48 protein-coding genes and 1 tRNA gene (2 of these 49 cut by a window edge) are annotated in these 57,671 nt (G+C 42.2%); 19 read left to right on the plus strand and 30 right to left on the minus strand.

What is annotated here, in order from left to right; all coding sequences use genetic code 11:
• The 5 genes from PV783_RS01205 to PV783_RS01225 form a co-directional block, all read right to left on the minus strand.
• Positions 1-223, minus strand: partial view of an efflux RND transporter periplasmic adaptor subunit gene (locus PV783_RS01205; protein WP_111579876.1) — the beginning only. It extends 1,007 nt beyond the left edge of the window; the window shows 223 of its 1,230 coding nt (coding positions 1-223); it begins with the start codon at positions 221-223; its stop codon lies beyond the left edge, outside the window.
• A gap of 13 nt (positions 224-236) precedes the next feature.
• A complete protein-coding gene (locus tag PV783_RS01210; RefSeq protein ID WP_420986903.1) occupies positions 237-1,589 on the minus strand; it encodes a TolC family protein in 1,353 nt (450 codons plus the stop codon).
• A 223-nt stretch (positions 1,590-1,812) separates the two neighbouring features.
• Positions 1,813-2,274 carry a DUF983 domain-containing protein gene (locus PV783_RS01215; protein ID WP_079471116.1) on the minus strand — a complete coding sequence of 154 codons (462 nt, stop codon included), beginning with the start codon at positions 2,272-2,274 and terminating at the stop codon, positions 1,813-1,815.
• Between the two features lie 15 nt (positions 2,275-2,289).
• A complete protein-coding gene (locus tag PV783_RS01220) occupies positions 2,290-3,168 on the minus strand; it encodes a helix-turn-helix domain-containing protein (RefSeq protein ID WP_079471117.1) in 879 nt (292 codons plus the stop codon).
• Between the two features lie 131 nt (positions 3,169-3,299).
• Positions 3,300-5,696, minus strand: a complete 2,397-nt coding sequence (locus tag PV783_RS01225; RefSeq protein WP_420986904.1) for a prolyl oligopeptidase family serine peptidase — start codon at positions 5,694-5,696, stop codon at positions 3,300-3,302.
• Positions 5,697-5,841: 145 nt separating this feature from the next.
• Between PV783_RS01225 and PV783_RS01230 the strand changes: the two genes are divergently transcribed.
• From PV783_RS01230 to tatA, 12 genes are all read left to right on the plus strand, one after another.
• A complete protein-coding gene (locus PV783_RS01230) occupies positions 5,842-6,516 on the plus strand; it encodes a FadR/GntR family transcriptional regulator (protein ID WP_420986905.1) in 675 nt (224 codons plus the stop codon).
• Between the two features lie 49 nt (positions 6,517-6,565).
• A complete protein-coding gene (locus tag PV783_RS01235) occupies positions 6,566-7,786 on the plus strand; it encodes an MFS transporter (RefSeq protein ID WP_079471119.1) in 1,221 nt (406 codons plus the stop codon).
• A gap of 66 nt (positions 7,787-7,852) precedes the next feature.
• Positions 7,853-8,725 carry an EamA family transporter gene (locus PV783_RS01240; RefSeq protein ID WP_420986906.1) on the plus strand — a complete coding sequence of 291 codons (873 nt, stop codon included), beginning with the start codon at positions 7,853-7,855 and terminating at the stop codon, positions 8,723-8,725.
• Between the two features lie 67 nt (positions 8,726-8,792).
• Positions 8,793-9,443 carry a tetratricopeptide repeat protein gene (locus PV783_RS01245; protein WP_079471121.1) on the plus strand — a complete coding sequence of 217 codons (651 nt, stop codon included), beginning with the start codon at positions 8,793-8,795 and terminating at the stop codon, positions 9,441-9,443.
• Positions 9,444-9,553: 110 nt separating this feature from the next.
• Entirely contained in the window at positions 9,554-11,500 is a 1,947-nt protein-coding gene (locus PV783_RS01250; RefSeq protein WP_420986907.1) for a TonB-dependent receptor plug domain-containing protein, read from the plus strand.
• A 17-nt stretch (positions 11,501-11,517) separates the two neighbouring features.
• The gene (locus PV783_RS01255) at positions 11,518-12,111 is read left to right on the plus strand and encodes a DUF6580 family putative transport protein (protein WP_336388975.1); all 594 of its coding nucleotides are present in this window, start codon (positions 11,518-11,520) and stop codon (positions 12,109-12,111) included.
• Between the two features lie 193 nt (positions 12,112-12,304).
• Entirely contained in the window at positions 12,305-13,633 is a 1,329-nt protein-coding gene (locus PV783_RS01260; RefSeq protein ID WP_420986908.1) for a DUF5074 domain-containing protein, read from the plus strand.
• 61 nt (positions 13,634-13,694) lie between these two features.
• Positions 13,695-14,207 (plus strand): bifunctional adenosylcobinamide kinase/adenosylcobinamide-phosphate guanylyltransferase, encoded by a 513-nt coding sequence (gene cobU / locus PV783_RS01265; RefSeq protein ID WP_420986909.1) that lies wholly within the window; start codon positions 13,695-13,697, stop codon positions 14,205-14,207.
• Positions 14,208-14,218: 11 nt separating this feature from the next.
• Positions 14,219-15,265, plus strand: a complete 1,047-nt coding sequence (cobT, locus tag PV783_RS01270) for a nicotinate-nucleotide--dimethylbenzimidazole phosphoribosyltransferase (RefSeq protein WP_420986910.1) — start codon at positions 14,219-14,221, stop codon at positions 15,263-15,265.
• Positions 15,262-16,038, plus strand: a complete 777-nt coding sequence (locus PV783_RS01275; RefSeq protein ID WP_111579869.1) for an adenosylcobinamide-GDP ribazoletransferase — start codon at positions 15,262-15,264, stop codon at positions 16,036-16,038. Before cobT ends, PV783_RS01275 begins: the two co-directional genes overlap by 4 nt.
• Positions 16,023-16,580 carry an alpha-ribazole phosphatase gene (cobC, locus tag PV783_RS01280; RefSeq protein WP_159454361.1) on the plus strand — a complete coding sequence of 186 codons (558 nt, stop codon included), beginning with the start codon at positions 16,023-16,025 and terminating at the stop codon, positions 16,578-16,580. The genes PV783_RS01275 and cobC overlap by 16 nt, the downstream gene beginning before the upstream one ends.
• 129 nt (positions 16,581-16,709) lie before the next feature.
• Entirely contained in the window at positions 16,710-16,931 is a 222-nt protein-coding gene (tatA, locus tag PV783_RS01285; protein WP_079471128.1) for a twin-arginine translocase TatA/TatE family subunit, read from the plus strand.
• Between the two features lie 80 nt (positions 16,932-17,011).
• On the opposite strand, the gene PV783_RS01290 is transcribed toward tatA, so the two are convergent.
• The 4 genes from PV783_RS01290 to PV783_RS01305 form a co-directional block, all read right to left on the minus strand.
• The gene (locus PV783_RS01290) at positions 17,012-18,337 is read right to left on the minus strand and encodes a DUF5690 family protein (protein ID WP_420986911.1); all 1,326 of its coding nucleotides are present in this window, start codon (positions 18,335-18,337) and stop codon (positions 17,012-17,014) included.
• 337 nt (positions 18,338-18,674) lie between these two features.
• A complete protein-coding gene (locus PV783_RS01295) occupies positions 18,675-20,261 on the minus strand; it encodes a SusD/RagB family nutrient-binding outer membrane lipoprotein (RefSeq protein WP_420986912.1) in 1,587 nt (528 codons plus the stop codon).
• Positions 20,262-20,287: 26 nt separating this feature from the next.
• Positions 20,288-23,500, minus strand: a complete 3,213-nt coding sequence (locus PV783_RS01300) for a SusC/RagA family TonB-linked outer membrane protein (RefSeq protein ID WP_420986913.1) — start codon at positions 23,498-23,500, stop codon at positions 20,288-20,290.
• Between the two features lie 101 nt (positions 23,501-23,601).
• Entirely contained in the window at positions 23,602-24,186 is a 585-nt protein-coding gene (locus PV783_RS01305) for a helix-turn-helix domain-containing protein (RefSeq protein WP_079471760.1), read from the minus strand.
• 88 nt (positions 24,187-24,274) lie between these two features.
• Here PV783_RS01305 and PV783_RS01310 point away from each other — a divergent pair, with 88 nt between their 5' ends.
• The 6 genes from PV783_RS01310 to PV783_RS01335 all read left to right on the plus strand — a co-directional run bounded on the left by PV783_RS01310 (position 24,275) and on the right by PV783_RS01335 (position 29,751).
• The gene (locus PV783_RS01310; protein WP_079471132.1) at positions 24,275-24,841 is read left to right on the plus strand and encodes a MarC family protein; all 567 of its coding nucleotides are present in this window, start codon (positions 24,275-24,277) and stop codon (positions 24,839-24,841) included.
• Positions 24,842-24,890: 49 nt separating this feature from the next.
• Positions 24,891-24,965: transfer RNA gene (locus PV783_RS01315), tRNA-Arg, on the plus strand.
• 91 nt (positions 24,966-25,056) lie between these two features.
• Positions 25,057-26,466 carry a hypothetical protein gene (locus tag PV783_RS01320; RefSeq protein WP_420986914.1) on the plus strand — a complete coding sequence of 470 codons (1,410 nt, stop codon included), beginning with the start codon at positions 25,057-25,059 and terminating at the stop codon, positions 26,464-26,466.
• Positions 26,467-26,811: 345 nt separating this feature from the next.
• Positions 26,812-27,924: a DegT/DnrJ/EryC1/StrS family aminotransferase gene (locus PV783_RS01325; protein ID WP_079471134.1), complete on the plus strand. Its 1,113-nt coding sequence runs from the start codon at positions 26,812-26,814 to the stop codon at positions 27,922-27,924.
• A 4-nt stretch (positions 27,925-27,928) separates the two neighbouring features.
• A complete protein-coding gene (locus PV783_RS01330; protein ID WP_420986915.1) occupies positions 27,929-29,113 on the plus strand; it encodes a glycosyltransferase in 1,185 nt (394 codons plus the stop codon).
• 20 nt (positions 29,114-29,133) lie between these two features.
• Positions 29,134-29,751 carry an acetyltransferase gene (locus PV783_RS01335; protein ID WP_420986916.1) on the plus strand — a complete coding sequence of 206 codons (618 nt, stop codon included), beginning with the start codon at positions 29,134-29,136 and terminating at the stop codon, positions 29,749-29,751.
• A 71-nt stretch (positions 29,752-29,822) separates the two neighbouring features.
• Here PV783_RS01335 and PV783_RS01340 read toward each other — a convergent pair whose 3' ends face one another.
• The 7 genes from PV783_RS01340 to PV783_RS01370 form a co-directional block, all read right to left on the minus strand.
• On the minus strand, positions 29,823-31,010 hold the full coding sequence (locus PV783_RS01340; protein WP_420986917.1) for a sialidase family protein: 1,188 nt from the start codon (positions 31,008-31,010) through the stop codon (positions 29,823-29,825).
• A 235-nt stretch (positions 31,011-31,245) separates the two neighbouring features.
• Complete coding sequence (locus PV783_RS01345) at positions 31,246-33,147, minus strand: ABC-F family ATP-binding cassette domain-containing protein (RefSeq protein ID WP_420986918.1); 1,902 nt, start codon at positions 33,145-33,147, stop codon at positions 31,246-31,248.
• Between the two features lie 239 nt (positions 33,148-33,386).
• Positions 33,387-34,973: a hypothetical protein gene (locus tag PV783_RS01350; protein WP_420986919.1), complete on the minus strand. Its 1,587-nt coding sequence runs from the start codon at positions 34,971-34,973 to the stop codon at positions 33,387-33,389.
• Positions 34,974-35,164: 191 nt separating this feature from the next.
• Positions 35,165-36,097, minus strand: coding sequence for a GDP-L-fucose synthase (gene fcl, locus PV783_RS01355; protein ID WP_420986920.1), 933 nt, complete (start codon positions 36,095-36,097; stop codon positions 35,165-35,167).
• Between the two features lies 1 nt (position 36,098).
• The gene (gene gmd / locus PV783_RS01360) at positions 36,099-37,211 is read right to left on the minus strand and encodes a GDP-mannose 4,6-dehydratase (protein WP_420986921.1); all 1,113 of its coding nucleotides are present in this window, start codon (positions 37,209-37,211) and stop codon (positions 36,099-36,101) included.
• A gap of 40 nt (positions 37,212-37,251) precedes the next feature.
• Positions 37,252-38,214 (minus strand): NAD-dependent epimerase/dehydratase family protein, encoded by a 963-nt coding sequence (locus PV783_RS01365; RefSeq protein ID WP_079471142.1) that lies wholly within the window; start codon positions 38,212-38,214, stop codon positions 37,252-37,254.
• 45 nt (positions 38,215-38,259) lie between these two features.
• Complete coding sequence (locus PV783_RS01370; RefSeq protein WP_420986922.1) at positions 38,260-39,081, minus strand: glycosyltransferase; 822 nt, start codon at positions 39,079-39,081, stop codon at positions 38,260-38,262.
• Between the two features lie 208 nt (positions 39,082-39,289).
• Here PV783_RS01370 and PV783_RS01375 point away from each other — a divergent pair, with 208 nt between their 5' ends.
• A complete protein-coding gene (locus tag PV783_RS01375; protein WP_079471144.1) occupies positions 39,290-41,044 on the plus strand; it encodes a DUF4838 domain-containing protein in 1,755 nt (584 codons plus the stop codon).
• 851 nt (positions 41,045-41,895) lie between these two features.
• Here the strand turns inward: PV783_RS01375 and PV783_RS01380 are convergent.
• The 14 genes from PV783_RS01380 to PV783_RS01445 form a co-directional block, all read right to left on the minus strand.
• A complete protein-coding gene (locus tag PV783_RS01380) occupies positions 41,896-42,567 on the minus strand; it encodes an HAD family hydrolase (RefSeq protein WP_079471146.1) in 672 nt (223 codons plus the stop codon).
• A gap of 32 nt (positions 42,568-42,599) precedes the next feature.
• On the minus strand, positions 42,600-43,481 hold the full coding sequence (locus PV783_RS01385; protein WP_159454362.1) for a glycosyltransferase family 2 protein: 882 nt from the start codon (positions 43,479-43,481) through the stop codon (positions 42,600-42,602).
• 20 nt (positions 43,482-43,501) lie between these two features.
• Positions 43,502-44,713: a hypothetical protein gene (locus PV783_RS01390; RefSeq protein ID WP_420986923.1), complete on the minus strand. Its 1,212-nt coding sequence runs from the start codon at positions 44,711-44,713 to the stop codon at positions 43,502-43,504.
• Between the two features lie 3 nt (positions 44,714-44,716).
• Positions 44,717-45,790 (minus strand): hypothetical protein, encoded by a 1,074-nt coding sequence (locus tag PV783_RS01395; protein WP_420986924.1) that lies wholly within the window; start codon positions 45,788-45,790, stop codon positions 44,717-44,719.
• Entirely contained in the window at positions 45,787-46,929 is a 1,143-nt protein-coding gene (locus PV783_RS01400; protein WP_079471150.1) for an NAD-dependent epimerase/dehydratase family protein, read from the minus strand. The genes PV783_RS01395 and PV783_RS01400 overlap by 4 nt, the downstream gene beginning before the upstream one ends.
• A gap of 49 nt (positions 46,930-46,978) precedes the next feature.
• Positions 46,979-47,572 carry an acyltransferase gene (locus PV783_RS01405; protein WP_420986925.1) on the minus strand — a complete coding sequence of 198 codons (594 nt, stop codon included), beginning with the start codon at positions 47,570-47,572 and terminating at the stop codon, positions 46,979-46,981.
• Positions 47,573-47,582: 10 nt separating this feature from the next.
• The gene (locus PV783_RS01410) at positions 47,583-48,866 is read right to left on the minus strand and encodes a hypothetical protein (protein WP_420986926.1); all 1,284 of its coding nucleotides are present in this window, start codon (positions 48,864-48,866) and stop codon (positions 47,583-47,585) included.
• Positions 48,856-50,298: a lipopolysaccharide biosynthesis protein gene (locus PV783_RS01415; protein WP_079471152.1), complete on the minus strand. Its 1,443-nt coding sequence runs from the start codon at positions 50,296-50,298 to the stop codon at positions 48,856-48,858. The genes PV783_RS01410 and PV783_RS01415 overlap by 11 nt, the downstream gene beginning before the upstream one ends.
• Complete coding sequence (locus PV783_RS01420) at positions 50,298-50,924, minus strand: HAD family hydrolase (protein WP_079471153.1); 627 nt, start codon at positions 50,922-50,924, stop codon at positions 50,298-50,300. The genes PV783_RS01415 and PV783_RS01420 overlap by 1 nt, the downstream gene beginning before the upstream one ends.
• On the minus strand, positions 50,924-52,087 hold the full coding sequence (locus PV783_RS01425) for a sialidase family protein (protein WP_079471154.1): 1,164 nt from the start codon (positions 52,085-52,087) through the stop codon (positions 50,924-50,926). Before PV783_RS01425 ends, PV783_RS01420 begins: the two co-directional genes overlap by 1 nt.
• Before the next feature lie 45 nt (positions 52,088-52,132).
• Positions 52,133-52,867, minus strand: coding sequence for a 3-deoxy-manno-octulosonate cytidylyltransferase (locus PV783_RS01430; RefSeq protein WP_079471155.1), 735 nt, complete (start codon positions 52,865-52,867; stop codon positions 52,133-52,135).
• A gap of 7 nt (positions 52,868-52,874) precedes the next feature.
• Positions 52,875-54,446, minus strand: coding sequence for an aldolase catalytic domain-containing protein (locus PV783_RS01435; protein WP_079471156.1), 1,572 nt, complete (start codon positions 54,444-54,446; stop codon positions 52,875-52,877).
• A 102-nt stretch (positions 54,447-54,548) separates the two neighbouring features.
• Positions 54,549-55,637, minus strand: a complete 1,089-nt coding sequence (locus PV783_RS01440; protein WP_420986927.1) for a Wzz/FepE/Etk N-terminal domain-containing protein — start codon at positions 55,635-55,637, stop codon at positions 54,549-54,551.
• A 21-nt stretch (positions 55,638-55,658) separates the two neighbouring features.
• A protein-coding gene (locus PV783_RS01445) for an SLBB domain-containing protein (RefSeq protein WP_420986928.1) crosses the window boundary here: on the minus strand, positions 55,659-57,671 show its 3' portion. 453 nt of this gene lie beyond the right edge of the window; only the last 2,013 of its 2,466 coding nucleotides appear in the window; its start codon lies off the right edge, out of view — the gene reads right to left on this strand; its stop codon occupies positions 55,659-55,661.

The raw sequence follows: 57,671 nt of genomic DNA on the forward strand, positions 1-57,671 counted from the left end.
CGTACAGATATTTGAGCGTACCAGACACCTGGGTACCCACCGCTACCGTATCAACCGGCTGAATGGTACCAGTGGCGGTTACCGTAGTGGCAATGTGCCCGTATTCCGGTTTGGCGGTATCAAACCTAACCGGTTCTTCTTTCTTCCTGATAAAGAAAAACCAGATCGCCACCAGCAGCAGTATGATCACCACCGTTATGATAACACCTTTATATTTTCTCATACCTCAATTACATTTATAGTTTTACCGGTATGCCCCTGTAAAAATCATATATCCTGATGTTCAGAGCAGCATTGTATTTCGCCTGTATATAAGATTGTAATGCCTGTATATATAAATTCTTCTGCTGAAGAAAAACCACGATATTGGCAGCGCCCACCTTCAGTTGTTCGCTGGCAATCCGGTAACCTTCCTGTGAATATTTCAACTGCTCCACAGCAGCATCGTACTGCGATTGCGCATTGAGCACATCGATATAGGATTGTTCAATAGTTTGTGTAAGATTTGTTTTGGTATCCTGTAAAACCAGCTTCGACTGATCCACTTCTATTTTTGCTTTCTCCACATTGGTTTTCACGACCCGCCGGGTGAAGATGGGAACAGACAATGTGAGCCCTATCTGCTGATAAAAATTATTATCCATTTGCTTGAAATAGGCGCTGTTGGCTCCTCCGCTAACATAAGACGATCCCAAAGCCCCTCCTGCTGTAAGCGTGGGCAAATACCCCGCCCGCGCCTTTGCCAGGTCCAGGTTGGATACCTGGATACCCAGCTCGCTGCTTTTTACTTCCGGCCTGTTTGCCAGTGCGGAGTCCTGTACTTCCTGCAACGCATACAACCGGGTGTTGGTGATCAGCGTATCCGGTTCCTGGATTTCAAAATTGTAGCTGCTGGGTAGCTGCAACAGTTGTTTCAGCACCAGCTTGTTTTGCCGGTGCTGGTTTTCGGCGGTCACCAGCAGGTAACGGTCGTTCGATAACTGCGCCTTCAACTGCACCAGCCCTATCAGCGCGATGCTGCCCACATCATATTGTTGTTGTCCTTGTTTTACCTGGGCTTCGGAGGTGGCTACCACGTCCTGCACATATACAATGTTTTCTTTTGCAAGCAGGATATTCAGATAGGCTTGTGTAATCAACACCGTAATATCATTCACCTGCTGCGCAATATTCAGTCCTGCCACCTGTGTGAGCAGGTTCTTCTGCTTAATATCATTATTCAGGTATCCTCCCTGGAAAAGCGTAACACTTGAATTAACACCGTAATTGCCGGTGGTATTTACCCGGTAAGAAGAATTGCCGGCGGCAGTGATAGATTTACCACCATTAAGATCCTGGGAAACTGAGCCGGTAAGGTTAGGCAGCTTTGCGGCGCGTGACAGCAACAGATCCTGGTCACTGCTCATTTTGCTCAGGCGCAGGCTGTTTAACTGGATATTGTTTTTCAGCGCATAATCGAAACACTGCTGTAAAGTCCATTGTGCCGGGAGTTGCAGCATGGCGCTGTCCTGCGCGTTCAGCCGGGGCTTCACTGACAATAGAAAAATAAAAATGAGTAGAAACTTTCCGGGCTGTCTGAAAAACATCATCGTATAATCATTGATGTTAGTAAAGGCTACAACTGGAATAAGGGGCCAAATGACAATACAAGATAACAAATTATTCATCTTCATACATCAGGGGCGTTGCCTTATTAACGAAAAACGGACCTATAGAAAGATAATAACGGATAAGTGCTCCGTTTGTTCTCTCCATAGATCCGTAAATTACCATCTCCGTCCTATCGACTTCTTTGCCTGTTCTGTTGGCCTATTATATTGCGTTCTTAAATGTAGCGTTTGATCTGCCGGTACCCTGCGGAGGACCCTGGTGCCAGTTTTCGTCGTAGTATACAAAAAAGGCCATCCAGATGGTGCGGGACCATCGCATCAGCAGGGGTTGCAGTATTATCAGCAGCAGGGCGTTTACGCCAAGCCACCAGAAAATCCGGTTGTCGTAAATGGAGAAGCCAATGAACAGCCACCAGGCGATAAGGCTGGCCACGCATACGGCGATGGACAGTGCATAGCTCACATAGCCGGTACCGTAATAAAAACCTACTTCCACTTCCACCGGCTGACCGCATACCGGGCAAACATCGGGCATCTTTAAACAGTTTTTCAGGTCATAGGGATTTTGGGTAGTATAGATAGCCCCCCTTCTGCAACGGGCGCACTTGTTCCCCAACAGGCTTTTCAGCAGGTTGGGTTTTACATTATTTTTATCTGCACACATATAATGAAAGATTTATCAGGAAATATTTTTCCGGAACTCTTCCGGTGTTGTTCCTGCGTATTTTTTAAAAAACTTGGTGAAGTAAGAATTGTCCGCAAAATTGAGCTGGTAGGCGATAGCGGCAATACTCATATCTGCATTGATCAATAATCGTTTTGCTTCCAGCAGTACCCGGTCGCGGATAATTTCCCCGGCCGATTTCCCTAACATATGCCGGCAAAAGGCATTGAGATAGTTAGGTGTTACATACAGCAGGGCAGCATATTCTTTCGGCAACCGCAACTGCATATAATGCTGTTCCACCAGTTTGCGGAAATTGCGCAGCAGCACATAATTATGCGGCAACTCCTGCCGCGATTCCCCCTGCCTGCTGGCGCGGCTTACTGCGATAAACATTCCCAGCACCTGCAACCGCAACATATCCTGGCTGTAAGCCTGCTCGCCTTTTATTTCTTTCAGCATGCCTTCAAACTGCGCAGTTACCACGGGAATGGCGGCTTTAGGAAGTTGTACCACTCCTTCTGCACTCACCCCGCTGAAAAAAGGAAACCGTTCCACGTAGTCCGCATCCTGCAGGAAGGCATTAAAGAACCCGGCAGATACGTTCATCACGTAACCTTCTATCTCACCGGAAAAAAACCAGCTATGTACCTGGCCGGGTACCATAAAATATAATTGCCCCGGCTTTACCGGGAATTTTTCAAAGTCGATCGTATGGCTTCCACTCCCGGCAGTAAAAAATGCCAGATGATAAAACGAATGCCGGTGTGGGAAATGAATATCCCGGTGTGCTGCCAGGTAATCTGAAAACCTGGCCACCAGTATATCCTCAGATGCCGGCTTTCCCATAGCCAGAGAACAGATATCGTATGTTGGAATGAGCGCCTTTGACATGATGCAACAAAGGTACAAAGGAAGTGGGAACGGGGGTTGTGGTATTAGGGGCTTTAATGGTACTTTTTACTTATGATGATAATATCTGTGATGATCCGGGCGGATCATCACAGATATTACAGGAGCGATCTTTATTGCTTTACATATTTCATCAGCCATTCGTCCATTTCCCACAGCATATGCAGGATACTTTCCCGGGCGGCATAACCGTGGCTTTCCTGTGGCAGGAATACCAGGCGCGCCGTACCGCCGTTGCCTTTAATGGCGTTGTACAGTCGTTCGCTCTGGATAGGGAATGTACCGGAATTATTATCGGCTTCCCCGTGAATGAGGAGGATAGGCGTTTTCAGCTTATCTGCATAAGAGAAAGGCGACATTTTATAATACACTTCCGGCGCCTGCCAGTAGGTGCGTTGTTCGTTCTGGAATCCGAATGGCGTTAAAGTACGGTTATAGGCGCCACTGCGGGAAATACCTGCTTTGAACAGGTTCGTATGTGCCAGCAGGTTAGAAGTCATAAAGGCGCCGTAAGAATGGCCACCCACTGCTATACGGTCCTTATCGCCCACGCCCATTTCCGTGATCTTGTTTACGGCAGCTTCCGCATTCATCACCAGCTGGTCGATGAAAGTATCATTGGGTTCTTTATCGCCTTCTCCTACAATAGGCATTTCGGTAGCATCCATTACCGCAAAGCCGCGGGTTACCCAAAAGATAGGCGAACCATAATTTACGCGGGTAAATCTATAGGCAGAACCACGTACCTGGGCAGCATCGCTGGCAGATTTATATTCACGTGGATAAGCCCACATCAGCACCGGCAGGCGGCCGTCTTTAGCGGAGTCATAGCCTTCCGGCAGGTATAACATAGCGGTGAGATCCACACCATCTTTGCGTTTGTATTTCAGCAGTTGTTTCTGCACGCCTTTCAGTTGTGGTTGTGGATGAGGAAATGCCGTGAGTGCCACGGATGTTTTCTTTTTCAGATTTTGCAGGTAGTAGTTTACGGGAGATGAAACCGATTCACGTGCTGTCACTACCACGAGCCTGGCAGGATCAATCACATCGGCCACCTGCTCGTAGTAAGGCGCAGCGGAGCGCCACAGGATATTTTGTTTGCCGGTATTTAAATTAAAAGAAGACAGGAATGGGCGGTCTCCTTCAGGAGAAGCACCGGGCGCCGTCATCAGCAGTTCATGCGAAGGCGACACGTATAATACAGATCGGTTGTATTGGTTCTTTATAGTTACAGGGGTTCCCGGATCGTTGTAACGGTCGTTTTCAGAACGATCGATCAGCGTAACCGGCGCCTGCGAAGGGTTAGCAGGGTTTATACGGCTCACCTTTACTTTCTGCTGCGTGCTGTTGGCGTCAGATACCAGTGCCAGCTGGTTGTTGGCCCAACTGATGCCGGCAAAGCGGTTCACTGTTTTCACCAGTTCCTGCGGCGCGGCGCTGAAGGGAGCTGGCAAGGTATTCACTACATCGCGGAAGGGCACTTCCTTTTTAGGATCGCCGCCATCGAGGGCCTGTACCCACCAGATAGTGGCTGGTGCATCGTTGCGCCAGGAGAAGTAACGGGGATAGTTGCTGGTGGCATCAAAGCCTTTGGGACGTACTTCATCCAGCGGGTTGCTGGCGAGTTTCTTTACGAGTTCGCCATTCATTTTCCATATCTCTACTTCAGTAGGAAAACGGTGGGCGCCTACCAGGTAGGAATATGGGCGGTGCAAACTTTCCATCAGCAGGTATTGATTATCCGGCGATGGGGAAGCAGTTACATAAATAGCGGGTTTACCGATTACCTGTTCGCCGGTAGCGCTGATAATTACTGGTTCGGACTGAAAGTAATAATCGAACAGCTGCTCATCGTATGGGTTTTTCAGCATGTCCTGGTAAGTGGCTGCCGGAGCGGCTTTACCGGAGGTTTGCTGTACAGTGGGGCCAGCCGGAGCCACTGGTTTCTCCGGTGCTTTGCCAATAGCCGCAGGTACGGCCAGTGCCAGGATACGGTTATCATCGATCCAGGTAAATGCCGGGCCTGCAATATCGTTGAGGGCGCGGGTGCTTTGTTGCGTGGCGGCGCCGGTAGCAACATCCGCTTTCCATAAAGTAATACGGCTGTTGTCTGTGAGGGTGAAAGCAATGCTTTTCTGTGATGGCGACCAGCTGATATTGCCGATGCGCGCATTGGCGGGCAAGCCGGTTACCGCGTATTCGTTGTTGCCTTTAATATTTTTTATACGGATAGCGGTGATGTAGCCTGCGCGGCTGGGACCAAAGTTAGCCGGGTTGATACGCGCTCCCGCCAATTTGTATTCCGGTTGCGATAATTCTTCAATAGTCGGGTAACTGGTGCGCTCCATGATCAGCATCACATCTCCTTTGCTATTAAAGTCCGTTGATGGCGAAGGGGCTGCCATCGCCAGATCCAGGATACTCTTTGGAGGAGTCTGGTACTTCAGCGCATCTTGCGCATAGGTGTGCAAAGTGATGAATAAGGATAATGACAGAATAAGTTTTCTCATATAGCAGTTGATGTTAATAAGCAATCCGGCCAAAATAAACTTATTGCCACAGTTCGCAAAGCAGAAAATGATGAGCGTTACCCATCTCCCTAAAAAAAGATAAAAAGAATAAAAAGTTCTATTACCTTTGCAAACATCAGATGATATGATGAATACAAATAATTCTCCTTTAAAACGACTCAGCCTGGCTGAAGAGGTGGCAGACCGCCTGCAGGAACTGATTACGTCCGGCAAATATGCAGTAGGCCAGCAGTTGCCTACAGAACCGGAGCTGATGCTGCAGTTTTCCGTAGGGCGTTCCAGCATCCGGGAAGCGGTGAAAATACTGGCTCACCGGGGACTGGTGCGGGTGCAACAGGGGCTCGGCACCTTTGTGTTATCGCAATCGGGCACCGGGGAAGCGCTGTCGCAGCGGTTGCAGCGGGCCGATTTCAAAGACCTGAATGAAGTGCGCTTCCTGCTGGAAGTAAAAATTGCGGAGAAAGCTGCCATGCACCGCAATAACAAGGATATTGAAAAGATGAAAAGCTTCCTGAAAAAGCGTTTTGAATATGCATCCGGTAACCAGCTGGAACTTTGTATCCAGGCGGATATCTGCTTTCATAATGCCATAGCAGAAGCAGGCAAAAATGAAATAATGCGGGACCTGTACAGAATAGTGGCAGAGCACCTGAAAAAGTCGTTCCTCCTGCGTTATGCCAACACGGATTCATTTACTGACACGCAGCATTATCACGATGCACTGCTGCAAAGCATTATAGATAAAGACCCAAAGAAGGCACTGATTTGGGCAACGAAAATCAGTAACCACGGCAAATAATTTTTTTACCCTAAAACATCAGATGATCTGATCTTAAAAGAAGAAAAAAATGGAAACAACATTACCAGAACAGCCCAAAGCCGCCGCACAACAGGCAGCACAGCAAACGGTGCTGTCTATCCTATTGGCGTTGAGTTTTACCCACTTCCTGAACGACACCTTACAGTCGCTTATTCCCGCGATGTACCCGGTACTTAAAAATTCACTGAAACTAAATTTCACACAGGTAGGGCTTATCACGCTCACCTTCCAGATGTCCGCATCCCTGCTGCAGCCACTGGTGGGCCTGTATACCGATAAAAAGCCACAGCCCTATTCACTGGCTATTGGCATGAGCTTCTCCTTGCTTGGACTGGTATGTTTATCATTGTCGCAGAGCTTCCCGATGGTACTGATATCTGTAGGCCTGGTAGGCGTTGGTTCTGCGGTGTTTCACCCCGAAGCTTCCCGGCTGGCGCACATGGCCTCCGGCGGGAAACATGGCATGGCGCAATCCCTGTTCCAGGTAGGCGGTAACGCCGGCAGCTCATTGGGTCCATTACTGGCCGCGATGGTGATTGTTCCCTTCGGACAGTTTCATGTGATCTGGTTTTCTATAGCTGCATTGCTGGCGATTGTGGTTATGCTGAACATCAGCAAATGGTACCTTTCCAACACACACCGCATCAAACCAAAAAAAGCGGCGCTGGAGCTGAACAGGCCGAAACTATCCAATTCCACCGTGATCTTTTCACTGGGCATCCTGCTGGTGTTGATCTTCTCCAAATACTTTTACATGGCCAGCATGACCAGCTACTATACTTTTTACCTGATGGACCGTTTCCATATTTCAACGCAGGCGTCGCAGGTATACCTGTTTATCTTCCTGTTTGCAGTAGCGGCGGGCACCTTTATCGGCGGGCCTGTTGGCGACCGTATCGGGCGTAAGTATGTGATCTGGATCTCCATCCTGGGCGTGGCGCCGTTTTCATTGCTGCTGCCACATGCCACTTTGTTCTGGACGGCTGTACTCAGTGTATTCATTGGCGTTATACTCTCTTCCGCTTTCTCTGCCATCCTTGTTTATGCACAGGAACTGGTGCCGGGTAAAGTAGGTATGATTGCAGGATTATTTTTTGGTCTTGCTTTTGGTATGGCCGGCGTAGGTTCCGCCCTGCTGGGCCGTCTTGCGGATGCCACCAGTATCTCCTATGTATACCAGGTTTGCGCATATCTTCCTTTAATAGGGCTCCTTACCGGTTTGTTACCGAACCTTGAAAAAAAGAAATAACCACATTTAGCGGAGGCCATCGCCTCCGCTAAATTCGCATACATTCGCAGCACTAAAACAATTCTTATGTGGAAAGGCATACTGCTTGTGCTTCTTGGCGCATGCAGCTTTGGGATATTATCAACGATCGTTAAATCGGGCTATCAGCAAGGATATACATTAGGCGAATTATGCAGTGTGCAGGCGGGTTTCGGGATGCTGGCGTTATGGATCATCCAGGCATTTTCCGGTAAAAAAACAGTGGGCTTAAACAATAAAGATGCCCGCACCTGCTTTATCCTGGGCAGTTCCACGGGCCTGGTAAGCATCACTTATTATCAGAGTGTACAATATATCCCGGCCAGTATTGCTATCATATTGCTGATGCAGTTTACCTGGATGAGTATGCTGGCAGAATGGATCATTTATAAAAAGCGGCCTTCCCCGGTACAATGGCTTGCGGTGTTTTTTATTCTTGGCGGCACCTTGCTGGCCGGGGGCGTATTTAATCACACTGAAACCATGCTGAACTGGAAAGGCATTGGTTTTGGTTTGCTGGCAGCCCTCTGTTACACGGTATTTATAGTGGTGAGCGGCCGGGTGGCCGCATCACTGGGGCCGGTGCTGAAGAGTGCCTGGATTGTTACCGGCGCATTTGTGCTCATTACCCTGATCTTTCCCCCGCTGTACCTGTTTAATGGCCGTTTTACCGGCACCAGCCTGTGGATCTGGGGTATTCCCCTCTCCCTTTTCGGTACGGTGCTGCCGCCCTTCCTTTTTTCAAAGGGGATGCCCCAAACGGGGGTATCGCTGGGCGCCATCCTCAGCGCCGCCGAGCTGCCGGTGGCTATGCTGGCGGCTACCATTTTCCTTCATGAATCCGTGTCTTCCCTGCAAATCCTCGGCGTGGCCATCATATTAAGCGCTATTGCCATGGCGAATCTGAAACGCCGGAAATGAAAACCCATGAGGTGTTTTTTTTATTTATCTTTGCACCCTCTATTAGTGATTTACGAACTGTTTTTTCATGAAAGCATTTAATTTTTTTATTCTATATCGCCTCCCGATCGGTATTGTATTACTGGCAGGTGGTATTGCGCTGGGCCTTACTGTTGGCTGGTGGGAAGCCACCATTGTGCTGGTGCTGGCACTGGTTTGTTTGGTAACACACGTGATGTTTGGTCCCATGAGAATGGTACAGGAAGCCGTGGAAGCCGGTGACATTGAAAGGGCCACCGCCCTGATGAACCAGGTGAAGTTCCCGAAACTGCTGTACAAACCCATCCGCTCTGTATATTATTTTATGCAAAGCAACATGGCTATGTATTCCAATGATCTTGATAAAGCTGAATCCACCATCCGCCAGAGCATTAACTCCGGCAGCCCGATGAAGGAATATGAGGGGATGCAGTATTTTCAGCTGGGCACTATCGCCTATCAGAAAAACGACCTGAAAACAGCCGATCAGAACCTGAAAATTGCGATGCGCAAAGGCTTGCCTGACAAGGAAAACACGGCAGCAGCCCTGTTAACCCTGGCTTCTATTGCCATGAGCCGCCGCGACTTCAAATCCGCCAAAGAATATTTCCGCAGGGCCAAAGCTCAAAAGCCTACCACTGCGCAGATCGTAAGCCAGATCAAAGAAATGGATAAATATATTTCCCGGATGCCGGGATAAGTAAATTGCCCCTGGCAATTTGCCTTTGAAAATGCAGTGGAGATAAAGTAACCTAACCTTTGTCCCTGCTGCATTTTTATTTTAATAAACCTTCAACTAATATTTCGCGGATGCAATTTAAACTTTACACGTCCTTACTTTTATCTGTTGTGCTGTACACCGCTGCTACCGCACAGGATACCAGCCGTATCAGCCAGCTTAATGAAATTACCGTTACCGCCGTTAAAGGCCCCCAGAAGGCCGGGGAAACCGGCAAGGTTGTCACCATCCTTTCACATGAATACCTGCAGCGGAACAGCGGCAGGAGCATCGCCGGCATCCTCAACCAGCAAACCGGCCTGATCATCAACGGCGCCGAAAACAACCCGGGCACTGTACCAAACGTATACATGCGCGGAGCATCCAACGGCAACACCCTGATCCTCGTAGACGGGCTGCCGGTAAGCGACGCCTCCCAGATCAATAATACTTTTGATCTCAACTTCATTTCACCCGACCAGGTAGAACGGATCGAAATACTCCGGGGCAGCCAGTCGACCCTCTATGGCTCCAATGCCGTAGCAGGCGTGATCAACATCATTACCCGTAAAACCGGCGATAAAAAGTTCGGCGTGGGCGCCACTGCCAGCTATGGCAGCTACCATGATTTCCTGGGCAATGTAAATGTACACGGCAATGTTAACCGCTTCTCTTACCTGGTAAGTTATAAACATGAAAAAACCAGGGGCTTCTCCGATGCCTACGACTCCACCTACAAGGCCGGATTTGATAAAGACGGCTTCCGGCAAAACAGCGTTTTCGCCAAACTGGGGCTGGCTGCAGGAAAACGCTGGAACTTCGGCTACTTACTGAACTACAGCAACTATCGCCACGACCTGGATGAAGGCGGCTATAAAGATGAAACGGATTATAACGGCAAATCAAAGTACCTGCTCAATGGCCTCACCAGCGAATACCGGTTTAAAAACGGCTCCTGGCATGTATTATACAGTTACCAGCATACCAAACGGGATATCTTAAATGATTCCGGCTACGTTGGTGTAGGCGCCTACGCCCGGTACGACAGCTCCCTGTTTACCGCCAACACCCACCAGGTGGAAAGCTATGTGAACCTGGACCTGAGCAGCCGGATAAGGCTGATCGGAGGCGCTGCCTTTAACCGCTCCGCCACCGACCAAAAGGACTTTCTCCAAAGTACCTACAGCCCCGGAATTGATACCACCACCTTATCGCCGGATAGCTCGCACACCAGCCAGATCAGCGTATATGCCTCGTTCCTGCTGCACAACATGGGAGGCTTTAATCTCGAAGTGGGGGGCCGGTTTAATCACCACAGCCGGTATGGTAATAACCAAACCTTCTCCATCAATCCATCTTACCTGATCAACCCACATCATAAAGTATTTATCAATATTTCTTCTGCCTACAGCGTTCCTACACTGTACCAGCTGTATGCAAAAGGCTATGGTAACCAGGATCTGAAGCCGGAAACCACTACCAGCTATGAAGCCGGCTACCAGGCGGATGTGGTTAACGGCAAAATAGACTTCCGGGTAACCGGTTTTGCCCGCAATACCCACGACCTGGTGATCTTTTACTTTGATCCTGTCACCTTTTTCAGCCAGTACCGCAATGCCAATAAACAAAAGGCTTATGGTGCTGAAGTGGAAGCCACCTGGAGAATTACCAGGACGCTGCAGCTAACCGCCAATTACACCTATGTAGATGGCCGTGTTACGGTGAACCAGAACGGTAAGGACTCTTCCTACTACAACCTGTACAGGGTACCCAAACACGCGGTGAATGCCACTTTAGGCTACCAGGCCACCCAGGCGCTATATGTGGCCGCCACCTGTAAATACATAGATAAACGGTTCGAGGGAACCCGGCCAATGGGGGATTATTATACCGTGGATTTATATGGTGAATATAAATTTGGTAACTTGCTTAAAATTTTCGCCGGTTTCAGAAATATTACAGATTATCAGTATTTTGATATTTCGGGTTATAATTCACGCCGGTTCAACTTTAATACCGGTATTGTATTTAATTTGTAAACATTAAAACCAACATAATGTCTTTAAAGAATCTTAATCCACGGTTTGGCGTACTGCTGCTGTTTATACTGGCAGCTGGTGTAATACGTATCGTGTTGGGATCAGATGCAACGATGCAACCAATCGCTATGTTTACGCCGGTAGGCGCGATGGCTTTATTTGGCGGCGCTTCTTTTTCACAGAAGTGGAAATCATACGCCTTTCCTTTATTGACGCTGTTTGTTAGCGACATTATCCTGATGCAGGTTTTTCATAAACAATATGCAGAAGGTTTACTGTACAGGGGTTGGGTGTGGAACTACGCCAGCTTTGTACTGATCGTATTACTGGGTCAGCTGTTAATCAAGAAAGCAAGTGTGGCCAATATCCTGATGGGTTCTGCGGGCGCAGCGCTCCTGCACTTCCTGGTATCCAACTTCGGCGTGTGGGTAAGCGGTTCCACCAACATGCTCACCGGCTTACCGTATACCAAAGATGCAGCAGGATTAGCAAGTTGCTATATCCAGGCTATTCCTTACATGTGGTATGTACTGGTAGGTAACATCGTTTACAGCAGCATTTTCTTTGGCAGCTTTGAACTGGTAAAGCGCAGACTGCGTTTTGCCCAATAATATTTTTACATTTGTTTTTTAGAGATTTGGGGCTCAGGCAGATGAACACATTTGTCTGACTCTAAATCTCTAAATTATTATAGGGGATTCACTATTTCTCTCTTCTGCATAGCATTTCTGTATTAGCACCCTGGCTACAGTTTAACTGTAATACCCATACGAAAACAAGACATACGAAAATAAATCACAACACATGCGCAGCATTTCACGCAAATTTCAGATTTCCTTTATTGTAGCAGTATTCGCTATTGCAGGATTAGCCTCCTGTTCTAAAGATAATGAGGCAGAAGTAATTGTACCACAGATAGTAGCTCCGGGCTTAAAAGACGGTAAAGATACCATCTATATCGGCGACAGCCGGGTGTTAAGCCCGCAACTGGCAGAGGTGAAAAATCCTACCTTTCTCTGGCTGGTAAATGGCGTGCAGGTAAGTACCGATTCTACCTATACTTTCACCGCAGCAGAAAGAGGAGATTATACCATCTCTTATAAAATAATTTCCGGTAACGCACTCGCTACCTACTATTACCGCATCAAAGTACTGGGCAAATTTGAAAATGGATTTTTCCTGGTGAATGAAGGTCAGTATGGCAAGGAAAACGGCGATGTGAATTTTTACCGCAATGGGGAAGATTCCGTTTACCAGTATGTATTTAAACGTAATAACCCTGGCAAACAACTCGGTCAAACCACCGACTATGGCGCCATTTACAAGAACAAATTATACCTCGTATCCAAGCAGGGCGCCTTTGTAGTAGCAGATCCCGGCACCATGAAAGAAACCGGCCGTATTGATCAGCTACCGGCTTTTGCCAATTCCTTTTGCGGTGTAAACAGCAGCACTGGTCTGATAGGCACCGCTGATGGCGTGTATCCCGTTAACCTGCAAACACTGGCGCTGGGCACTAAACTGGCCGGCGTAACCGGACAGGTTGGTGGTATGGTAGCGGCAGAAGGCTACATCATCGTAATGTCCGAAACCCAGGGCATGGTAGCGTTGAACAATACCGATTTAAGCGTGGCAAAAATACTGGGCCCTGCGGATGTAGGCTTTACACGCACACCCGACGGCACTGTTTGGGCCGCCCGCAATAACATGTTGTTTGCCATTAATGCCAACAACCTGAAAATGGATACCGTTACAGTTCCATTCCCGGTATATGGCGCGTGGGGCGCATGGAATGCCGGTATGCTGAGTGCATCTACTATTGAAAATGCCGTATTCATTGGTAAAACCAACGCATGGGGCGCTGGTGGCAGGGAAGTATACAAATATGCAGTAGGTAATCCCAATTCCCTGAATGCACCATTTGTAACCATTCCGGCCGGCCGTGAAATGTACGGTGCAGGAGTAAGATACAATCCGGGTAACAATACCATCGTAGTAACAGATGTAAAATCCGGTTATGGCGATAATTATAAAGATAACACGCTGTACATCTATGATGCCAGCAGCGGTAGCCTGAAGAAAAGCGTGAACTTCATGGGCTTCTTCTTCCCGGCAATGCCGTTATTTAACTAATAACTTCCGGCAGTTGGCGTTTACAAAACGCCAACTACCGGAAAAGGCTAAACGCTTTTCTATGCTTCATTTAATTACAGGCGGCGCCCGTTCGGGTAAAAGCAGGTACGCACAGGAGCTGGCCTTATCACAAAGCGCTCACCCGGTATACGTGGCTACCGCCAAAGTATGGGACGACGATTTTGCACAGCGCATACAACGGCACAAAGAAGAAAGAGGACCGGTGTGGGTGAATTATGAAGAAGAACTATATGTAAGCCGCCTCCCGCTGGACGGGCATACTGTAGTGATCGACTGCATTACCCTGTGGCTTACCAATTTCTTTACCGCACATCATTATCATACCGATAATACCCTCCAGGCCATCCAGGCAGAAATACACGCGCTTCACCAGAAAGCAGGTACTTTTATTATTGTAACCAACGAAATTGGAATGGGCGTGCATGCCGAAACAGAGGCAGGTCGCAAGTTTACAGACTTACAAGGCTGGGTGAACCAGTACATTGCACGTATAGCCGGTACCGTTACGCTAATGGTGTCCGGCATTCCGGTTGTAATTAAAAATGACGCGTAAAAAAATCCCTCATGATGAATGATATCCGGATAACACCCGTATCACCCGGGCTGAGAACTGCCTTACAGGATAAGATAGATCAGAAGACCAAGCCTCCCGGATCGCTGGGAAAACTGGAAGGACTTGCCTTGCAGGCCGGCCTGGTACAAAATACACTGACGCCTTCCGTGAAGAATCCCGCTATCATTGTATTTGCAGGTGATCACGGCATTGCGGCGGATGGGCAGGTAAATCCTTTTCCACAAGCCGTTACCGCGCAGATGGTATATAACTTCCTGAACGGCGGCGCTGCCATCAATGTGTTCTGCCGGCAGCATCAGCTGGACCTGACAGTGGTAGATGCCGGGGTAAACCATGAGTTTGCGCCGCATCCGCAACTGAAAGACCGCAAAATGGGCATGGGTACGCAAAACTTTCTGCATATGCCGGCCATGTCGCTGGACCAGTGTAAACTGGCCATGCAGGCGGGCGCCGCCGAAGTAAAGCTGCTCCACGAAAAAAATTGCAATGTGATTGGCTTTGGAGAAATGGGTATTGGCAATACCTCCGCGGCGTCGTTGCTGATGAGCCATTTTACGGGCATACCGGTGGCCGAATGCACCGGTGCGGGCACTGGCAGCAATGCGCAGCAACTGGCCCAAAAAAGAGCCATTCTTCAGCAGGTAATGGCTAAACATGCATCACCTGCATCGCCGGAACAGGCCCTCGCTACATTTGGCGGCTTTGAAATTGCCATGATCTGTGGCGCCATCCAACAGGCCGCCGCTTTAAAGATGCTGGTAGTGATAGATGGCTTTATTGTAACTGCCGCTTTGCTGGCTGCCGTGAAAATGCAACCCGCCGTGAAAGACTATTGCATCTTCGCGCATTGCTCTGAAGAAAAAGGACATAAAGCCATGATGCAATATCTTGAAGTAGCGCCTTTGTTACAAATGGATATGCGTTTGGGAGAAGGCACCGGCGCCGCACTGGCAATTCCGCTGATCCGGAGCGCGGTAGCCTTCCTGGAAGAAATGGCCAGTTTTAACAGTGCACAGGTATCAAACCGTACGATATGAAAAAACAGTGGCAGTTACTGCTAACCGCTATCATGTTCTATACGCGTATACACGTTCCCGTTAATACCCCCTATTCTCCGGAGATGCTCAGCAAAGCGACCCGCTATCTTCCGCTGATAGGATGGATAACCGGCGCGATTATGATAGGCGTATTATATGTACTGGGCGGCATTGCCCCACCGATGGTGAGCATCCTGCTGGCCATCATTGTGGGTGTATGGGTAACCGGCGCTTTTCATGAAGACGGATTTGCAGACATGTGTGATGGTTTCGGCGGCGGATGGACCAAAGAGAAAATCATGGAGATCATGAAAGACAGCCGCATTGGCACTTACGGGATGCTGGGACTGTTGCTGATCATGACGCTCAAGTACCTGTCGCTGCGGGAACTGCCGCTGTATAAAGTTATGCTCGCTATTGCCAGCGCGCAGCCATTGAGCCGTTTTGTAGCGGTAACAGTGGTGTATACCCATAAATATGCCCGTGAAAACGAAGACAGCAAAGCGAAGCCTATCGCCCAGGGCATTTCTTTGCCTGACCTGGGAATAGCCGCCATCTGGGGCTTTATTCCTTTTATTGCAGCGATGATTTACCTGCAAAACTATACCCTGCTGCTCACCATCCCTACCCTGATACTGGCCCGCTGGTACATGGTACGGCTCATGCAGAAGTGGATAGGCGGCTATACCGGCGACTGCCTGGGCGCCGTACAGCAGGTATCGGAAACTGTTATTTATTTATGCTTTTGTATTCTCACATGGAAATATATCTGATCCGGCATACCACGCCGGCAATAGAAAGTGGTATTTGTTACGGCGCTTCCGATGTGGATGTGGCAGGTAGTTTTGATACCGAAGCAGCCCGTATAAAGCCGCTCCTGCCCTCCGGCCCTCTGGAGGTATACACCAGCCCTTTACAGCGCTGTGAGAAGCTTGCTGCCGCCTTATTTGGCAATAATTATATCAAAGACGACCGGTTAAAGGAAATGAATTTTGGCAACTGGGAAATGCTGCCCTGGGATAACATCAGCAAAAATGCTTTAAGCAAATGGGCAGATAACGTGGTATTTGAGCACATTCCGGGCGGAGAAAGCTATGAAGAATTGTATAACCGGAGTATCGAGGTTTTGGAAGAAATAACCGCCTCGGGAAAGGATACAGTGCTGGTTACGCATGGCGGGGTGATCCGCTGTATTGTGGCGCATGTGACTGATACCCCGCTCGTGGATGCGTTCGACATTTCGGTGGATTATGGTCATATTTCGCATTTACAAGTGGAAAACGGGGAAGTAAAAGTGATATTTTCTAATCTGTAAATAATTGTCTTTAAATCAATTATATTAATATTTTTAAATATCTCCCTAAAAAACAAAAAAACTGGTAATTCGTGCTAACTTTATGTTTACATATACCATATATAAAAGCACATAATAAAATCTGTTATAATGACAACATCTTTTCTGAACATCCCGCTTTTGTTTTTGCAGGAAATAGGTATCAAAGAATTACTGCTGATAGCATTGGTAGTATTGTTATTGTTTGGTGGTAAGAAGATACCTGAGCTGATGCGTGGTTTGGGTAGCGGCATACGTGAATTTAAAGATGCCAAAGATGAACCATCAAAGAAAGGAACTAAAGCTGACGCGCCAGACGCCAAAGCGAACTAAATTCCTGTTATAAAAACAAAAGGCAAATTGCGCATTCAGCATGCACGATTTGCCTTTTTTTATGCTTTAGCGGTCAGCAGTCAGGCCGCGATCTGTACTTCTCCTTCGAGGTTTGAAGCACTTCTATTGTTCACTGATTCATATCTTTTTTTAAAATACCAGGCGGATGCTATCATCATCACGATGCCGGTAACAGATACACCCAGTACTGCATCCATAAAAAACTGGCTCCACGACAAAGCCATACCACTGAAGTTTTTAAACAACATCACCAACACACTTCCCAGGTAGCCAAAAGAATCTGCCACATAAATTATAAAACCCACATTGCTTACGTATTTAAACACAGCGATCAAACGTTCAAAGAAAATACAGTTAAACGGAATGTATCCCATATACAACCCGAGTCCGGTTAAAGTCATCCACCATACCGGGTCCAGCCGGTGCTGCTTGTATAGCAATGTGCTGATCAATGCCACCAGGAACCCCGTGATCACAATAAAGTGATTCAGCATAAAGGCATGGAAATTATTCTTCACAAATACCAGTAATCCCATAATCACAATGATAGCCAAAGACACAGGAATTTCTGTTTGGGTGAAGATGCCGGCCTGGGTACCATAACCGAGATCTTTCCAGATATCTGCCGCGAAATTATCACGCATATCCCTTAACACCGTGAGCAACACATAGCTGGCAATCAATAACACCAGCCCTGGTAAGAAAGCCTGGAGAAAAGCCTTTCTTTCCGGTTTATTCATAGGCGCACGGCGTGTTCTCAATTGCTCATCTGCGGCTGTGGGAGGCGGTATCTGTTCCAGCAACAATATGCATATCATGATAGGCACTATAAATACAAGCCCTGTGATAAAAGGCATCCAGTATTCTGTGACGTGCCAGTTCACCACTGTCATTTTTCCCACCGACTTCACAAATCCGGAAGAAAAAATAAAGCTGACCGACAACACCGCTCCCATGAATTCCGTACTGCGCCTGCCTTCCAGGTAACTGAACACCAGCCCCCAGATCATGCCCAGCGGAAACCCGTTAAGAAAAAGGAACAGGATGTTATAAGGCGCCGGCACCACTGCAAAACCCAACAGGGCCAGCCATGCAATTCCTATCAGCACCATAATGCTCTGTGCCCGTTTATTCCCTTTCATTTCCGCAATGAAGCGGATGCCGTAAAATTTACTGCATGCATAACCAATTGTTTGTGTAATTACCAGCCAGATCTTGTAATCAATCCCCAGGAAAGTAACGCCCTCAAAAATGCCCGCTGTAAAGGGTTTACGAAAAGCATACATGCAGGAATAAGTACCAAAGGCCACCAGGGCGGCATACAATGAAAATGTAACATGATGTGCATGCTGCAACCGCTTCTGTATCCAGGTAATATTCAACATCGTAAACAAATGGTTTGGGACAAAGGTGCAGGTCTTATGTAAACACAATGTTAACAAATGCTGAACTTAATGTTAAGTATGATTAAACATATTTGTGGCCTTTGGCCACTGAAATTGTCTTGGAGCAGGATTAAACTTATTACGCTGATTTCACTGATTTACTTTTTCGATTTTTTTTAAGATTAAATAATTTAGGGAGATAAAGCGAATAGATCCGCTTATATCTCCCTAATCCTTTATAAAAATCTAAAAAATCAAAACATAATCAAATCAGTGAAATCAGCGTAATAAGTTTAATCCTGCTCCAAGACAATTTCAGTGGCCGAAGGCCACGCCCCTACTTCAGCAGCCACATATCCGCGTTGATATCATCTGTAGTACCGCCAAACTGGCTCTTCAACGAAGCCGTCCAGTTGATAGTATTGGAAGAGCGGTCGGAATCCGGATATTTGAAACGTTTAGGAATAATACCACTGTTACCAGTACCTGAGCCTACACTGAAAGTAGGTACACCGGTTCTTCTCCAGTTGATATAAGCCTCCCAGCCGGAGTTCTCAAAAAAGGCCAGGTACTTCTGTGTGAGGATCTGTGCAAGCCCCTGTGTATTGTTGCCTTTATACTGCACATTCGCCTGCTTATAATAAACGTTTTCAAAGTCGAAAGGCACATCATAACGTTGACCATTATACGTTTTAGTGATGACACCCGCAGCTTCAGCCGGGATACCATAAAAAACGAGAGATGCTTTGATTCCTTTTTTATACCAGGCTTCCGCATCTGCAGTAATCCAGCCGCGGTTAGCCGCTTCCGCCAGGTTAAAGCACAGCTCCGGGAACCCAAGCAATATACCAGGCTCAGCTGCATAACTGCTGTAGTAGCGGCTGCGGCTCCGAACAGAATATACAGCATTATTTACGTCAGACATTTTTGAAGACATATTATCCAGGCTTTCACCGGAAGCGGCACCCACATAAGCAGTGATATCTGCCGGTGACTTACCCATCTTATTCACCTGTTCAGTGGCCGGTTCCGCAGTTACGTATGCACGCGGATCATTAAACGCTACCAGGGTATTGAGGTAAGTGGCAGACATATTATACCGCGTAGCATCAAAGCCCAGGTTATCCGGATTGGACGGATATTTATTGATGTTGTTGTAGATAAACTGCAGGTTCTGATCAGATGATTCCATCAGTGGATATTTAGCAGGATTGCTAACAATATCTTTAAACTGCTGTGCTACTTTCAGATCGGCATCGGCTGTTTTTTTACTTAAAGTAATGAGCACGCGTAAACGGAAAGTATTTACAGCGCGCTGCCATTTGCCGAGGTCATTTCCATAATAGAAGTCACCTTTTAACAGCTGTCCTTCTGCGGTATTACTTTTATCCGGATTGGCAATCTGCTGCCCCAGCTGCGTGTTGGCTTCATCCAGCCATTGCAGGATCTGAACAAAAATTTTCTTCTGTTCATCATATGCAGGCGTCAGATTGTCTTTCCCCTGTAATGCATCTTTCATTGGTAAATCTCCTACCAGGTTGGTCATACGATAAAAGAACCAGGCCCGGAAAAACTTGCCCAATGCTGAATACGGATTCACTGCCTGTCCGCCTAAACGGGTGGCTTCCGCTTCCATTTTCTGCACGTTGGTCATGCTGTAATAACTGTCAAGATCTCCACCACCCCAGTCGTAACGCTGATCACCATAATAGTTATAGTTACAGCAGTCGAACTGGTTCCAGCGCATCACATTGCTCCAGGGTTTATCCTTATTCATATCCGCCAGCACACCGCCCAACACCAGGCTGGGAGGAGTTTGTGAAGGCTTGTTGGTGTTGATGGCATAGTCATCATACTTCTTATTACAGCTACTGAGTACAGCACCTGTTAAAGCAATGAAGGTTAATATTTTGAAAGATTTCATACAATACATTGTTTTAAAGTGACAGATCAGAAGCTGAGGTTGATGTTAAAGCCATATCTCTTCGTAGTAGGTGTTTGCAGGGTAGAAGAGCCCTGGTCCGCACCCGGATACTGGTCGAGATCCACATCTTTATTTTTTGCAAAATAGAGCAGGTTCCTGCCTACAAAAGATATATTGGCTGATCTGATAAAAGAGCCTCTCAGTATGGTTTGCGGCAGCGCATAGCCGATAGTTACCTCACGCAGCTTTGCAAATGTTTTGCTGATCAGGTTTGCTTCGTTGGTTCTGTAATACACGCTGATATAATCCTGCAGGAATGTTTTAGTGGTATTGGCTCCATACTGCAGTTTATCGTAGTTGGTAATATTACCGTTGTTATCATACTGGATAGGTACGTTGTTATTCACCACTACGCCCTGGCCCAGGTAAGATTTCACACCTTTATAATCCTGGTAGCGGGCCTCTCCCATCGCGCCTTCTGTAGTAAGGATATTACGTCCGCCACGGAAAGTTTGCTGCTGAATATAATCGATCATGCTGCCACCTACACGGCCGTCGAACTGGAAACTGAGGCTGACGCCTTTATAGCTGAAGCTATTGTTGATACCCCAAACCCAGTCGGCACTCGCGTTACCGAGAAACTGTTGTGTTGGATTCACTACCGGACGGCCATCTGTACCGTTAATGATTTGTCCGTCGGCAGCTCTTACGAACTTGGTACCGTAAATCTTATCTACGCGGTCGCCCACGCCTACAAAGGCATTCAGCTTATCTTCCCCGTCGTAGATCTTTGTATATTTTTCCTGGAAGGTAGACCAGTTAGCGGTGACGTTCCAGTTAAGACCATTTGGATTCCGGAGAGGACTGCCATTCAGGGTTACTTCATAACCTGTTTTACGGGTGTTTACGCCGTTGATACGGTTCTTTGCATAACCGGTAGAACTTGGAATAATTACATCATAGATCTGCGGGCCATTCTGACTGGTAAAGTAAGTACCGTCAATGCCTATACGATTTTTCAGGAAACGGATATCCACGCCTGTTTCCACCACCTTGCTGGCAAATGGCTTCAGATCAGGATTTGCAATAGTTTGTGAGATATAGGCGCCTGCCTGGTTCTGATAAACCGGGGCAACATTATAGAAAGAAGTGTTGTAAATAGGACCATCATAAGACGACTGGTACTCAGAGCCATATCCCAGCGGGTAAGTAGCCAGCGGCGTAGCGCCGATAGTAGCCTGTGTAAAACCTCCCTTTACGTTAGCATAGGAGCCGCGCAGCTTCAGGAAGGAAACTACTTCCGGCAGTTGTATATAATCCGACAACACGGTACTAACGGCAACAGATGGGTAAGAATACACATTATTCTGTGTCGGCAGGTTAGATGACTTATCAAGACGGTCTGTTAAGGAGATGGTGGCATATTTACCCAGGTCGATATCTATATAACCATAAGCGCTCAATACCAGCATAGGTGCGTAGTAGTTGGTGGCAAATAATGGATCGCGGCTGTTGGCAAATCCGTACCATCCTGGTGCATTCAGGTAACCGGTGGATACATAGCTGGAGTTATACCGGTAAGAGCGTGCATTACCGCCTACAGAAGCGTGGATGCCGATCTTATTGGGGAAAGTATTGGTATAAGACAACAGTACATCCGTGTTATTTTCAAACATGCTGCGTTTGTCTTCCCGGTAGTCGCCTTTCCCTTCTTCACGGCCGTAAGGGTGTGCGGAGAAGGGCACTTTTTCATTCCTCATCAGATCGTAGGTAGTGATCTGTGTGCGGGCCAGCAGTTCCAGTTTATCGCTGAACTTATAGTTCAGTTTTGCATAGCCGTTTACATCTGTTTTATAGTGTCCGCGTAACCACTCATAGGTCATGAACCAGGGGTTATGATAGCGTTGGTATTCAGCGTAAATTGATTGTATACCTTCTTTGCCCGGCTGCCAGTAGTTGCGCATGTCATCCATGCTCCAGTCGGCGCCCGCCCATATCAGGGTGTTATAAATAATACTGTTTGGGCCGTAGGTTACATCCGGGAAATTGTTGGAGTACTGGCGGTTATAGTTCATGTAGGCATCCAGTCGTAGCCGGGAGTTGAAGTTATAACCTGCGGAGATATTGAAGTTGGTAATGTTCAGCGATGTATTCGGTACAATTCCTTTCTGGTAGGAATGCGACAGGGAGAAGCGCAGATCGGCTTTTTCTGTGTGGGAAGATACCGCGATGTTATTGGTGCTGAGCATACCTGTTTGGAGGAAGCGTTGCAGGTTGTTTTTACCGCGGGCAATCCACGGGGTACCGGTACGTTTACCTGTTGCCGGATCTACCGGGCTATCGTACTGAGGGATGAGCTGACCTTCGAATTTAGGGCCCCATACATCATAGTCGCCGTCGTTGGTTCCACCACCTTTACCATCTACAAAAGCATATTTACCATGATCGCCGGGACCGTATTCATCCTGTACTTTTGGGATGGCATTGAATCCTTTTTCGAACATGGTACTGGAGTTAAAATCAATAGAAAGGCCGCGCTTATCTTTTGTTCCTTTTTTGGTGGTGATCATGATGGCGCCATTGAGGCCACGGGAGCCATATAACGCGGAAGCAGTTACCCCTTTCAGTACGGTATAGCTTTCAATATCATCGGGAGAAATATTCCAGGTATCAGAATTAATGGGCACGCCATCTACTACATACAAACCTATATTATTACCGCGGAGCAATACCAGCGGGGCCGACAGCAGTTCTGCAGAGGCGCCTACCGTGAGGCCGGCCACTTTACCTGCCAAACCATTCACCGGGTTGGGTTCCCGGGCTTTGATCAGATCCGCTCCTTTTACTTCCTGTACAGAATAACCCACCCTTTTTACTTCTTTTCGTATACCCAATGCCGTTACTACTACTTCGTCGAGGGCTTTTTTATCCGGCTGGAGGATAATGGTTACGTCTGAAGCACCATTCAACGCATACTGTTCGGGCAGGAAGCCAATAAAACTAACCTGGAGGATGTCGGTACTGGCTGCGGAGATGGCAAAGCTACCGGTGGCATCGGTAACAGCGCCGCGATTGGCGCCTTTTACTTTAACGGTGGCTCCGATTACCGGCTGGCGGTCGTCGCCTGCGATAACCTTTCCCGTAATTGCCTGCTGGGCATGTACAGATAGGGTGATGAATAGCAGCAATAACATGGCGCATAGCTGCCTTTTGAGCGCCCGATGTAGATTTGATTGCATGTAAAAGTAGGTTTGGGTAAATTATTTACATGCAAAGTTTAGAATCCTATGTGACCGGAATGTTAACCTATACTAAATTTAATGTTAAGTATTTGTAATCCTTATTTATCGTTGTCGAGGAAGAAATATACGACCAGGATCTGTGCATTATCCGGGCCTATGTTGCGGGGTTTATGTCCGAGGCGGCCGTCGAAGAAGAGGGAGTCGCCTTCTTCCAGCACATATTTTTCGTTGTCAATGAGGTATTCAACGGTGCCTTTGATAATGTACTTATACTCGTAGGCATCTGTTTTTACTGTCTGGGAGCGATGGGCGCCCTTTTTCAACTCCAGCAAAACGATATCCACCGGGAAATTCTTTACATTTTTGGTGAGCACCCGTTTATATATAAATCCTTTGGCAGGTTCCTTTTCAAACTCCTGGTAGGCGGCTTTTTGTTTGATGATGACCTTCGCGCTCTGGGTTTGCTGATCGATTTCATTAAAGAACTCGTTCATATCCAGCCGGAGGGCCTTGATAATATTGATGAGTACCAGCAGGGAGGGTACCGTTCTGTTATTCTCTATCTGGGATATCAGCCCTTTACTCACCTCGGCCCTGTCGGCCAGCTCCTGGATGGTAATTCCTTTCGCCTTTCTCTTTTCCTTGATCTTATTACTGATCTGTATGATGATATCCTCTGTCATATTAATTGTAGTTAAAACAAATATAAGCAGAAAGCGGCCAGGATAAAAACGTTCATCATTCTCCCTATATTTACACAAAATAGCATTCATGTTCAGCATCGACCAAATTCTGGCCATTACCTTTACATTATTTGCGGTTATTGATATTGTTGGCTCTATCCCGGTACTGGTATCCCTGAAAGAAAAGCTTGGCCACATAGATGCCGGCAAAGCCACGCTGGCTTCGGGTTTCCTGATGATTTTGTTCCTGCTGGTGGGAGAACCGTTCCTTAAATTACTGAGCGTAGACGTACATTCCTTTGCGGTAGCGGGTTCTATCGTAATATTTGTAATCGGGCTGGAAATGATCCTGGGATTGGAGTTCTTTAAAACAGACCCTGATGCCAAGGCCGGCAGCGTGGTACCCATCGCCTTTCCGCTGATAGCCGGCTCCGGTACGCTGACCACCATCATGTCGCTGAAAGCTAACTTCGGGCAGTATAATATACTGGCCGGTATCTGCCTGAACCTGGTGATCATATACCTGGTACTCCGCAGCCTGAATTATATAGAACGCATGCTGGGCAAGGCCGGGCTGATGGTGCTCCGCAAATTTTTCGGGGTGATCCTGCTGGCTATTGCAGTAAAAATCTTTAAAAGTAATATCAATCTTTAATGCAATTTGGGATTGTACATTAGAAAATGTAGATTTGCGCGAGTTTTATGGCCTCGTAGTACAATGGATAGTATAAGAGTTTCCGAAGCTCCAGATTCAAGTTCGATTCTTGACGAGGCTACCACCCAATATCCGCAAATGATTTATTTGCGGATATTTTTTTGATACCTTATCAGTTGAAATCATTTTTTGTACCCATAACCACCCTTTCATCTATGAAAAGAAAACTTCTTTCTTTGTTTGTCGCCTGTTGCAGTATGGCAACAGCATTTGGCCAGGATCCTTATATTAATAATCAATTAACTGCAGCACAGCCTGCAAACGCCTGGATTAATGGGAAATTCACTTCCAGTTTTATACAAACATTTACAGGAACGAGCACAAATGGAAATCGCCATCACGACTTCTTTGGCGGTACTACTACTCCTGCCGGCGCCAATCTCAGATGGGCCTTTGCATTACAGGGAACCGAAACCAGTGGAAATATTGGTTCAGATTTCAGGATCTGGAGTTATAATGATGACGGTACTTTTCTATCCAGTCCTTTTTCCATTGCCCGGGCATCTGGAATAGTAAGCATTCCCGGCTCTCTTGCCGCTACCATTATTAACACCAATAATACTTCAGGAGCATTAAGCATTTTTGGCGGCGCAGCCAGCGTTAACAGCCTTCGTGGTGCAGAAATTGGTCTTCGTGGTGGTGGATACAGCACCACTCCGGGCGAAATGACGTTCCATACAGGGCTAGGCGGTGGTGGTACATCACAGCCGGAGAGAATGCGTATTAATGCTGGTGGGTTGGTTACGATGGGGTATGGTTTATCATTGAATAATACCGGTTCAAATCTGATTAATTTCAATTCAGCTGGGATTGCACCTCCTTCGTTGGGTACCCGGAGCACTGGCTCCAAAGTAGTTTTGTTCTCCGCTCTATCGCAAACGGAAAGCGATTATGCAGCTGGGATTGAGGACACACACATGTGGTTCAGTGTACCTGTAAATAATAATACAAGAGGCTTTAAATTTTACGGTGGCACTACTCAAATCGGCAGAATTGACGGGGTTGGTAATAACCAATGGGAAGGCCAGGGAAGATTTAAAGGCTGGCTTACAGGCACAGCGGCAACTGGCCCTGCTGCAGAAATAGGGATATCTGCCGGACGCGCATCATTTATTGGTTATGACCGGACACCCGGAGCTGCAAAATATTTACCTGTGCTGCTTGCCGGAGGCACCACGGCTACTAATCAAAAAACGCTCATCATTACTGATGCAGGCGTTGGCATCGGAACCTTAACTCCCCAGTCTGAACTTTCTGTGAAAGGCACCATTACCGCACAACGGGTAAAAGTAACCCAAACCGGCTGGGCAGATTATGTATTCCATAAAAACTATCAACTTCCTTCTTTAGCCGAGGTAGAAGCCTATGTGCGCGCCAACCAGCACCTGGAAGGAATTCCTTCTGCAGCAGAAGTAGAAAAAGAAGGTATTGATGTGGGGGAAATGAATAAAAAGTTGCTGGCAAAAGTGGAGGAGTTAACGCTATACCTGATTGAACAGAATAAGAAGATAACTGCATTAGAAGAGTGGAAGAAACAACAGGAAAAACTCCCCATTCATCCCTAATCACCAGGACATACCATTAATCTGTAAAGTACCGGCACCCTCCAGGATTGCCGGTACTTTATTTTTACAATCCTTTCGATAACGGAAAATCTTAAATATCCCAACGCCCGATTCTCAAAAATCAGGCTCCCGGTAACCGCCACTCAGACAGCTACACATAATCAAAAAATATATTCAATAAAGTGCTTTTTATAATAGAGAAAGAGTTTATTTGTATGTTAATGTTTAGCTTTGCAAGCGATTTTCCGGACTTTTAAAAGTAAATACATATACTCCTTAAGCCGTGAAAATCCATAATAAAACAACTGCTTCCGTTAAAATCATTCATCTTGATAATTATTATCCATGAATAATTATAAAATACCTGTCTACAGACCTTCTTTAGGAGAACTGGAAAAGAAAAATGTATTGGAGTGTTTAGACTCTACATGGATTTCATCCAAAGGAAAGTTTATTACCGAATTTGAAAGAGGGTTTGCCGATTATTTAGGTATGGATCATGCAGCTGCTGTTTGCAACGGCACAGTTGCCCTGCACCTCGCGTTGGTGGCATTGGGTATTGGCAGCGGAGATGAGGTGATAGTACCTACTTTAACCTATATCGCATCTGTAAACGCTATCGCCTATACAGGCGCCACACCCGTTTTTGTTGATTCAGTAGCGGAAACGTGGCAGATCAGCCCTGCAGACGTGAAGAAAAAGATCACCAGCAAAACCAAGGCAGTCATTGCGGTTCATTTATACGGACACCCCTGTGAAATGGATACCCTGGCGGCTATCTGTAAAGAGCATGACCTTTTCCTGATAGAAGACTGCGCAGAGGCCATTGGAAGCAAATACAAAAACAAATATGCCGGTACCTTTGGCGATATTTCTACCTTCAGTTTCTTTGGTAATAAAACAATCACTACAGGCGAAGGTGGTATGGTGGTAACAAACGACCAGACCCTCTATGACCGTATGGTGCATTTCAAAGGCCAGGGGCTGGCAAAGCACCGGGAGTACTGGCACGATGTGATCGGCTATAATTATCGCATGACAAACATCTGTGCGGCTATCGGAGTGGCACAACTATCAAAGGTAGAAGAAATCATCGCTAAAAAGAGAGAGATTGCAAAAGCATACCAAAACGCCTTTAAAGGCTCCAGTGTTACCTTTCATGCAGAAACTGAAAATACGTTTCATTCCTATTGGATGTGTTCCATCCTGGTGAAGAACGCCGATGAACGCGATGAGGTAAGGGATGTTCTTAAAAAAGCAGGCGTTGAAACAAGACCCCTCTTCTATCCCGCCCATACCATGCCTATGTATTCGGGTAAATATGAAAGACATATCGTAGCTGAAGACTTAGGCTGGAGAGGTATTAATCTTCCGAGCTTCCCTGAGCTGACTTTTGAAGAGATCACATACATCACCCATCTCATTCTTAATTATTATAAAAACAGGGAGACTGTCTGAGGTTATGCAGAAAAGAAAAATAGGCATACATGCCGCAGGCTTTATCGGATGGGGAGGCGGAATTGATTTTCTTAGGATGATTATCCGGGGCATTCTTTCCACAAAAAAATATGAGGTTATTGTACTATTACCTGACCGTCTGACTTTTAAGGATAAGATAAAAAGAAGCCTGTCACGTTTCAGCTTAACAGCAAATAAAAATACTCCCCGGCAATTCAGCGATCAACGGAATTTATTCAGGGAATTTAGCCCCGAAGCGGTAAGTGTTTCCTATAAAAAAAGTCTAAAGAAAGCAGTAAAACGACATCATATCGACCTGCTCCTTCCCTGCATAGAAGTAGTAAATCCGGATATTGATATTCCCTGGGTAGGCTATATCTACGATTTCCAGCATGAATATCTTACACAATTTTTCACTCCCGAAGAAATTAAACACCGGCAAATACAATTTGGCAACACAGTACACACTGCCAAAAATGTGATTGTAAACTCATACGCAGTAAAAAAAGATATTGAAAAATTTTACCCGGATAGTACTGCCAAGGTCACTAATCTTCCTTTTACACCTTTATTCAACAGGCAATTACTCAGCAGTAATTTTACGGAGATAAAGAATAGATATGCTTTACCCGATAAGTATTTTATAATCTCAAATCAGTTCTGGATACATAAGTCGCATATTACGGCTTTCCGCGCCCTGCAAATTTTACATTCCATATCAAATGAACGGGTGGCTATTGTATGTACAGGTGACACCGGTGATTCCAGACGCGCTGATTATTTTGATTCGCTGAAAAAAGAGATCCGGGATTTAGGAATCGAAGACAAAGTATTTTTCCTGGGGTATATCTCAAAGCCGGATCAGATCCAGCTATTATTGCATTCAGTAGCGCTGATACAGCCCACTCTTTTTGAGGGTGGACCTGGCGGCGGTGCTACTTACGACGCTATTGCCTTTTCAAAGCCAGCTATTATATCCGATATAGATATTAATAAAGAAATAAATGATCCGCTGGTAACTTTTTTCCAGGTAAATAATCATGCAGACCTGGCAGATAAGATGAAAGCGGTGCTGGAACAACATAAAAGCAGCCATTGGCAGCTGGATGCTGATAAACTGGAAGAAGAAACAGCACAAAGAATAAGCGTACTGGGAGATGTACTTTCAGCGCTTATTGATTCAATTTGATTACCCTTTAATTTTACCCGATGAAAGACATCTATATTTTAGGCGCCGGAGGATTTGCAAGAGAAGTCTATTTTTTAATTACACAGATTGGCCAATACAATATTAGGGGCTTTGTGGATATAACAGCTGGTCCGGAGATAAAGATAGGCCATCAGTTGGTGGATGTCATCGGAGAAAACGACTTACATAAGCTGCAGGGGGTATCTCTCGCAGTAGGTATTGGAAACCCTCGGATTATTAAAAAATTAACAGACATCTTCGGAGAGAAATTTGATTTTCCTAACCTGATTCATCCCTCCGTAGTAGCGGATTTCAGCAATATTTCATGGGGCCGGGGGAATATCGTAACTGCCAACTGCATTTTCACAACTGATATAAAAATAGGGTCCTATAATATTTTCAACTTAGCCACTACCGTTGGACATGATGCCGAGATTGGCAATTGTAACGTACTCAATCCCTGTGTATCCATATCAGGCTTTGTAAAAGTAGGAGATGCCAACCTCATCGGAGTAAAGGCCACTATCCTGGAAAACAAAACAGTTGGGAGTAACGCTATTGTAGGCGCTGCCAGTCTGGTACTGAAGAATGTACCGGATAATGTTACCGTAGTTGGAGTGCCGGCGGTGATAAAATAATTTTCTTTGAAAGAGATCAAACGCCATTTATAAAGGAAGACTAATATTTAATCACTTTACATACTTATCATTTACTTATCAATAACGGTAAGTATTGCTTTTGATTCTCTTTCGAAGAAATCTCTTTCATTAAATCTGGCCAGATTTATTTCCTTATCACTATTTCTATTACGGTCGTACACAACATAAATTTCTTTATCAGGCCCTTCACATGCGTCTGGATAAGAAACATGGGAACGAGCGTCTATCAATAAGCTATGTGGCCATGTTTTCCCATCATCTGTTGACAGGAAAGCCCTCATATTTACTCTTTCATTGCTAGCATTCAGTATCAATAGCAAATTCCCTGAGTTTAATCGTTGAATATGAAATCGGCTATCAGCAGTAGGTTCGATTGCTGTAAAAGAAGCAGCTTTACTCCATTGTTTATCAGTACCGCTGGTTTTGGAATAGAAAATACCTTTCTTTGTTCGCAAAAGGCAGAGATACTGACCATTCTTTAATCCGACAATCTGAGGTTCATCAAAGTCCCTTATGTTATTATCCAATGGTATTGTTGAAGCACGTGATATAATTTTGAACGCCTTTTTTATTGCATCATATTCAGATGCTACAACAAATACACCTGAAGTCTTTACGGGTGTTGGTTTTTCAAGCCAAAGGGCAACAGGCATTAGAATCTTTGTTTTTGATTGATAGCTATAAATGGGCTTATTGATCATGACACCATTAGTTAATGATTCGGGTTTGGAAAACTGAATTTTATCTGTAGAGAAATCCAGTAGACTAGTCCATACACCACCTTTACCGTCCCACCATCCTTTTGATTGTGCCCAAAAGAGATGCACTTCTCCGTTAACATCCTTCCATAATCCTGGGTCAAATACGCGATAACCGTTATCTGGCGGTGCAACAATAAGTGCATTTTTGCTCCAGGTCTTACCACCATCTGGGCTTTCGGCTACTGTAACATAATTACCGGCGCCTTCACCTGCAGTACCACTATACCATGCAACAACCAGATGTTTTTTTTCAGTAATTTCAATTGAGGGGACCCCTTGCCAGTGCCTTTGAGTATAAAGTGGGTTCTGAGTTACATTGGATAGCAATCGTGCCGCCGGCTGATCTTTAACTAGATCCAATGGATCAATCGATACAATTGGTGACACACTACTGTTATTATCATTTTTTTTACAACCAGTGAACGAGAGTAATAAGCATAGGAATATCACATCAAAAAAAAGAATTTCTTTTTTCATATATAGTTAAGTAAAAGACTCTTTAAACGAAAGAAATTATTTTTAATTTAGATTGAATTTATAATGCGGTTAACAACTTAAAGCCACTCCAAGACTAAATATATCTATAGCAGAGTGTTACCCCATCGAAATTCTGGCTAAACCTCAAATAAATAACGTAAAATCATCTTGTCCCCTCTAAGGGTTACAAAAATAATATTGATATTTTCTGCATTCATATCATATTCCTTCAGCTTTATGAAGTCATATCACTGAGCTCTAGCCATCGCATGCCCTTCTCATCCAGTAATTGGATAATTTCACCAATCCGATGTGTCAGTGGTTCCATCTTATCAAAAGGCAATTCTCCACTGGATAAGGAGGCTTCAATTTTCTTCTTTTCTGTTTCCAGTTGTTCGATCTCTTTCTCCAACAGTTCCAGTTCCCGCTTCTCTTTAAAAGACATTTTGCGACCTTTATTTTCTGCAAGTGGTGCCGCTGTGACTACGACGGGCGTCGTTACTTCTTTTTTAGGGGCGATAGCCTTCTTCTTGTCCTCTTCCTTCTGCCATTCCCGGTATTGTGTGTAGTTACCAGGATAATCGCGGATTTCTCCATCTCCTTCAAAAACGAACAGGTGCTCTACCAGTTTATCCATAAAGTAACGGTCATGGCTCACGATGATCACGCAGCCCTGAAACTCCTGTAAGAAACTTTCCAGGATACTGAGGGTTGGTAAATCGAGATCATTGGTAGGCTCATCCAATACCAGGAAGTTAGGATTGCGAAATAAGATCGATAGCAGATGCAATCTTCTTTTCTCACCGCCGCTCAGCTTTGAGATGTAGGTGTACTGTTTTTCTGCCGGAAATAGAAATAGCTCCAGGAATTGTGCGGCGCTTACTTTGGTACCATCTGCCAATGGGAAGTTCTCTGCAATATTCTTTACAAACTCTATCACCCGCATATCTTCCTTTACCACCAGGCCAGTTTGGGAGTAATTACCAAACACGATGGTTTCTCCAATATTGATCTTTCCCGAATCAGGCTGCTCTGTGCCTAAGAGCATATTGAGGAACGTAGATTTTCCTACTCCATTTTTACCAACAATACCTACGCGTTCTCCTTTCTTGAAGGTATAATCCATTCCTTTCAGGATCTTCAGATCCCCAAAGGATTTATATACTTTTTTTAACTCCAGGATTTTTCCGCCCAGTCGGGTCATCTTCACATTTAGTTCCAATTGCTGATCTGCTACTTTGGTACTGGCTTTCTCCTTCACTTCATAGAAGGCATCCTGGCGGGATTTAGATTTGGTGGTACGGGCTTTAGGCTGCTTACGCATCCATTCCAGTTCTTTGCGGTAAAGATTACGGGCTTTGTCCACACTTGATTTTTCACTTTCTTCCCTTGCAGCCTTCTTTTCGAGATAATTCTCATAATCTCCTTTGTAAATAAAAAGCTGTTCCTGGTCGAGCTCCATCACTTCGTTACAAACGCTATCAAGGAAATACCGATCGTGCGTAACGAGGAGCAAGGTTACTTTTTCCTGATCCAGGTAATTCTCCAGCCATTCAATCATAGAGACGTCCAGATGGTTGGTGGGCTCATCCATGATAAGCAACACGTGTTTATGCTCGAAGCCAATCTCAATCAATACTTTGGCCAGCGCAACTCTCTTCTGCTGGCCACCCGAAAGGGAACCAACTGGTTGATCCAGGTTGTGTATATTAAGTTTTCCTAATATTTGTTTCACTTTGGTATCAAAGTGCCATGCATTTAATTCGTCCATTTTGGCGATGGAATCGGTCAACTTATCCAGATCCGGTTCATGCCCTTCCTCGGTAAGCAACTCATATTCTTTGATGGCATTGAGTACCGGGTTATTGTGGTTGAAGATGTTTTCAATCACGGTTTTGGATAGATCAAAGTCGGATTGTTGCTCCAGCATTACAACGGTTACGTCTTTATGGATCCAGACTTTTCCACTGTCGGGCACATCCTTTCCGCATAAAATGCGGAGCAGGGTGGATTTTCCTGTTCCGTTAAGCGCCACCAGCGCTATTTTATCTCCTTCTTCAATATGAAAAGAAATATCCCTGAATAATGGTTTGGTTCCAAAAGATTTGGTAAGCCCTTCTACTGTAACGTAATGCATGGTGCGAAGTTATAAATTATCAGCAACACTGGAAGGGAACAGGGATTATGTATTTGATATTATGATTTTTTCCGTATATTCATTATAGGATAACCAGGGTTTCCTGTACCTGACATTTTTTTCGACAAACAGTTATTTCGGCCCTTTGTCCATTATTATCCTCCCCTCTTTGCGATGAAAAATAAAAAGCCCTTGCGCTGAAAGCGGAAGGGCTTGTGTATATTTAACCTCTTTATTGATTAAAAGTCGTAGTAAAACTGGCGGAAGGTACTACGCAGGCCTATACTAAATATCAGGTCGGTGCTTCTGCCGATATCATTGCTCACCCTTCTGGCCGCCAATGAGGTTTCCAACCGGAGATTGTACTTGGGGTTAAGCACATATGCAATAGTTCCCTGCGCATACAATAAATTGGTTTTAACCCCCTGTCCGATCCAGTTACCATAATCATTTGGTCGTGTAGTGTATGGCTTGGATATATCATGGCCATAGTTGGTTTGGGCATCGGGATCATCCCCATATTTTGAGTACATTACCTCTCCGCGGCCATACCAACGCTTAATACGATATGTAGCAATACCTAATACCTCCCAAAAATTAGCTCCTAATGGATGAGCCAATGACTGATTATAATGCTCATAATTAATCAATGTGCTTTTGTAAGAATAGGTGTACGGTCGAACTACGTTGAATTCACCTTGCAGGTCGAGCTTATTTACCTTAAATAAATCAAATGACCTGAAGCCCAATTGTGCGGATTGTTTGTTGGCCCACCAACCTTTGCCACCAAATACCTCTTTCAGCTTAAATTCGTCCAATACCAGCTGGCCATATATGGTGGTTTTGGGAAATAACTTAAACTTAGCATTCATACCTACCAAAGCATTGTCAGAAGAGCCTTCCGAGAATTCAGCCGAGCGCAGGAAAATGATCGGATTCATGTAGCTCCAGTCAAATCCACGCTTACGGCCGGAGGAATCCGCGTCCGGCCAGATCACGGCATCAAAGAGGCCGATGGTGAGGCGTTTGCTTACATTCCAGTCCAGGAAATGAAATACACCCCATTTCTTATAGTATCCCAAATCGTCATAAGCAGTAGCAAAGCTCTGGCTGTGCTTATCCATAAACTGTGCCCACATGGCCGTATACTGAACGTTACCAAGAGTTCCTGTAAGCTTCAGGTACGGATAGCTGAATTGTATGTCAGACAGAATCAGGGAGCGGTAGCCGTCGCCTATAAAATTCTGTCCGTATCCTGCTGTTATGTTAAGGTACTTATTCGGTGTGTAACTTAACAGAGCACTCGCGTAGTTGTAATCAAATGCTTTTCCTTCGCTATAATCTTTGATTCCTCCCTGGCCCGGCACAATTTGGTTCTTACGGATGTATTGGTCGAGGTAATAAGGAAATTTTCCCTGATTTTCGAAGAAGTAAGATTCAAAATAAAACTTTGTACCAATATTCGCCTGAATACTGGCTCCTCTTGTATTCAACCAGGTAGTTCTGCTTCCCTCCTGTGATTTACCTATCTGAAAATCCGGCAGGAAATCGATAAAAACGTTATAATCCTTGTTTCGGTACTCCAGCAGGTGTTCGTTAAACAACTTCCGGTGGAACCAGCTACGTTTAGTCGTATCCGGGTTGGTGTACATGGCACTGGTATCTTCATGCAGAATCGGCCTGAACGCAGTGTGGTGGTTGCTCGTATCCAGGTAAAGCTCCCGGATATCCTGGGGGTTATAAGGCACAATGACAGGCAACTTTTCCTGCGCGTTAGCTGCACCAAATAGTAACAAACCTGCTACCATCCAAACGAGATGTTTCATTAATTGTTTTTTGATTGCTTAAAAATGTACACAGGATCAGGCTTCACAAACATCCTGACAGGTTTCTGTAAAGTCAAATACAATACAATTGGCTCGTCAGAACGCAAAGATAATGTTTTCAATAAATTTAGGTGACAGATGGGGATTAGTATAAAATTAGAAATTTCTGGCTAATAATGCGTACGGAATGATTATATCCAGTTTTCCTTCTTTACTTCTTCGTAAACTTTAATGATACCCTCTTCAAGGTTGAGACTGGCTTTCCAGCCATAACTATGCAATTTGCTTACATCCATTAGCTTTCTTGGTGTGCCATCAGGCTTACTGGTATCAAATACCAACTCACCTTCAAATCCAACAATTTTCTTTATTAACCGTGCGAGATCGCCTATGCTTATATCTTCTCCTACACCAATATTTACGAGCCCTTTTTCATTATAGTTTTGCATGAGGTAAAAACAGGCATCCGCCATATCATCGGCATGGAGAAACTCGCGTTTAGGCGTACCCGTTCCCCAGACGGTTACTTCGGGATGATTATTGATTTTAGCTTCATGCATTTTACGCAGCATCGCCGGTAACACATGGGAAGTATTTAAGTCATAGTTATCATTCGGACCATACAGGTTAGTAGGCATCACAGAAATAAAATTGCTTCCATATTGCGCCCGGTAGGCATCACACATTTCTATTCCGGCAATCTTTGCTATTGCATAGGGCTCATTCGTTGGTTCAAGCGGGCCAGTGAGCAGATATTCCTCTTTAAGCGGCTGGGGGGCCAATTTAGGATAAATACAAGATGATCCGAGAAACATCAGCTTTTTAGTATCATTCAAATGGGCATGATGAATAACATTATTCTGAATCATCAGGTTCTCATAGATGAACTGCCCACGATAGGTATTGTTGGCCATAATACCGCCCACTTTCGCTGCAGCAAGAAATACATAATCAGGTTTTGTTTCACTGAAAAATGCAGCTACAGCTAACTGATCACGCAGATCCAGTTCTTTGGAGGTACGGATAATAATATTATTAAATCCTTCTCTTTGCAAACGTCTCACAATGGCTGAGCCAACCATTCCTCTATGCCCCGCAACGTATATCTTATCCTGCGTGTTCATGCTATTCAAATTGATTCAATACTTTATAACCCGCGTCCTTCAGGAGTTTCTCACGCTGAAAAAGCTCCACATCCGCGGCAACCATTTCTTTCACCAGTGCAGGCAAATCGTATTTAGGCTTCCACCCGAGCTGTGTGTTGGCCTTAGTGGGATCTCCTATTAACAGCTCCACTTCTGTAGGGCGGAAATATCGTGGATCTATTGCAACTATTTCCTGGCCAACCTGCAGTATGCCGTCTTTCTGTGCACAACTTTTCACATATCCCTTCTCCTCTACTCCTTCTCCTTTAAATACTATTTCAATCCCAACCTCTGCAAATGCCATTGTGATAAACTCTCTTACAGTAGTCGTAATGCCGGTCGCAATTACATAGTCTTCCGGTTTGTCCTGTTGCAATATGAGCCACATGGCTTCCACGTAATCCTTTGCATGCCCCCAATCACGTTTTGCATCAAGATTTCCCATGTACAGCTTATCCTGCATACCCAATGATAACTTGGCAACTGCGCGAGTGATTTTCCTCGTTACAAAAGTTTCACCACGGAGCGGACTTTCATGGTTAAATAAAATGCCATTACAGGCAAACATGTCATATGCCTCCCTGTAGTTTACAGTAATCCAATATGCATACATTTTAGCTACTGCATAGGGAGACCGCGGATAAAAGGGGGTTCTTTCTGATTGTGGAACTTCCTGCACCAGGCCATATAATTCGGATGTGGAGGCCTGGTATATCTTTGTTTTCTTTGTTAATCCCAGCAATCTGACCGCCTCCAGAATCCTCAACGTACCTATGCCATCTACATCGGCCGTATACTCAGGAGCTTCGAAGCTAACCTGAACATGACTCATAGCTCCAAGGTTATATATTTCGTCTGGCTGTACCTCCTGAATAATACGGATCAGGTTTGTGCTATCTGAGAGGTCTCCATAATGAAGTTTGAGGTTCACATCCTTATCATGAGGATCCTGATATAAATGATCAATTCTATCAGTGTTAAAGAGTGAACTTCTCCTTTTAATGCCATGCACTTCATAACCTTTTTTCAGCAGTAACTGAGCCAGATAGGCACCATCCTGACCGGTAATCCCGGTAATAAGGGCAATCTTCATTTTTAGTTTTTGTATTAAAAGCGTAGGCTATGATCTTAAATTAATTTTCCTTAACAATATTCTTAACTGTTGCATCCAAACCTTCAGATAAAGAATATGGAGGCTGAAACCCTATGTCCTTCACCTTATCTGCTGAAAATTGAGTAGTAGCACAAAATTTCTTCACTCTCACTGCACTGATGGGGAATTTTTTATTTAAAACCTTTGCTACTATATCCAGAAACACTCCCCCACTATAGCCAATAGCATATGGAATTCTCAGGGGAGCTATTCTTTTATTCAATGTTATTCCCGCCTGTGTCACCAATTCGTTCACACTAAGATCTGGTTTATCAGCATAGTTAAAAACGTGATACCCGGAGAGCTGTTCGTCTATACAATATTTTATAAAGGAAGAAACATTTTCCACATATGCCATCGACTTTTTGTTCTTTCCGCTTCCAATCATCATAAATTTACCGAAAGCTATCTGCTTAAGCAGATTATATACATTCCCCCTGTTACCTGGCCCAAAAACTACAGTAGGTCTTATAATAACAAGCGTTCTGTTCCGAGGATCTTTGTTAAACCATTCTCTTAAAACCTCTTCTGCCTCCCATTTGCTTTTACCGTAATGGTTAAATGGATCCGCTGCAAACAACTCATCGGGGTTTTCCTTGTTCAGACCATAAACCGCTACAGAACTTGTGAAGATTATTCTATTGATATTTTTCTCTTCAAGCTCATTCAGCACATTTCTTGTTCCTGCTACATTTACATCATAATACAAGGAAGTAGGACTAACATCATCCCGATGTTCTGCAGCCAGCAATACCGTCCAGTCACATGGTTGAAGACCACTCTTAAGTGATTGCACCTCTCTTACATCCGCAATGACTGTTTGCGCCGGAAAGAAAGATGACTTTGCTTTATCAAGGTTGGTGAAATCATAATTACCATCCTCTAATTTGTTCATCAGATTAGAGCCAATAAATCCGGAGCCTCCAATAATTGTAACTCTCATAGAATCTTTAGTTTTACGAATTGTATCCTGTTATAAAAACAGAAGCTATTTTCTTAACACCTTTGTATAAACAAAATTCAACATAGAAACGGGTAACAATTTCAGTATTATTCTCGCTGCAGAATACAGATAAAATTCCCTGGAGGTAATAAATTTATCCTTTACCATTAGGCGGAAAAATTTTAGCTCTTCTTTTATGTATCCCATTCCCCGCCTCCTGCCTACCATATTATTATTCCCTACACGTGCGTATACGAGCGTTTCAGGAAGATTATGAAAACGACATCCATTTAACAACATCTTATACCAGAGATTATAATCCTCTAATACTCGCTTATGCCAGTAACTGCCTGCGTCAAGCGCTTTTTTCTTATTCATCATTACTGTCATATGATTGACAGGGTTACGGTACTTGGCGAACGCTCGGATTTCCTCTTGTTGAACAGGCACCTTTCTGAATCTATTCAAATCGCCTGGAACATCAGCAAACTCCTCTATATAGCTCCCTACCAGATCAATATCAAGATGTTTTTGTAAAAATATCGCCTGCTTTTCAAATCTGTCTGTTTTAGCTATATCGTCGGAATCCATTCTGGCAACAAATGCATATTTGCAGTAACGCAAACCTGTATCCATAGCATATCCCATGCCTTTATTTTCCTTCAGCTTGATAATATTCAATTTATCGGGATAATCAGATTTGTACTTGTTTATAACAGTATACAGTTCATCGGTAAGGGGGCCATCCTCCACTATTACAATTTCCGTAGGGATTAATGTCTGTTCTAATATACTTTTTAAGGCACGGTCTAAAAACGCAGGTTTTTCTTTTATATAGACAGGCATTAAGACAGAAAACTCAAACATATATTATTTATACTTACTATGGAAGATTAAAATTAGATTAATTTTCAATATATAATTTAGCGTGGCATCATTTCTGCCGGTAAATTGTTATAACTGCTTTAGTATAGACCTACTATTCATAAATTACAAATTAATAATAGGAATCGAAATTATGCAATAATTCGATTTAAACGGGTGTTTTTTATAAGTGTTATTAAAAGAAAGTTATATGAAAAGATTAAATTTTCTCTTCTTTGCTCTCCCGCTCTTGCTGGTAGTGAATGTAATATGCGCTCAGTCGCTGGTATTAAGCCAAAGAACGGCTTCTCAAACAGCCATTGTTATTGCCGATAATAGTACACAACCTACATCGAAAGCTGCAAAAGAACTGCAAAAATATATAAAAAAAACACTAAGCATAGACGTTCCAATCACGAATAACGGTAATGCAAAAAATCAGATTATAATTGGACAAGGGGATTATATTAAATCAATGGCTCCCGAAGTGAATACATCAAAATTAGGAACCGATGGATACACTATACTTACAAAAGGAACAAAACTCATTATAGCCGGGGGGAGTGGTAAGGGACCCTTGTTTGGCGTATATACACTGCTGGAAAAATATTTCGGTTGCAGAATGTATACGGCAGATGTAATGAAAATCCCTAAAAGAAGCAGTCTTACTATCCCTGCTGTTAACCTCACAGAAATACCAACTTTGATTTTAAGAGATGTTTTTTACCTAGGCGCAATGGACTCCTCATATTCAGATTGGCATAAATTAATTCATGCAAGAAGTACTAATTCTTCTTTATTTGGCATATTTGCACATACCGGTTTTCAGATAATGCCACCCAAGCAATATTTTAATACTCATCCCGAATATTATTCCCTGGTAAAAGGCAAAAGACAGCCATTACAACTGGATCCTACCAATAAAGACGTATATAATATTTTGCTTGGATGGCTAAATGCAAAAATTAAAAATCAACCCCAATATAACTATTGGTCCGTTTCAGTGGAGGATAATGGTTCTTATTGCGAGTGCGACAAATGTCTGCCAGTAATTAATAACACAAAAACACCTGGAGGACCAACAATCGCGCTGGCAAATAATCTTGCACAGAACTTTCCTAATGAAAATATTTCAGCCCTCGCATATTCCTATACACGTAATCCACCGCAGAATATGAAATTAGCCCCCAATTTAAATATCATGTATTGCCCTCAGCCCAAGAACTATGTAAGTAGTTATCAGGGGGATGACTATGCAGAAATGCACAATCAATTTGATGGCTGGCAGAAACTTACCAAAAATATCTTTGTCTGGGATTATGTCATAGATTATTCGGCGCTTGAATCTATCCATCCTAATTTATTGATATTAAAACCTAATCTGCAATACTTTGTAAATAAAGGTATTAAAGGTTATTTTGCAGAAGGAAATATTTTTCCAGACGGTGAATTTGCTGAGCTCAGAGCTTATCTTCTGTCTAAATTAACATGGGATCCAAATTTGGACGATAATGCAGTAATAGATGACTTCCTGCAGGGCTTTTATGGAGATGCCGCACCTTCTTTAAAACGCTATATACAACTTACATCCTCTCAACTCACGGGCAATAATAAGCTGACAGAAAGCATGATTAACAATTATGATGACCTGTTTGATGCTGCGATGAACAGCGTAAAAAACCAACCTGTATATCTGAAGCGAGTACAAAAAGAAAGAATTCCATTACAATATTCAGCCGTTCAGGCCTATCTGGATGAGGCTAGCAAGGACCCGGACCAATTCTTTAATAATACGCAAAAATATAACAACTTTAATACGCATTTGGAAGGCTTCCTCACATCTGTAAAACAATGCGGCATTAAACGGCTTGTACACAATGAAAATAACCTGCCTCTCTATCAATTTTACAGCGACTGGAAAAATAAGATGTCGACCTTAAAAAGTAAATCACTCATGAAAAAGTGATATCGCTTAAAATATAAAAAGGTGGCAGAAACTAAGCAGTTTTCGCCACCTTTTGTTTTAATACAATAGCTGATCTGTACAAAGCATAATAGACGAAAAGTATGAGCAACCAGAAATATTCCTTATTAAGAGAGCTAATTATTAGTATAATACAACTAAAAATAGCATAGTAATACATCCGGAATTTATCCAGTGTAAATGGGGAAGAAAGAATAAAGCTCAATTGTCTGAAATTAAAGCGCTTTAATGCGGCCCTTTCCAGCAAATTGATCACAGGAAACGCCAACAATATAAATATTACATCAACAAGGCCAATAGTGTTAAATCCTTTATACAAAAGCAGGTATGAAGCAAATCTTATGCATACTAGTAAAAAATGCAGTAGCAGTGTCAACCGGCTTCTTACCCTGTTATAAAAAAGATAAATAGGCAGTATGACAATTACAGCTCCCACGAATAAAAAATAATTAATTATTGGCATGTGAAAAAGAGCCAAGCTCCACAACAAAAGACATCCAAATAAAATTCTGAATATATAGATTAAAAATTTATTCTTCTCATAAAAAACAAAATCTTTATCCTTCAACCTGATAGTGGGATTCGATTCTCCTTTAATAGTTTCCGTATCATTTTCTATATAGCCAACTTCATAAAAATTATAAATTGCACCTACCTGTAGTAGATACATAAGCACAAAATCGACAATCGAATGTGTATTGGCCATTTCCTGGAAATAGTGAAAAGAAATATAAGCGGTTGGCACTATATAAATAATAATCCAGGAAATTAATTTAGCAGGAGACGAAATTCTCGTTCTAAAAAAATATAAAGCCGGAATAAAAAATTTAGCCTTATCTATCGAAAACATATATTTCTTTTACAGTTGGGAATTTTGTCCAGAACAGTTCATTCTTCTTCTTGGCAACTATAAACGCCTCAGAAGATTTACTAACCAGTTCAGCATCGCTCAAATTATCAGTAATAACAAAAGCCTTACTCACATCCAGGTTATGCAGCCTGCAGGTCTCCAGTTTATTTCCTAATAAATCGTGTAGGATTCTTCCATTACAGATTCCCGTTTCACTGGCAAAGTCCAAGGTGGTGGCATAATATTCCTTCACTCCCAGCTCTTTTGCAATTGCCTGTACCAGGAAATCCATAGACGCAGAAACAATTGCAACCCTCTTCTCCTGAGCCATCTCATTTCTGAGCATTTCCTGCGCTATTGTAATTTCCTTATTCGACAAGGTGGTTTTAATAAACTCTTCCGCCAGTAAGTTTAATTCTGTTCTTGCATACCCCTTCAGACTTCTGACAAAAATCACTCTTGTCAGGTCAAGCCCCAATAATTTGTATAGTACCTTATTAAATACTTTCCATCCGATAAAGTGAGATACCTTATTAAATAATCTGTACTGACGTTTCTCACTGAATACTTTCTCCCGTATAAAATCCATTGTGGTATTAGAATCATACAATGTTCCACACAAATCAAATATAACAATTCTCTTATCGCTGATCATTTCCCAATATTAATTTTAAACGATGATATATTTCACCAGTCTACCCTTCCACCTTTACCAGCCACGCCGTCCTTTATTCCTTTAAGTATATATTTCAGATACATTCTTCCGTTCTCCAAAAAAACAGGATAGAAAAAAAACTTCAAAGAAAATTTGCAGCCACTCATTAATTTCCAATATAATGGTACATATGAACGCCTGACTAAAAGGAGGTAATTCCTATAAAGATAATAACACCTCACCGGCTTAGGAATTCCCTTAAAATTAATGCCTAGTATTTTCTTGTCACCTTCTCCCAACGCATGATATAAATGAGCTGTTTCATCAATAAAAAAGGAATATCCTCCCTTCTCCCTGGCTCTCCAGCACCATTCGTGATCCACAGCATCAATAAACAGCGCTTCATCCATACCACCTGTCTTCTCCCATACCTCTTTTCTAATGAGGGTGCCAGAACTGATCAGTTCTGTAAGCTTTGTAACCTGTATCCCTTCAGCAACGGCAATGCCTTTTTTAAGCTTGGCTTTATATGCAACCCCAGTTTGGGTATTAATTGCCCGTGGACCAATTCCGCCTATATTATACTTTTCAATAGCAGACACTTGTTCATAAGATTTTACCAGGGAAGCCACCATGTTATCGGCAGGTAAACTATCCTGATCGAAAAAAACGATACTATCCACTTTGGAAAATAGATATGAAGCCCCAGTGTTCTGAGCCACAGCAATTCCTTTATTATCCCCTAAGGAAATATATTTAACTTTCGGCCATTGCTCACTTAACCGATCGTTCCAAATAGCCAACTCTGCAGCAGAATTATCTACAATACAAATGTGCGTAATATTTTCCTGCTTATGAATAGCTTCCAGCTGCAATTCACTTTGCAGCAAGTCCGGATTATAATAGGTAATCATAATCCCAATACCAGCATTGCTTATGCTGTTCCTAGAGTCGACCATTTTTGAAAAGAAGGGTTACGATCATAAAAATTCTGAAGTGCGTTAAGCACTAAAATTACGGCTATTTGATTAGAGTCAAAAATATATGGATTGGTGCAGGCGTATATTACATAACAAACATAAATGAATAGTAACCATTTATTACGGAATTTATATAGTGGCATCAGGACAATTACATAAAGAAAAACAAGTATAAATCCTATTACTCCCAGCTGATTTAAAACATAGAGCACTTGTAATTCAAAATATACATCTCCCCTGTAATCTCTTGCATATGTGGCCCTTTCAACGGTATGCCCTAGTCCGGTTCCTAACAAAAAAGTACCAGCATTTTGTGTCAGGTCATCCATTAGCAAAGCAGTTTGATCTGCACGAGTACTCAATGAACCTTCCTGTTTTCCTTCAAGCACAGGCTTTACATAATAAGTGTACACAGGTATGCTTAAAACAAAAACTGTCATTAATAACAGTACTATTTTTCTTATAAGCTCCTTCGCAGTTTCTGAACGTAAAAAATACACCATATAAAATAAAGCCATTGAAATCACATATGCAAAATTCCCTGCTACTACACACGCAATCAGGAGTATTCCCCGTATAAGATATTTTCTCTTGATCGGATAAAAATAGGTGATAAATAATGTCAAAGGAAGCAGGGCATTTCCCTTTATCTGAACGATAAATAACCATCCATTATAAGTATATACATCCCCCCACTCTTTCTCCAGAAAAAAGAACCTGATTGGCATATAGCTTGTCAGGTCAAAAAATACGCTCAGATAAATTGAGAAAAGAATAATGACTATAGCTTGCAAAAGCATTATCGCTATAAATATTTTTAATAACCTTTCGGGAGGGACTAGATAGAAAGAGTAAATAAGTAATATCAGAAGTATAAAAAACCTTATATTTTTGACAACATCGTTCATTAAACATATGCTGTAAAACAAATCAAAAACCAAAAGACCAGTAAGCAAAAAAAGTAGAACCCTAAAATAAGAGGGGCCTTGATAAATATTATTTACTATTGGAAGAAAGTATACAAAATAAATTAATAATAAAAAGAGGTTCATTATTATGGAAAACCCACTAAATGGAACCTGCCTGGTCAAAAAAAAGAAAAATACTCCTGCAAAGAAAAGTAGAGCAGAATTTTTCAGATTTATATTTTTAACGGGTGTGTTCATGAATTAATTAACATCGGTAAAAATCCTTCTCAACCAATTGGTAATATGGAAATCTTCAATATCTAGCTTGTGAGTTGGAACAGAAGATATAAATTCTCTATCTACTTCAAAATCTGACCCTTCAAGCACATATACATATTCTTTATTATATATACTTTCTTTTTTAATATTCACATTTGAAGTTATAACTTTTTTTCCCCTTGCGAGGGTTTCAATGGTCCTTATTGTTAATCCAACCTGTCCAGGGACAGGAATATCCACGACACATTTAGCACGATTTGTCAATTCTGCTACTTCTTCGCGCCCTAAAACACTAGTTGTAATAAAATCTGCTTCATTCTTACACTTATTGATTTTAGCAATAAGTGTTCTGTAACCAGGGAATAACAAGCGCTTGATGGCGTTAAGTACTTTTCTTCCCCTGGTAGCATCGTTTGCCTGAAAATATAGTCTGAGAAAAGAACGAAGTTCCATCCGCCTCGAATAGTGATCCAGGTCTAACAGAATGTCGCAACGATTCATTGATGCAAGACCTACCGAACCAATATAAAGAAGGTCTATATCCTCCTTATTTGCTGCGCTATTGTCAACTGCTGTATACTCGTTAGTGTAAAATAACGGCAAATACTTTAAAGCCTCCCATTTATCACAATCAAGCGGGTCAAAAGAATAAGCGCGGTCAAATAACAAAAAAAGTTTTGAATGATCCCAAACTGAAAACGAATCCCAAAAATATATTATAGAGATTATTTTCTTATTGACAGTCTTAACATGTCTAAGCAATTCCGGGGTAATAGAAAACCCTCCAATACAGAAAAAATAATCATACTCTTTTAGTCCAATTGAATTTATGATTTCATCATTGTATTTCTTCTTCCTGTTCGGCAAAAAAAACTTCCTGACACTACGGGCAAGCCATGATGATTTTTCATATTCAGGAAAAAACTTGTTTTCATAAAAATCAACCTCTGCTCCCTGATTTTTTAATTCATCCAAAATCTTTGTATGATAATCATAAAATATCTGGCCAACAAACAGTATACGTTTGTTTTTTAAGTATTGCTCCTGCATAATCATTTATACATTCCCTTATTTTTCATTTCATCTATGGATTGCTCGTAACTATCCCCCAAGCTCACATTCTGTTTGTTCACCCAATTGGCAAATTCTTTGATCCCCTCTTCAAACTGTACTTTTGGCTGAAAACCAAGCCTACTGCCAATTTTAGTAAGATCTGCATAGTTATGCCTGATGTCGCCTAATCTGAAATTACCTGACACCTTATAGCCCACGGAAGCGCCATAGCAATTAATCAAACTTTTCACAACAGTGAGAACATTAATAGGAACCCCAGTACCTACATTAAAGACCTCATTATTGGCTTCGTCCATTTCAATACCCAATATTGTGGCATCTACAACATCATCAATAAAAACAAAGTCTCTGCTCTCTTCACCATCTTCAAAAATATTTATAGACTTACCACTTTTAATTAAAGAAGAAAAGATCGATAATATTCCAGTATATGGATTGGATAATGATTGACCAGGGCCGTAAACATTCTGATATCTGAATGCAACGGCTGCTATATTAATGGATTTACACACCAGCATTACCATCTGCTCCTGCACCTGCTTTGTAATACCATACACAGATGTTGGGTGAATTTTTGATTGTTCATCTGTAGGCACCAACTTCAAGAGTTCATGTATCCCATGGGTACTTACGTTAAAGTCACCTTTCAGCATCTGCTCCTCCATTCTAGCCTCCGGATATACGTACTGCCCGGTGGAAGGTACAAGATATCTGCCTTCTCCATAAATAGCCCGCGATGAAGCTACCACTACTTTTTTCACCGAATGCTTAGTATTGGCTAATATGTCCAACATCAATGCAGTACCTCCAATATTCACGCTGTTATACTTTTCAATTTCATACATTGATTGACCAGTACCAGTTTCTGCTGCTAAGTGAACTACTACATCCTGATTCTTTAATGCTTCCATCCAGTCATTTCGAGAAGTGACGCAACCCTTAATAAAGGTGACCTTATTCTCTATACTCCTGAGCAAAGGAGAGTTCTTTTCTGGATTCACCCCGTGTATTTGCTCAGATAAATTATCAAGAACAGTTATCGTAAAGCCCTTCTTCAATAACTTTAAAGCTAAGTTAGAGCCAATAAAACCTGCCCCACCAGTAATTAATACGTTCTTCATAATCAAATTCTATTTTACAATTCAATTGACAATACAGATAAAAAGCTCATCAAATAAAAAAACCTTTATTGTCTGTTTTTCTCCAACTATTCGTTTCAAAACAATATCGCTTGATAATGTAAGCAGGTGCCCCAACAACAATACTGAAATCTGGAATATCCTTGGTTACTACAGCGTTGGCACCAATAACACAATTTTTACCGATTTTGGCGCCTAATATACAAACGTTCTCCCCCAACCATGAACCCTCTCCTATAATTACTTCCCCTATCTGGCGTATCCGCTGCTTCATCACAGGCAGATGTATATTTTCATAATCATGTAAATTATCCGATATATATACTTTATCTGCTGTCAGAACATTCCTTTCTAATACGATCTTTTTTGTCGCATAAATATGATTGAAATGTCCGATATTAGAACCGTCCCCAATTTCCAGAACACATTCCTTTTCTCCCGTTAATGGCAGTGCAGCCAGCCAGGTGCCCTTTGCTACATAAACACTTTCACCTATAATTATATTATTCCCACCATCAATTTTCAGAGGTTTACCAATTATAGACTTAATACCTATTCTCTTAAATACAAACTTGTAATATAATACTGTTTTTAAAAGATCTATAATTCTGATTAAATATCTCATAATTGCATTGTTAACCCAGGTCCACAATTGTATTGTTGAAAATAACAGGATAGTTAGAAATATTCAATCCAATAATATAATCCAGCTTTTGTTCTACCTCATTATTATAAATAGCCAGATTATCCATCTGCCGCAAATTTTTTATTTGCATACTGAGCTCTTCAACAGAAGTAAATATATCATCTCTCACTCCAATACCGTTTTCAAAGGAATCATCACTAAAACGCAACGAAGGAACACCATATATATATGACTCATAATACGCAGCTGTATTAATTGCCAGAGAAAAATCAAATTTATCACTTTGTAGCAATTCCGTCAACGTTAGATTGTCCATTAGAATAACTCCCACATCCTTAACTTTTTCTTCATATAACGAAGCATCCAGCGTCGGATGCAGTTTAAAGTATAGTTGGACATTATCATCTCTATTCTTTTTTTTATACTCTTCAAGCATGTTTATCAGCTTAAAATTGCTTTCAGCATACTTATGGCGGGCTAAAAAAATAATACAGCGGCTACATTTTATAGGAGAAGATTTTCTTACAAAATGCGCCTTTCTCGGATATCCACCGATCAGTAATCTATCAGCTGCGATGCCATAACTTACAAACTCATCCCTGGTGTAGGCTCCCCAGCAAAAATGGAAGTCAGAAATAAAATTCTCATAGGCTAACGCGTCAATAGGTATATCTCGCTGAAAAATAAAGTATAAGCCGTGCTGTAACGAATATGTCGGTACTTTTCTTTTCTGAAAATACAATGTAAAAATCGCCTCATATGGGTGTACACTGCTAAAGGCGAGGTAGCTTTCATACTTAGTTTCCAGAGAAAACTTTTCCAAGGCATTGATGCAATTGTAGTAATGAACAACTCTCACAAAAAGAAATAGTTTTTCTTTTGTTGTTAAATAAGGTAGGGGAGTTTTAAAAATAAGTCGATATGCTTTAACTATATTATATCCGCTGAAACATATGCTATATTTACAGTCGTTTAAATCAACTGGATATACATCACCCAGTTTATTATTTATAAATTCGAATATTTCATAATAGTCTTTTCTTCTGTTATATCGCCCCATTGTGCTGAGCACTTTAGCTAAAGGGAGCTCTTTAATCATTGAAAAATCCAGCCTCACAAATGCAAACAGGCAACTTTTAAAAGAGAAATTCACTCCCGAATAAACAAGCATGATAAGATCTAGTGCTACGATCTTATCTATACTATACCCTTTAAAATCAACTTTAAGTAAGCTCTTTATTTTTATATAGCGCTTAAAAGAATCACGATCCATCTCGTTTCAAAATTTTTTTTAAACTATCATTACTAAACAGCTTTCTATCCAAAAGATATACAACAATAAAATAGTAAATAATTGAAATAAAAATGCTCCAAATCTTTACAAAAGCATAATGGTTATAAATAAGTTTAAAAGAAACAGCGATCACCAGGGAGATCAATATCGTTTTTAGGTAGCTTTTAATTGGGAAATAGTCTAATAATGAAACTTTCAACCTCCTATTCATAATAGTTACAGGTAAAATATATCCAAGATAGGTACTTAATATCCCTGCATAAACAGCTCCCATTACCCCCCATTTTAAAATAAAAAAATAATTCAAAATGAAATTGATTACTAAGTTAATAGTAGTATTTATGAATACCCACATTTGCAGACCAATTGCATTCATCATCATTGAAAACAATACTACTGTACCGAAGAAGCGCAGGGTATAAATTTGAAAAATATAGCCGGAAAAGGCAAACTTATCTGAATAAAGCCAGGTAATAAGCTCCTGGCCAAAAACCAAACAATAAACAAATATTGGGACCAACAAAAAAGTGACTTTCTCCGTGGCCCGTTGAAGATTATCAACTATTTGTTTGAAATCGCCCTCATGATAATTCTTGGATATCCTTGGCAATAAAGCGGTAACTACAGACCCTGTAATAATCCCAATAAACGGAAAAACAAAAGCACCAACCTGGTAATCGGCAAAATCACCAGGCCCTAACATGCTTGATATCATAATTCTGTCCACAATGAGATACAAATTACTTATTACAGCAACCAGGCACAAGGGATAGAGATAAGAGAATTCTTCCTTTTTAAGAAATACATTGTTCTTTAGTTTGAGAAATGGCGCGACCTTAGGTAATAAAAAGATTAACCTGATGCTATCGACCAGTAATTGTCCTAAAAGAATCTCTTTAATATTAAATTTTAGAAAAAAAGCAATTACTAAAAGGCAGATGCAGAATATCAGATAAAAGACATTATTCCAGATATAGTAATATAAATTATGGGTCAATAAGCAAAAATTCGAAAAATAAACAAATAATAAGCGCACTAAAGCAATCCCTGCAATAACTAGAACGTAGTTGGTCATAAACGAATTATCCAACCGCAGGGCCAACCATTTGTTAAGAGCAAGGAATAAAATGACCAATGATATCGAAGTCAGAGATAAAAAAATAAAGAATCGCTTGAAAGCTCCTTTATGCTGATCTGTATTCACATACTTTCCAAAGAAAAAGCTCAATGCATTGGGTATGCTTGAGGCGATAACCGCCAGGAAGTTTATTAATACAAATAACTGCTGATAACGTCCAAAATCAGCTTTATTAATAATCAACCGGGCAACGAAAATACTAAATAATAAGCTTGTTAATACCTGGAATACATTGCTTATAGATAAAAGTATACTTTCTTTTCGTAAGGACATCAAATGTGCTTTAATTCAGAAAAACTTTCAATATAATTATAGCCCTTTTCTTTCAAAGAGGGGTTGTTATATCCCCAAAAAGAGATACCATTTAAACTGGCCGCATCAAAATCGTTTTGAGAATCTCCTATCAAACAGATTTCATCTATAGAGTAAGGTACCTCGCCCAACAATTCAGCCACCAACTTATTCTTAACGGTTGGCGAGCCATTTATGGATTTAAAATATTGACTCAGATTAAGCTTGGAACATAAAAAGCGCAATTCATTCTGGTCAGATCCAGAAACTATATGAAATTCGTAATCTTTGTAATGCTTTGCTATAAATAAATTAGCATCCTGGATAAGGTTGGCGGGATCAACTAACATTTCGCGCATAATATTTGAAAACGCATCTGCATACCTATTCACCTCTTCTTCTGAAATTGGCTCACCCAAAATTTGTTCAAAAAAATAACGTATTTTATGATATCTGGATAACCCTCCGTTTTCTCGGTGATACCGGATTAACTCATCTATTGCATTATGGGGAAATGCCGATAATATTCGTATAAATCCAACATCTCTAATGTGCATTGAGTCTAATATTACCCCATCAAAATCCCAGAAAATGCTTTTTATACTCATTAGTTATCTATTAGTACTTTTTTTATTTGTGGTTTTCTAATATTCGAACTATCTATAATCATCTTTTCGGTAAGCTTCACCATTAATATCTCCTTTGCTTTGTATCTTTCACGGTCATAGACCACATAAATAGTCCCATCTTTATCTTCCGAAGCATCTGGGTATGAAACTTCATTACGGTCATCAATTAACATTTTATATGGCCAGGTCTTTCCGTCATCTGCCGAAAGAAAAGCTGTCAAATTCGTCCTCTCCCGACTATTATTCATTATTAAAATTAATCTTCCAGAGCTTAATTTCCGGATATGAAACCTACTACAAGCGGCCGGACCACAACGTTTAAAAAATTGGGCCTGCTCCCATGTACGTCCCGTATCGGCAGAATACGACTCATAAATTCCCCTTTTACTTCTTATCAACGCCCATAATCTACCATCCTTAAGTTCTACAATCTGATGCTCTGAAACTTCTTCGTATGTTTTATCAATCCCTATTTTCCCGATGAATAACAAACTATCGGATTGAGACCGATAAACATTAACTCCGGCTTCTTCCGGATGCTGCGGAGCTTGCATGAAATCGTAAACCTTATTCCAATACGCAATTGGATATACTACCTCTTTATTAATCAAAGTAGGTTTATTCATCATCACGCCATTTGCCAATCGTTTAGGTGAGGACCACGTTATGCCCGACACGTCTCTTTCTATGTTCCACACTCCACCTACGCCGTCCCATGACTTCCGAAAACATTGAGCCCAGTACAAATGCAATTTGTTGTGCTCATTATCAACCCAAAGACAAGGATCAAAAACCCTATATCCTGCATTGGGTTGAACGATAACAACATTTTTCTTCCAGGTAACTCCATCATCCATACTTTTCGCCATAACAATGTAGTTGCCGATCTCTTCTCCATTTCCCCCTGAATACCATGCCGTCCATATTTCTTTGTTGGGTAACAATTCAATAGTAGGAATCCCTTGCCATACTTTTTTATTGTAAATTGGATCCTGTGTATCATAAATGATAGTGACAGACTTTACTGAGGGATCGTATGATTCCAAAGGATCTTCTTTTTTGCATCCAAGTAAAATAAAAATCAGACAAGTCACGATTGCCGTGAATGCAAATTGGGTCTGAACTCGAGTATAAAAAAGCATGCATTAAGGCTTAAAGTGGTATAGGGAATGTATTAATGAATTGTATTAATTTTTATTACGCATAGCTTCTTCAACCCGTTTCACATCATCTGGGATATCGACAGCCAAAGATGTTCTTGAAGTCCTTACCATCTTAATTGGTATTCCCAAATCAAAAAAACGAAGAATTTCAATATCCTCATATTTTTCAAACTCAGCCTTTTCTTTACAATTCCCAAATGCTTCAAGTTCTTTATAGTTAAACGCATAAATACAAACTTGCTTAAAGTAGATAGGATACTGATCTCCTTTCTCTTTAATTCCCGGAATAGCTAATCTGGACATATAGACCAGGTCATCATTCTTATTCGCAAGTACTTTAGGAATATTAACGTTCTGAGGATCTTCCTGTAAATCAATCGGGAACATTCCATTGATGATTTTGTCTGGGTATTGCGCCTTTACTGCAGCTATCTGTTTAATATCATCAGGGTTCAACATTGGCTCATCACCTTGAACATTAATATAAATATCAGCTTTGATAAGTTTAGCCACTTCCCATACCCTGTCAGTTCCTGTTAAACAATCAGAGGGTGTCATTACCACCTGAAAGCCATATTCCTCTACTTTGCTTTTTATCTGTTCATCATCTGTTGCTATAAAAGTATTTTGCTTTCCAAGCGCTTTTTCTACTATTTCAGCGACATGTATGATCATTGGTTTGTTTAAAATCTCCACCAATGGTTTACCCGGGAATCTGCTGGATCGAAACCTAGCAGGAATGACACCAATTATTTTCATTTTAAAATTAATCTAGATAAGAAAATATTGAAGACTGGGAAAGACCCTTATATTTTGTCGGAGTAAGTGCCTGTACAGCCTTTAGATTCAACGCTAAAGCTCTGTCAAATATATACTGATTCTCTTGTGCCAGTTCATATTGAGTAGCATTAATAATATCATCGATACCACTCCCTGATCTGTAACCATCAAATCCAACAAAATATAATTCATCTATTCCCATATCTATTGCAGTTTGAATAGAAACAGTCAACGGAGAATCATGATGCTTATCTATAAAGGTGATTTTCTGCAGCTCAAATGAATTTTTCACAACATCCTCAGGCACATAGGTTCCCATTCTCCTCGGAAACGGAGGTAGTATACATGAAACACTTAAAGCTTTCAGATTATCAAATAAACTGGAAAGGCGATGGCCCTCATTACCTATGAGGCAATAAAACTGAGTTGCTTCAATATCCTCATACCACTTTGCATTTCTCGTACTTGAATGGATGACACAATACTCATCATTGCTGTTTTCTAGTAACGCTTTCACAGCTCTGGCATGCTCTACAGCTGATTTACCGCCCCCAATAATAATAGCCTTTGTATGCTTTCCTTTTGTGGGCTCGAATGAAGGTAATTGAAGATTATCCATTACATTTTCCTTCTGATTATTCAAGGCATTAACAATAGTGCTGATGGAATATCTATTTTTGCCAACCCACTCCATAACATCTTTCTGAGGAAGAGAATTAGCTCCAGAAACCATATAAGGTAAATTAGTCCCCCATTCGTATTTCTTCTGATAAGCGGCAAATGCCGAAACTACATCGCTCAAAGCATTATAGTCAATAGAAAGCTTTTTCTGGGCATTCAAAACGGTCAACAATAATTCTGTTTTTAGATTGCCGGCACCTCTCCCCATTCCACTAATTGTAGCATCTATCATATCAGCACCGGCTTCTATCGCTGTTAAAGAATTAATCAAAGCCATTTCCACATTATTATGACCATGAAAACCAACAGGCATACTTAATACTTCTTTACATTTTTCTACCGCCGAACGTACTTCCTCAGGATACACACCGCCGTAGGAATCAACCAGACTAAAGTAATCAACAAGACCATTCATTGAAGGGAACTTCGCAAAAACATCCGGAGATTTCATAACCTTAGACATATACATGAGATTGAAGCCTACTTCAAAACCCAGTTTCTTAATTTCTTCAGCCAGCTTCAAGCCAGAATCAAATCTAACTGGATCAACAGCCATCCTCACTATATCAATACTTTCCTTTAAATGCCCTAATAAGGATGCAACATTTTCAGGAGCGTTATCTCTTTCATTTAGCATCACTGCTATTTTCTTGGAAGGCAGAGATTTACGAATATCATTAAGAATAAATTGCGGACAATAAAAAAACTCACCCAAATAATGGGTCTGAGGTAAACTTCTATAACCTACCTCCACCACATCAATTGGAAGCTTTTCGACGCTTTTAAAATAGACATCAAGCAGAGATTTATCAAAATCCCAATTTGTGTAATATCCTCCATCACGCAAAGTGCAATCCAATATTTTAACTTTATTCATTGTTAGTTCTTTAAAAGAATTCAGCTTAATAAAAAAAATATCTACAATTCATATCCATATTCGAATTCCCAATCGCGCTATCTTCTAATTAGCTATTATAGACTACTCACCTCTCATTACCTCAGCCCAAAAACTACGCAGCAATACTACCATAGTAGCAATGAACCCAAGAAGCATTCCACCGATTACAATCCCTTTAATTTTTCCCAGTTTCTCTATAACAAGTGGCAAAATAGGGCTGTCAACGATCTGTATGACAGGAGTTTCTCTTTCCATAGCAATCTTACTAATTTCAAGATTTTTGGCAATTTCAAGATACATTGCCTGTAATACCATTTTGTCACGCATACCAATTTCGGCACCAACCCCCGCCACTACCTTCGCTGGATTCAGATTAAAATCCTGAATGGCCGCAGCATCATAGGTTTTACGATTCAATAACAGTTTAAGAGAATCTGCCTGCGTCTGAAGCCTTTGTACATTGGTTTTAGTCCGCATCGTTTTGGTATCCGTATAAAATTCTATAGCTTCTCTCACCAGGGTTTCAGTGAAACCTTTAGAAAATTCTTCCATAGGCGATTTCAGCTTTACTTCAATAAAACTCAGTTTCTTATCTACCTTATCTATTACGAGGTAATGTCTAACCAGGTCATCCTGCATAACGTTTAATATGCTATCCTGGGCTAACGAAAAAGCTTTCCGATCTTGACCAACCGGATATTTTACATCAAACTTATCTTTTCTTCCTGCCCATTTCTTACGAAGTTTTTTAAATTTAATATAGCATTCGGCCAGCGTTACCTTTTCTCCAGATACAGCTACCGGGGATAATAATGCCTTTTCAACGATTAGCCTTGATTTAAGAAACTCCATTATGTTATCCCCTTCAAATATACTGCTCTCACTTTTACCTCCCAGATCAATTCCGAATTGACCAGCAAGACTTGCATATGCACTAAAAGGACTATCATTATTTGCTTCCAGAACAAAAGTCAACTCAGCTACATAAGTTTCATCTGAGAGAAGCGATGCCCCTAATCCCAACAAGCCACCTATAACTACAGCTATTATTATTACCAATTTTTTCCTCCAGAGAATCTTAAATAATTGCTGTAACTTAATGATCAATTCCTTTAATGAAATCTCATTATTCTGCATTTCACTATGAGGATTGCCCTTAGATGGTTCCATGAATGTATAAATTATTAACCCTTACAATTTATTCAGAATAGTAACAATTATCAGCGCTATGGAAGCCAGACCGCTGGCCAAGCCGATCGCTTCACCACCTGTGAGTCCCTTCCTATCTTTCTTTGATGGCACATATACTTCTGCACCTGGTTTCACTTTGGGGTATTTATTAAAGAAGAATATCTTCCTTGTACTTTTTACCTCCCCGTTAGCATATACAACATAACTGCGTCTCTTCAATGCAGAAGCTGTATATCCCCCAGCCCCTCTTATATAATCCCGGAAAGCATATCCATTATCATAGCGAATCTTTTTGGGGAAATAAATTTCACCAAACATCTGCACTGTCTGCAATTTCTTAGGTATTTTCAATACATCTCCCTCCTCTAGCAGAATATCGTACTTCGATCCTGGTTTCTTCACAACGTCATCCAAATTAATTCCAAGCAACTGATATTTGCGTTCCATCATATTTTTAACACTGGTAATACTTGAACTATCTTCCAACTTACTGTAAAACAACTCTAACTTATTGTTGAGCAAGGCGCTGTCAGCACTACTGATATAAGTTTTGCGAAGCAATACTGCTCCTTCCGGAAAAGCCTCAGGCCTAAGCCCCCCTGACCTTTTTATCAGATCCGAAATATGTTCCCCTTTACTCACAATAGTGTATTGTCCGGGATATACTACTTCACCTTCAATAGAAATATTTGCCTGCTCACTGTACGCCGGAGATTTACGAATAACCACCTCGTCAAAGGGTTCCAATGCCACTTGTTCTCCTACAATGCTGCTCAGATCCGCGCTAATATCAAATTGTCTGATAATTGCCCTTGAACTGTCTTTACTGTTATACTCTCCTTTTCTGATCCGTCGGGACACTTCTACATGTTTCAACGATGCAGCATCTTTAAGCCCCCCGGCCAGTAACACCAAGTCTTCCAGGCGCATGCTATCAGCAAATGGAAAGGAACCAGGTTTGTTGACCTCACCACCAATCAATACTGAATACTGTTGTCTTAGATCCAGTTTAGAAAATATAATCACACTATCTTCCTTCTTAACAGGAATATTTGCTCTACCATTAATCACATCCTGCACATTAAAACTTATAATAGCCGGTGTGAAGTCATCCTGTAAACGACGGATAATACCCCGATTCAATGATGCTTCCTCTCTAACACCATCTGCCTTTTTAATCAGATCTGAAAGTGTCATGCCAGGCTCAAGCCCATAATTCCCAGGATGAAAAACAGCCCCACTGATTGTGACACGATTGCTGAAGCGGTTTAAGATAGAATCAACAAAGAACTGGTCACCGGATTTAAGCTTAAAAGAAGCAATCTGATCAGCTGGTACGTTAATTACTTCCCGTTCCTTATTATTAATACGATAACCTGTAATATTTTCTTTAAATGATCCATCTGTGTAGCCACCCGCATAGTCAAGAATGTTCTGCAATGTTTCATTGTCCTTCGCTTCAAAAATTGCCGGACGCTTCACTTCTCCTAACAACTCAACCCTGGTTTTGTAGGGATTTACTTTCACAATATCTTGATCCTGTAAAACAATATTATTCGCCAGATCTCCTTTAGCGATAAAATCATACAAGTCAAAAGTCGTAATCACCTGTCCGTTGCGGATCACTTGTATATTCCGGAATGAGCCATTTTCATCTGGGCCGCCGGATACATACAGCGCATTGGCCACTGTTGCCAGAGATGGCAATGTATATGAACCTGGCTGATAAATTTCGCCTATCAGCAAAACACGGATACTACGGATATCCCCTAAAGAAATCTGTACAAATGTTTTACCGCTTGATATAGTTGAATAAATAGTAGACAATTGCTTGGTAATTCTATTCTTAGCTTCGTCCATAGTCAAGCCGTTCACATAAACAGGCCCAAGATTAGGGATTCTGATGTACCCTTCCGAAGTCACGGTCAACTTATATTGCACTTCTGAATAACCATACACATCAATCATTACCTGATCATCTGCAGCCAATTTATAGTTGGAGGGAGTAGGTAT

Origin of the sequence: Chitinophaga sp. CC14 (assembly GCF_048957795.1) — a bacterium.
In the GTDB taxonomy this organism is placed as follows: Bacteria; Bacteroidota; Bacteroidia; order Chitinophagales; family Chitinophagaceae; genus Chitinophaga; species Chitinophaga ginsengisegetis.

Bases quoted from the DNA above. Each gene is read 5' to 3' on its own strand.
- PV783_RS01210 (WP_420986903.1), bottom strand. From the start codon at position 1,589: ATGATGTTTTTCAGACAGCCCGGAAAGTTTCTACTCATTTTTATTTTT.
- PV783_RS01215 (WP_079471116.1), bottom strand. From the start codon at position 2,274: ATGTGTGCAGATAAAAATAATGTAAAACCCAACCTGCTGAAAAGCCTG.
- PV783_RS01220 (WP_079471117.1), bottom strand. From the start codon at position 3,168: ATGTCAAAGGCGCTCATTCCAACATACGATATCTGTTCTCTGGCTATG.
- PV783_RS01225 (WP_420986904.1), bottom strand. From the start codon at position 5,696: ATGAGAAAACTTATTCTGTCATTATCCTTATTCATCACTTTGCACACC.
- PV783_RS01230 (WP_420986905.1), top strand. From the start codon at position 5,842: ATGATGAATACAAATAATTCTCCTTTAAAACGACTCAGCCTGGCTGAA.
- PV783_RS01235 (WP_079471119.1), top strand. From the start codon at position 6,566: ATGGAAACAACATTACCAGAACAGCCCAAAGCCGCCGCACAACAGGCA.
- PV783_RS01240 (WP_420986906.1), top strand. From the start codon at position 7,853: ATGTGGAAAGGCATACTGCTTGTGCTTCTTGGCGCATGCAGCTTTGGG.
- PV783_RS01245 (WP_079471121.1), top strand. From the start codon at position 8,793: ATGAAAGCATTTAATTTTTTTATTCTATATCGCCTCCCGATCGGTATT.
- PV783_RS01250 (WP_420986907.1), top strand. From the start codon at position 9,554: ATGCAATTTAAACTTTACACGTCCTTACTTTTATCTGTTGTGCTGTAC.
- PV783_RS01255 (WP_336388975.1), top strand. From the start codon at position 11,518: ATGTCTTTAAAGAATCTTAATCCACGGTTTGGCGTACTGCTGCTGTTT.
- PV783_RS01260 (WP_420986908.1), top strand. From the start codon at position 12,305: ATGCGCAGCATTTCACGCAAATTTCAGATTTCCTTTATTGTAGCAGTA.
- cobU (WP_420986909.1), top strand. From the start codon at position 13,695: ATGCTTCATTTAATTACAGGCGGCGCCCGTTCGGGTAAAAGCAGGTAC.
- cobT (WP_420986910.1), top strand. From the start codon at position 14,219: ATGATGAATGATATCCGGATAACACCCGTATCACCCGGGCTGAGAACT.
- PV783_RS01275 (WP_111579869.1), top strand. From the start codon at position 15,262: ATGAAAAAACAGTGGCAGTTACTGCTAACCGCTATCATGTTCTATACG.
- cobC (WP_159454361.1), top strand. From the start codon at position 16,023: ATGGAAATATATCTGATCCGGCATACCACGCCGGCAATAGAAAGTGGT.
- tatA (WP_079471128.1), top strand. From the start codon at position 16,710: ATGACAACATCTTTTCTGAACATCCCGCTTTTGTTTTTGCAGGAAATA.
- PV783_RS01290 (WP_420986911.1), bottom strand. From the start codon at position 18,337: ATGTTGAATATTACCTGGATACAGAAGCGGTTGCAGCATGCACATCAT.
- PV783_RS01295 (WP_420986912.1), bottom strand. From the start codon at position 20,261: ATGAAATCTTTCAAAATATTAACCTTCATTGCTTTAACAGGTGCTGTA.
- PV783_RS01300 (WP_420986913.1), bottom strand. From the start codon at position 23,500: ATGCAATCAAATCTACATCGGGCGCTCAAAAGGCAGCTATGCGCCATG.
- PV783_RS01305 (WP_079471760.1), bottom strand. From the start codon at position 24,186: ATGACAGAGGATATCATCATACAGATCAGTAATAAGATCAAGGAAAAG.
- PV783_RS01310 (WP_079471132.1), top strand. From the start codon at position 24,275: ATGTTCAGCATCGACCAAATTCTGGCCATTACCTTTACATTATTTGCG.
- PV783_RS01320 (WP_420986914.1), top strand. From the start codon at position 25,057: ATGAAAAGAAAACTTCTTTCTTTGTTTGTCGCCTGTTGCAGTATGGCA.
- PV783_RS01325 (WP_079471134.1), top strand. From the start codon at position 26,812: ATGAATAATTATAAAATACCTGTCTACAGACCTTCTTTAGGAGAACTG.
- PV783_RS01330 (WP_420986915.1), top strand. From the start codon at position 27,929: ATGCAGAAAAGAAAAATAGGCATACATGCCGCAGGCTTTATCGGATGG.
- PV783_RS01335 (WP_420986916.1), top strand. From the start codon at position 29,134: ATGAAAGACATCTATATTTTAGGCGCCGGAGGATTTGCAAGAGAAGTC.
- PV783_RS01340 (WP_420986917.1), bottom strand. From the start codon at position 31,010: ATGAAAAAAGAAATTCTTTTTTTTGATGTGATATTCCTATGCTTATTA.
- PV783_RS01345 (WP_420986918.1), bottom strand. From the start codon at position 33,147: ATGCATTACGTTACAGTAGAAGGGCTTACCAAATCTTTTGGAACCAAA.
- PV783_RS01350 (WP_420986919.1), bottom strand. From the start codon at position 34,973: ATGAAACATCTCGTTTGGATGGTAGCAGGTTTGTTACTATTTGGTGCA.
- fcl (WP_420986920.1), bottom strand. From the start codon at position 36,097: ATGAACACGCAGGATAAGATATACGTTGCGGGGCATAGAGGAATGGTT.
- gmd (WP_420986921.1), bottom strand. From the start codon at position 37,211: ATGAAGATTGCCCTTATTACCGGGATTACCGGTCAGGATGGTGCCTAT.
- PV783_RS01365 (WP_079471142.1), bottom strand. From the start codon at position 38,214: ATGAGAGTTACAATTATTGGAGGCTCCGGATTTATTGGCTCTAATCTG.
- PV783_RS01370 (WP_420986922.1), bottom strand. From the start codon at position 39,081: ATGTTTGAGTTTTCTGTCTTAATGCCTGTCTATATAAAAGAAAAACCT.
- PV783_RS01375 (WP_079471144.1), top strand. From the start codon at position 39,290: ATGAAAAGATTAAATTTTCTCTTCTTTGCTCTCCCGCTCTTGCTGGTA.
- PV783_RS01380 (WP_079471146.1), bottom strand. From the start codon at position 42,567: ATGATCAGCGATAAGAGAATTGTTATATTTGATTTGTGTGGAACATTG.
- PV783_RS01385 (WP_159454362.1), bottom strand. From the start codon at position 43,481: ATGATTACCTATTATAATCCGGACTTGCTGCAAAGTGAATTGCAGCTG.
- PV783_RS01390 (WP_420986923.1), bottom strand. From the start codon at position 44,713: ATGAACACACCCGTTAAAAATATAAATCTGAAAAATTCTGCTCTACTT.
- PV783_RS01395 (WP_420986924.1), bottom strand. From the start codon at position 45,790: ATGATTATGCAGGAGCAATACTTAAAAAACAAACGTATACTGTTTGTT.
- PV783_RS01400 (WP_079471150.1), bottom strand. From the start codon at position 46,929: ATGAAGAACGTATTAATTACTGGTGGGGCAGGTTTTATTGGCTCTAAC.
- PV783_RS01405 (WP_420986925.1), bottom strand. From the start codon at position 47,572: ATGAGATATTTAATCAGAATTATAGATCTTTTAAAAACAGTATTATAT.
- PV783_RS01410 (WP_420986926.1), bottom strand. From the start codon at position 48,866: ATGGATCGTGATTCTTTTAAGCGCTATATAAAAATAAAGAGCTTACTT.
- PV783_RS01415 (WP_079471152.1), bottom strand. From the start codon at position 50,298: ATGTCCTTACGAAAAGAAAGTATACTTTTATCTATAAGCAATGTATTC.
- PV783_RS01420 (WP_079471153.1), bottom strand. From the start codon at position 50,924: ATGAGTATAAAAAGCATTTTCTGGGATTTTGATGGGGTAATATTAGAC.
- PV783_RS01425 (WP_079471154.1), bottom strand. From the start codon at position 52,087: ATGCTTTTTTATACTCGAGTTCAGACCCAATTTGCATTCACGGCAATC.
- PV783_RS01430 (WP_079471155.1), bottom strand. From the start codon at position 52,867: ATGAAAATAATTGGTGTCATTCCTGCTAGGTTTCGATCCAGCAGATTC.
- PV783_RS01435 (WP_079471156.1), bottom strand. From the start codon at position 54,446: ATGAATAAAGTTAAAATATTGGATTGCACTTTGCGTGATGGAGGATAT.
- PV783_RS01440 (WP_420986927.1), bottom strand. From the start codon at position 55,637: ATGGAACCATCTAAGGGCAATCCTCATAGTGAAATGCAGAATAATGAG.